Genomic DNA, 55,833 nt, shown 5'->3' with positions numbered 1-55,833 from the left:
GGCTCTTCGTGAGCGCCGGTTGGCAACAGACGGCGCCGTGACTTTCTGTAAGGCACTGAAATGCATTGTGTCGCGTGCCAGTCTACGATCGACCCAAGCGATAGCTGGTGCTCCAAATGCGGGGTGGCCGTGCGGCGTTCCGAGCCGGACAGCGAACGCCGGTTCGTGACGATCCTCCGCGCCGACGTCATTGATTCGACCGGGCTGGTTGCCGAGCTCGATCCGGAGGAGGCGGTCTCGCGGCTGGAGCCGGCCCTGGCCGCGATGAGGGGGGCGGTGCGTCAGTTCGGGGGCATCGTCAGCAAGGAATTGGGCGACGGGCTCGCAGCGGTGTTCGGCGCCCCGATCGCGGACGACAATCACGCGCCCCTGGCGTGCCACGCGGCGATCGAGCTGGTCCGGCGCGTCGCTGGCCTGGGTGACCCCGGACTTCAGGTTCGGGTCGGTCTCCACTCCGGCCATGTCGTTGCCTACATGGTCGCCAGCGAGTTTTCCAAGGTTTACGAGATCGGCGGTGCGGCCCAGCACTTGGCCGCCCGACTGGAGTCGGCGGCCGAGGCGAATCAGATCTACGTGTCGCAGGCCTGCCAGGAGCTTGCCGAGGGTCACGTCCGGTTCGAGTTTCTCGGCGGCAAGCTGCTACGGGGCTTCAACCAGTCTGTGCCGGTCTACCGGATCGTGGGTGCGAGTGACCTGTCGAGCTGGCGGGTGCGACGGGCGCGCAGTGTCTCCAGGTTCGTCGATCGCACGACCGAGCGGGCGCTGCTGGCGCGTGCCGTCGAGAGCGCCAGATCGAACCGGCAGACGGTCCTGCTGCTCGGCGACGCCGGCATCGGAAAATCGCGGCTCGCGCACGAGTTTGTCCAGGAGCTCAGGGGGCATGGCTGGCGTCTGATCGATGCCGAGTGCAGCCCGAATCTCCAGGGCGCCCCGTTCAGCACGCTCAAGCGGGTTTTGCTCTCGGTTCTGGAGATGGCTGCAAGGGACCCCGATGGCCCTGGAGATATCAGGAAGGACCTCGGGGAGATCCAGCGCTGCGCCCTCGACGCGGTGCTCGATCTGCCGATATCGAATGCGCAATGGCACCAGCTCGAGCCCCATGCCCGGGGACGGGCGATCGCCGATGCAAGCTGCGCCATCGTCGATGGCATCGCCCGCCGTCAACGGACGGTGCTTCTGCTGGAGGATCTGCACTGGATCGACCGGGCCAGCGATACGGTCATGGCCGCGATTGCTTCGCTGCAGGCGCCCGATCTTCTCGTGCTCCTCACCTCCAGGCCCAACGGCATGCCGGTCTGGATCGCGCGTTGCCGTGCCGAGGTCGTCGCGATGCGGCCCCTCGACGACGATTCGGGGTTGGCCATGCTGGCCGACATGCTCGGTCCTTCCGCGGCGAACGACGATCTGAAGAACCGGATCATTTCGCACACGGCCAATGTCCCTCTCTTCATCGAGGAGGTCTGCCGGGGCTTGAGGGACAGCGGAACGCTCCGCGGCCAGTGGGGCGATCTCGCGCTCGTGCGCCCGATCGACGAACTCGGCATTCCCTCCAGCATCCAGGGCGTGATTGCGGCGCGCCTCGACCGGGTGTCGCGTCAGGAACGTTCCGTGTTGCAGATCGCGGCAGCGCTTGGGCCGAGATCGAGCGTCGCCATGCTGCGCAAGCTGGCCGAGCTGCCCGAGGATGCCCTTCAGGATTGCGTCGCGGCGCTCGATCGCGCCGAGCTGTTGGTGAGGATCGACAGCGAGCTGGACGACGCGCTCGAATTTCGGCACGAGATGGTCCGCCAGGTGACCTACGACTCGATGGTCGACAAGGTCCGCGAAGATATTCACGCGCGCGTGCTTGCGACGTTCGAGAGCGACGGATCGTGTGCGGATGAGCCCGACACTTTGTGCTATCACGCGGTACGCGCCAGGGACTGGTACAAGGCCTTCGGTCACGGCAAGAGCGCAGGACGAAAATGCCTGAGCCGGTCGGCCTTTTCAGACGCAGCCAATTATTTCGAAATCGCGATGGGCGCGCTCGACAAGACCCCGATGACGCCTTTGCGGGAGGCCAATGCGATCGACCTGCGGATGGAAGCACGCGCGGCATTCATCGCCTCCGGTCAGGTGGCGGAGTGGCTCGACCTTGGAAAAGAGGCCGAGCGGAGGGCCGGCGCGATCGACGACATCGGGCGCAGGGTCGCCGCCATGACGGTCAGAGCCGGGGCACAGAATTTCTACGGAGCACCGGTCGAGGCGGTCGTGGTGTCTGAAGAGGTGGTCCGCCTCGCGGAGGAGTGGGGCAATCAGGGGTGGCTCAATCTCGCAAGATACGGTCTCGGACAGGCCTATTTCCTCGCCGGCCGCTACCGCGCAGCTGTGCAGACATTGGCGCTGGCTCATGCCCAGCTGGCGGGGCCGGACGCCAGCGCTCCGATCGGGACGACTCCAAGATATTTGCTGCTGCTCTGCTGCATGATGAAGGGCTTCACCCATACCGTGATGGGCGAACACGATCTGGCCGAGCAGCTCCAGCAACAGGCGTCCGCGATCGCGGCAGAGACCAATCGCCCCTATGATCGGGCCGGAGCGGCCTATAGCGGCGGCTGGCTGATGCTCGGCCGGAACGAACCAGCCGCGGCCGCCGCCATTCTTGAAGACGGTTTCGTCCTCGCGCAGAAGCACGGCATCCGCCTGTTCGTGCCGGTGCTCGCCTGTCACCTCGGTATCGCCTATCTCGACCAGGGGCTGTTCGACCGGGCGCGCGGCATGCTGACCGAGGCGCGCGAGGAGGCGAAGGCGGTCGGCTATACCTCGGCGGTGCTGCGCAGCTCGATCTATCTCGCGCTTGCCACCTGGCGTCTCGGCGACGTCAATGCCGCGCAGAACATGCTGCGCGAGGCACGCAACACCGCCCGCCAGCAGGGGTTTGCCGGTCTCGAGGCCGAGGCCCTGTTTGGCGAGGCCGTGGTGACGCCGGCCTCCAGCGAGGACAACAAGGCGGCCATTCTCGCAGCGCTACGTGCCGCCATCGCGATCGCTACCGAAAGCGGCGCGCTGCCGCTCCAGCACAAGGCCGAGGCGATGCTCAACGAGGTGCTCGCGCGCGGCGGCGAGCTCACCTGACGTCGGTCCTTCGCTGGCGTGCCATCGGGCCGTGGGGCCGATTTTTTGCCCGACAAGTGATTTTATTTGCTCAAGCAAAGCAATGACTTACGAGGCCGCCTCTACTGTGCATGGGGTTGTTTTGGACCTTTTTGATGGGGCACTGCCGCGTGCCGGTCGTCGAAACAGCCTTTGTACGGAGGCTGAGGTCGGCTACCGTTGGCGCTAGCCTGCAGGTCAGGTGACTTTTGATTTATATTTTTTAGCATCCCATTTTGCCGGCGCCGCCATGGCGCGACGGCCATCGGACGAGGCGGGGCCATGATCACACGGGACCAGTCAGCTTTGTTGGCGCCGGTCGAGCGCGATCTGCGGCTCGATCTGCTCCGCGGCATCGGCTTGTGGATGATCTTCCTCGACCACATCCCGCACGACGTCGTGGCTTGGCTCACCTTGCGCAATTACGGCTTCAGCGACGCCGCCGAGTTCTTCGTCTACATCTCCGGCTATCTGGTCGGCTGGATCTACGGGCCGATCGTCGCCGGCGGCTGGTTTGTCGCCGCGCTGAAGCGGCTGTGGCGGCGGGCGGCGGAGATGTATGTCGCCCACATCATGCTGTTCCTGCTGTTCACGGCGCAGATCGCCCGCACGATCAGGAGATTCGACAACCCGATGTATGCGGACGAGTTCAACGTTCACAGTTTTCTCGACCATCCGGACATCCTGATAGGTCAGGCGCTCTCGCTGCGCTATAAGCCGGTCAATCTCGACGTGCTGCCGCTCTACATCACGTTGGTGCTCGCCGCGCCCTTCATCGTATGGGGTTTGGTGCGCCGGCCGAACCTGACGCTCACCGCCTCCGTGGTGCTCTATGTGCTGTCGCGCTGGTTCGACTGGAACGTCGCCTCCTATCCGCCCGGCACGACCTGGTACTTCAATCCGTTCTGCTGGCAGCTCATGTTCGTCTTCGCCGCGTGGTGCGGCGTCGGTCAGATCGAGAAGATCGCCAAATGGGTCTGGTCGAGGACGGTCATGGGCCTGGCCGCTGCGTGGATCGCTTTCGCCTTCCTGATCATAATGACCTGGCACCTCCCCGCGCTGGAGGCCCTGATCCCGAAATGGATGATCAAGGCGATCTACCCGATCGACAAGACCGATCTCGACATGCTGCGCTTCACGCATTTTCTGGCGCTGGCGATCTGGGTGACCTATTGCGTTCCGCGTCACTGGAAGGCGCTGCATATGAAATGGCTGCGTCCGGTCATCCTGTGCGGCCAGCACTCGCTGCCGATCTTCTGTCTCAGCGTATTCCTGTCGTTCTCGGCGCATTGGATCCTGATGCAATACACCAGGGGCGTCTGGGAGCAACTCGCTGTCTCGTTCGCCGGTTTCGTCATCATGACCGGGGCGGCGTGGCTGCTCGACCGCGCCGAGCGGGTGCCCAGCCTCTTCGTCAAGGTGACGGACGTCGACGACGAGCCGGCGCCCGCCGCCGACGGGGCGCAGGTAACGGTTATCGGCGTGGCTCCGGCTCGCCGCTGAGGGCACGTCGCGTCGCGCGGATGATTTTCGGGAGAGATCCATGTCGAGACTTCTGTTGACGATTGCCTGCGCCCTCCTGCTCTTCGTCTATGACGCGTCGGCGCAAGCGCCGTCGCCCGAGGCGATGGATGCTGCGCGAAAACTCGTCGCCACGCTGAAGATTGCCGATCAATATCGCGCGGCTCTTCCGCAACTGATGCTCAAGCTGAGACCCGTGGTCGCGCAGGACCGACCCGAGATCGAGCACGATTACGATGCGATGACGGCGCCTGGCTCCGACATCTACGCGCCATACTTGGCGTCAATGACCGAGCAGATCGCAGCCCTCTATGCCCAGAGCTTCACCGTCGACGAGCTGCGCCAGATCCAGGCATTCTACGCCGGGCCTGCCGGAAAGAAGTATCAAGAGAAGTCGGATACGCTGGCGCAGGCGAGCGCGCAGATCGGCCAGGACGTCAGCCAGAAGGCCGCGGATGAACTGAAGCAGCGCTTGACCGAGGCGCTGCGGCAGAAGCGGCAAAAGCCGTAGACAAGCTCGAGCGCGCAGGTATTGCCGCGCGCAGGCTTACTTCACCAGCGGACAGCCACCATCCTTCAGCGGCCGAAACGCCTGGTCGGCCGGCACTTCGGCGAGCAGCTTGTAATAATCCCACGGGCCCTTCGACTCCTCGGGCTTCTTCACCTGGAACAGGAACATGCTGTGCACCATGCGGCCGTCCTCGCGCAGGATGCCGTTGTCGGTGAAGGCATCCTTCACCGGCATCTCGCGCATCTTCGCCATCACCGTCTTGGTGTCCTTGGTGCCGGCGGCCTGCACGGCCTTGAGGTAGTGCAGCGTCGCGCTGTAGGTCGCGGCCTGGTTCATTGTCGGCATGCGCTTGATGCGCTCCTGGAAACGCTTGCCGAAGGCGCGGGTCTTGTCGTTGAGATCCCAATAATAGGCCTCCGTGATGATCAGGCCTTGCGCGAGCTTCAGCCCGAGGCTGTGCACGTCGGAGATGAACATCACGATCGCCGCGAGGTTCTGGCCGCCGGCGACGATGCCGAACTCGCCGGCCTGCTTGATCGCATTGATGGTGTCGCCGCCGCCATTGGCAAGGCCGATGATCTTGGCCTTGGAGGCCTGGGCCTGCAGCAGGAAGGAGGAGAAGTCGGCCGTGTTGAGCGGATGCTTGACGCTGCCGAGCACCTTGCCGCCCGCGGCCCTCACGACATCGCCGGTGTCGCGCTCGATCGAATGGCCGAACACATAATCCGCGGTGAGGAAAAACCAGCTGTCGCCGCCGTTCTTGACGATGGCGCTGCCGACGGTGTGGGCGTTGGAATAGGTGTCGTAGGTCCAGTGCGCGGTGTAGGGCGAGCAGGACTTTCCGGTGATGTCGGAGCTCGCCGCGTCCGTCACGATCATGATCTTTTCGTACTGCTTCGACAGCTCCATCACCGCAAGCGCAGTGGCCGAGGTCGGCAGGTCGATGATCATGTCGACGCCCTCGGTCTCCCACCACTTTCGCGCGATGGTGGAGGCGACGTCGGGCTTGTTGAGCACGTCGGCCGCGACCATGTCGATTGGCTTGCCGAACATCTGCCCGCCAAAATCCTCGATCGCCATCTTGGTAGCCTCGACATTCCCTTGGCCGCCGATGTCGGAATAGACCGAGGAGAAATCGGAAAGCACGCCGATCTTGAGTGGTGCCTGCTGGGCGGACGATGGACCGATCAAAGACGCAGATAACAGCCCCGCCGCAAAAGCGGCGCGCGCGATCCGATGCATGGCATTTCCCCCGATATTTATTGTTGGTGCACCAACCCAAGCTTGCTCCGGCGAAGGGGCAATTCTTGCGTCATGACGCCGCCGCGCAGGCAATTTGACGCGGCCGGCAGCGCCGACTACGCTTCGCGCAAATTGCAAATTTTGGGGAGTGGAAATGTCGAGCGACACCGCAGCAACCATCGCGAAAGCGCGCGAGCATTCCATCGGCGATCTCCTGCGCCGATCGGCGGGCCGCGAGCCGAACAAGCTGGCGGTGAGCTGCGGCAATGTCAGCTGGACGTTTGCCGAGATGGATGCGATCTGCAACCGGCTCGGCCGCGGTCTGCTCGGTCTTGGCATCGGGAAGGGTGATCGCGTGGCCGTGCTATCGCGCAATTCGCACGCCTTCGCTGCGCTTCGCTTCGCGTTGGCGCGGATCGGCGCGGTGCTGGTGCCGATCAACTTCATGCTCAATCCGGACGAGATCAATTTTATCCTGAAGAGCTCCGGCGCAAGGCTGCTCGCGGCCGGTCCTGACTTTGTCGAACCGGCGAAGGCCGCTAGCGCCAGGGATTGCGCAGTCGAGAAGATGATCTGGCTACCGGGCGAGGATCCCGCCACCGCGTCCACGGGCCTCACCAGCTTCGACGATCTCCTCGATGCGGACGGCTCGTTCCTTGAGGCCTCCGTCGATAACCGCGATCTCGCGCAGATCGTCTACACCAGCGGCACGGAATCGCTGCCCAAGGGCGCGATGCTGACCCATGAGGCCGTGATGTGGCAATATGTCAGCTGCATCATCGACGGCGGCATGAGCGTGGATGACAGGTTTTTGCACGCGCTGCCGCTCTATCATTGCGCCCAGCTCGACGTGTTCCTGGGGCCGCAAATCTATCTCGGCGCCTCCGGTGTGATCACGGGCAAGCCGAGCGCCGACAACATTCTGGCGCTGATCCAGGCGCACAAGATCACCTCCTTCTTCGCGCCGCCGACGGTCTGGATCGCGATGCTGCGCTCGCCGTCTTTCGACAAGACCGACCTGTCGACACTGCAGAAGGGCTATTACGGCGCCTCGATCATGCCGGTGGAGGTCCTGCTCGAACTGCAGCGTCGTATGCCCAATGTAAAGTTCTGGAACTTCTACGGTCAGACCGAGATCGCGCCGCTCGCGACCGTGCTGCGGCCCGAGGATCAGCTGCGCAAGGCCGGCTCGGCCGGCAAGCCCGTGCTCAATGTCGAGACGCGCGTGGTCAACACGGCGATGGAGGACGTCGAGGTCGGCGAAGTCGGCGAGATCGTGCACCGCTCGCCGCATCTGCTCTCCGGCTATTACAACGATCCCGTCAAGACCGCGGCGGCGTTCACCGGCGGCTGGTTTCACTCCGGCGACCTTGCCACCGTCGATGACGAGGGCCACATCACCGTGGTCGACCGCGTCAAGGACATGATCAAGACCGGCGGCGAGAATGTCGCGAGCCGCGAGGTCGAGGAAATGGTCTACCGCATCCCCGCTGTGTCGGAAGTTGCAGTGGTCGGCCTGCCCGATCCTCGCTGGATCGAGGCGGTGACCGCGATCGTCGTGGTCAAGACCGGCGAGACGCTCGACGAGGACGCCGTGGTGAAACATTGCGCCGGCCAGATGGCGCATTTCAAGGTACCCAAGCGCGTGATCTTCGTCGACAGCCTGCCGAAGAACCCGAGCGGAAAACTGCTCAAGCGTGAGCTGCGCCAGCGCTTCATCGGGGCTGATACTCTCGACAAGGCGGTCCAGAAGAATTTTGGGATGTGATGCTCTCTCCCCACTTGCAGGGAGGAGATCGCGCTTCAATACTTCTTCACGTGCGTCCCGAACGCCAGCCACAGCGCCATCGACGCAAGGCCGAAGCTGCCGAGCAGCAGGAAGGTCGGGCCGTAGCCGATCCACTGCGCGATCCAGCCGCCGAGCGCGGGGCTGAGGCTTGCGCCGATGCCTTGCACGGTGATGACGGCGCCCTGGCCGAGATTGATGCGGCCGGTGCCATCGAGCGAGCGGGCGACCATGCCGGGTACGGCGACGGTCTGAAGTCCGGTGCCGATGCCGTCGAGCACCTGCATCGGCACGACGCCCCACCATCCCGTGACGAAGAACGCGAGCACGCCGCGGACGGGTAAGAACATGAAGGATGCCAGGATCACCGGCCAGTAGCTGCGCTTTCCCGCGACCTGCATGGCGACCAGGGACGTCACGACCATCACGCCTTGTGCAATAACGACGGTGGTCGCAACGAAGCTCGGACCATTGGCCTGTCCCTCGGCCACCGCCGCGAGGCCATAGAGCGGGACGATCGCCGCATTGCCGAGATGGAAGATGGCAAGCGCAAGCGCCAGGACCAGGAGCGGCTTGTGCTTGAGGAGCACGGACATCGCATCCGGCGGGTTTTTGCTCTCGTCCTCCTTGCTGCCGCGGGCCTGGCGATCGTCGATGGCGTTGGCCGGGATCATCAGCACGCAGGCGATCGCAATGGCACCGAACACGGCCGCCAGCACGAACACCGAGACATAGCCGTATTTGTAGCCGAGATAGCCCGACAGTGCCGCGCCGACCATGTTGCCGGCGTGGTTGAAGGCCTGATTGCGCCCGTTCAGGGCATTGAAGCCTTTCTGTTTCGCGATGCCGAGGGTGATGCCGGTGACCGCCGGCACGATCGCAGCGCTCGCCAGCGATTGCGCGACCTGCGAGACCGTCACCGCCCAGAAATTCTGCGAGATCAGGATGATCGCGGAGGCCAGCACCACGCAGATGCCTGGGATGACGACCCACAGCCGCTTGTTGCGGCTGGAATCGATGAAGCCGCCGATCGGCGTCGTCACCAGCATGCCCGCGACATTGCCGATCGTCATGGCGGTGCCGATCAATCCGCTTGCCCAGCCGCGCTCCTGAAGGAAGACGCCGATAAACGGTCCGATGCCCGACTGCATGTCGGCCATGAAGAAGTTGACTGCGAACAGAGGCCAGATGCGGGACGGGGAAGGGCGCGATGTCATCGAGACGCTGAAATGTTCCTGTCGATCGAAGAGAATCTCGCGCCACGCGCAGTTTGCCGACCCATTGTGCCGGCGCTTATCACGATCTAACCTGTCCTCATCCCGTTAGTTCCGACCGCATTTGCGATAGCTGGATAACAACCGTGTCTTTGTGGACCTGTGAAACCTGCGGCGCGCAATTCCCGGACCGGGGGCATCCGCCTGCCTCCTGTCCGGTCTGCGAGGACGAACGGCAATATGTAAACTGGAAAGGGCAGGCGTTTCTCAGCCGCGAGACGCTGGCTGAACATCACCGTCTTGTCTGGCGCGATGATCTCGGCCTGACCGGCCTCGCGCTCGAGCCGAGCTTTGCCATCGGCCAGCGCGCGCTGCTGGTGCCGCTCGGCGATGGTTGCATCATGTGGGACTGCATTCCGCTGGCGACGCCGGAGGCGATCGCGTATGTGCGCTCGCTCGGCGGGCTGAAGGCGATCGCGATCTCGCATCCGCATTACTATGGCGCGCTCGCCGATTGGAGCGAGGCGTTCGGCGGCGTGCCGGTCTATCTGCATGAAGATGATCGCCAATGGGTGACGCGGCAGCACACCTCGATCGTGCATTGGGCGGGCGATCACCACCGCATCTCGGACGATGTCACCTTGTTGCGCACTGGCGGTCATTTCGCGGGCGCCACCATGCTGCATCATGCGGGCGGCGCGGACGGCAAGGGTGCGCTGCTCACCAGCGACATCGCGCAGGTGACGATGGATCGCCGCTTCGTCAGCTTCATGTACTCCTATCCGAACTACATGCCGCTCAATGCCGCTACGGTGCGGCGGATCGCAGCTGCGGTCGAGCCGCTCGCGTTCGATCGCATCTACGGCGCCTGGTGGGGCCGCAACATCGCCTCAGGCGCCAAGGCCGCGTTCGCGGCGTCGGTGAGGCGATACATCGCGGCGATCGCCTGACGCGCGGTGGCCGGAATTCCCGTTGCCTTAATCTAATAAATGTACTATAAGTACAGTTATTAGGCGCGACGCAACGATGCGTTTGCTGGTCCGGCACGATCAATGCATCGTCGTTTCGGCGGGCGCGCTCTGCGGCCGCGTGAGCGGAAATTGGGTCCATGACAGCGCAGCGCGACTACGAGATCTTTGAGGCTGGCGACGTCACGCTTCAATCCGGTGCCGTCTTCCCCGCGCTGAAGCTCGCTTACCAGACCTATGGCACGTTGAGCTCCGCCAAGGACAACGTCATCCTCTACCCGACCTCGTTCAGCGCGCAGCATTTCGACACGGAGTGGCTGATCGGGCCCGACGGCGTGCTCGACCCGGCGCGCTACTTCATCATCATCCCGAACCTGTTCGGCAACGGCCTGTCGTCCTCGCCGTCGAACACGGCCGTGCCGTTCCCGCAACTCACCTATCACGACGCCATCGCGGTCCAGCACCGGCTGCTCACCGAGCGTTTCGGCATCACAAAACTCGCGCTGGTCTATGGCTGGTCGATGGGTGGCGTGCAGGCCTATCACTGGGCGGCGTTGCATCCTGATATGGTCGAACGGGCCGCGGTCGTTTGCGGCAGTGCGCGCTGCGCGCCGTATAATCATGTTTTCCTCGAAAGCGTGAAGGCCGCGCTCACAGGCGATCCCGCCTTCCGCGACGGCCGTTTCGTCGAGAGACCGGTTGCGGGCTATCGCGCCATGGGGCGCGTCTATGCCGGCTGGGCGATGTCGCATGGCTTTTATCGCGACGAGCTCTGGCGCGAGACGGGCTTTACCTCGCTGGAAGACTATCTCGTCCGCGCCTGGGACGCGGCGTTTGCCCGCCGCGACGCCAACGATCTGCTGGCGCAGGTCGATATCTGGCAGTACGGCGATATCAGCCGTTGCGCGACATTCGGCGGCGATCTCGATCGCGCGCTCGCCGCGATCACGGCGCATATGCTACTGATGCCCGGCGCAACCGATCGCTATTTCGATGTCCGCGACAACGAGGACGAGCTCGGCCAGCTGGTCAACGCGAAATCTGCGGTGCTGCATCCGATCCCGTCGCTGCACGGCCATCGCGCCGGCAACCCCGTCAACAATCCGCGCGATCAGGCCTTCCTCAAGGCCGAGATCGCAGAACTCCTCAACAAATAGGGCAGGCATCCGATCATGACTGACGCAACCGTTTCAGAGCCCGGTCATCGCCTGAAGCCGCTGACACCGGCCATGCTGCGCGAATTGTCGGCCCGTTCCAATGTCCAGGGCGCCGCGCGCAGCCTCTGCCATTACGGCGTGGTCGTGCTGGTCGGCGCACTGATCTGGAAGGTGACCGCGACCTACGGCGTCCTCTGGGCGCTGCCACTGGTGGCCGTGCAGGGCTATTTCGTCGCCTTCCTGTTCATGGCGGTGCATGAGACGGCGCACAAGACCGCGTTCAAGAGCCGCGGTCTCAACCTCACGGTCGGCTATGTCTCAGGCTTCATCATCGGATCGCCTTACGAATATTACTGCCTGTTCCATTGGGATCATCATCGCTATACCCAGGATCCGGAGAAGGACCCGGAGCTGGTCGTCGGCGTCAAGCCCAAATCGGACACGCAGCTCGTGCTCGCCTATAGCGGCCTGCTCCAGGTCGCCGGCCGCCTCAGGTTGATGCTCGGCCATGCCGTCACCGGCAAGGTCGTCATGCCGTGGATTCCCGAAAACAAGCGCGCCATCATCGTGGCCGAGGCGCGCGCCTATGTCGCGCTCTATGCGCTGCTCTTCGCACTCTCGCTGTGGTTCTCCTCGGCGCTGCTGCTCTGGGTCTGGATCGTTCCGCTGTTGATCGGGCAATCCTTCCTGCGGCCCTATCTCTATGCCGAGCACACCGGTTGCGATCGCACCCGCAGCGCTTTCGAGAACACGCGCACCACCACCACCGGCGCGGTCGTCAAATGGTTCACGTGGAACATGCCCTATCATGTCGAGCATCACGCCTATCCCTCGATCCCGTTTCACGCGCTGCCGAAGCTGAACGAGATCGTCGACGGTGAGATCGTCTATCGCGGCCGCGGCTACATCAGGACGACGCGCGAGACCTGGGCCTGGTTTCGCCGGCATCGGCAGATCGGCTAACTCAAAAATCGCCTAGGCCCGACGCAAAACTCCGGCCGCAGTGCGACCGGAGCTTTGTCGTGAAGGCGGGAAATCAGTAGATCCCGTAGGCGCAGACATTCACGACGCGGACGCGCATGCCGTGGCGGGTCTGGATGACGCGCTCCTGGTAGCAGTTGCTGACGCCGGTGTTGACGTAGATGCCGCCAAAACCCCAGCCGGGGCCCCAGTGATGATGGAAGCCGTGGGCCGAAGCGGCGGTGGGTGCGAGAGCGGCGGCGCCGAGCGAGGTGGCGGCGATCAGACCAAGGGCAAGCTTACGAAACATCTTCATTCTCCAGTGTGGCGCAACGGCCGTTGTTGTGTCCCTGCATCTCGGTCGGGTCGAAATGCGAATGCGTTCACACAGGATGAGGAGAATCGTGTTTCAGGAATGTTTCGTGGGCCGCGGCCGGGGCGCCGATATCAGGCTTTCCGCGCCGCGCGATAGCGCGCGGCCATCGCTTGCGTCAGTTCCGTCATCTTCTCGCGAAGATCAGCCGGCTCCAGCACTTCGGCCTCGGGGCCAAGCCGCAACAATTCCGCGGCGGCGTGCCAAGAGGTCTTGCCGGTCGGCACTCTCGCGATGCGCCAGCCATCCGCGTCAGTGGCCTCTTCGAGCTGTGTGCGTGCTTTGACGTAAGGCTGGCTCAGCGCGTCGAGCAGCTTCACGCCGAGCGGCGACAGCCGCACGACCGCGACATTGGGGTGCATCTCGGCTTCGAGGCGGAGCGTTGCATCTCGCCAATAGTCGGCGAGATCGAAATCGGCGGGACGATCGAAGCGATCGTCAAGCGCGGTGCAGTCGAGCACGCGCGCGATGCGATAGGTGCGCACGCTGCCGTCGACTTGCCCGGCGAGATACCAGCTGCCGCCCTTCAGCACGAGACCGAGCGGCGCAACGCACCGCTGCTTCTCGGCGCGCCAGCTCTGGTAGCGAATCTTGATCAGTGCCCCGCGCAGGGCCGCCCCGGCAATGGCACGCAGATGCTTGGGCTCTTCCGTCTCGCCGAACCATCCGGGGGCGTCCAGGTGAAAGCGCTCCTGCATCCGCCCGGCGTCTTCGCGCAGATTCGCCGGCAATGCGGCCATCAGCTTGTTCTGCGCGGCGATCATCGCCGCGTCGAGCCCGAGCGCCGCCGCAGGACCGGGCAGCCCGGCGAGGAACAGCGCTTCCGCCTCGTTCTGCGACAGTCCGTTCAGCCGGACGCGATAGCCGTCGAGCAGCCGATAGCCGCCCTCGGCGCCGCGGTCGGCATAAACGGGGACGCCGGATGCCGCGAGCGCGTCGATGTCACGGTAGATCGTCCGCACCGACACCTCGCAGGCCTCGGCGAGCTCGGGCGCGGTGACCTGCCCCCTGGCCTGGAGGGTGGTGAGGATCGACATCATCCGGCTCGCGCGCATGATCAATTAAACCATACCTGACACAGGATGTCAGGTATGGTTCCTTACAAGGGACGCCATCGCCAGCCGGCGAGATGGAGACCTGCCATGACCGATTCCCACCGCGTCACCCTGTATTATTCGCCGCAAAGCCGCGCCACCGGCACGCGGGTGCTGCTCGAGGAACTCGGCGTTCCCTACGATCTCCAAATCCTCAACATGAAGGCCGGCGAGCAGCGCAAGCCCGACTATCTCGCCATCAATCCGCTCGGCAAGGTGCCGGCGATCCGCCACGGCGAGGCGCTCGTGACCGAGCAGGTCGCGATCACCATCTATCTCGCCGATCTCTTCCCGCAGGCGGGGCTGACGCCCGCGCTGAACGATCCGCTGCGCGGTCCGTATCTACGCTGGATCGCCTATTACGGCTCGTCGTTCGAGCCGGCGCTGATCGACAAGTTCATGCAGCGCGAGCCGGCACCGATCACGCAATCGCCCTATGCGGATTACGACACCATGCTGGGTGCGCTGGAGGCGCAATTGGCGAAGGGGCCATATCTGCTCGGCGAGCGGATGACCGCTGCCGATATTCTCTGGGGTGTTGCGTTCAGCTGGACGATGATGTTCGGTATCGTGCCGAAGAAAGATGTATTTGTTCGCTATGCCGAGCGGATGACCTCGCGTCCCGTGTTCCAGCGGATCAATGCCGCCGACGCCGAGATGGCGGCGCAGCATGCCGCGGCTGCTGGTGGTTGAATGAACCAGGGTTGGAGATGACGAAGCCGACACACACGACCAACTGCTTCAACACCTTCATCCGTGTTGCCGAAGACTGTCCCGCACGCACTGGCGAGGCGCCGCCGCTGCGCGCAGGAAAGCCGACGGTGGCGTGCCTGCAATACGGGATGATTGCCAAGGCGCCTTACAAATACACGTCCGACGATGTGATCTTCGCGACGTCTGCGCGGGGGCGCGAGCTCGATGTGGAGACGACGAAAACGGAGAAGCGCGCGGCCCGTGAAGCGTTCTTCTCCCGGGGCCAGGCATGCATGAGGGCGTCGAGCCTGGGCAAGCGCTTCGGCTGGGGCGTTCATGCCGACAGTGAAGGCCGGATCGCGATCTACGCCGTTGACAGCAAACGGTATCAGGCGTTCGTCCGCGATCTCAATCTCACGCAGGTCCGCGCGATGCGGTCGAAGCGGGCGTGATCAGAATTTCGGCGCTCGCTTCTCCGCAAACGCCTTGATACCTTCCTTGATCTCGTCGCCGCGCATGCTGTCGCGGTGGCGCTGGTTGGCGGCTTGCTCGTCGAGCTCGCCGCGGGCGAATTCGTTGATGGCGCGCTTCATGCCCCGCATCGCCTGCGGCGCGTTGCCGGCGAGGACGTTGGCGAGCTTGTCGATCTCTTCATCAAGGAAATCCACCGGCACCATGGCGGTGAGATAGCCGATCCGCAGCATCTCCGGCGCGCTGATCTTCTGCGCGGTGAGGAAAAGCTTTTTCGCATTGTCGAGGCCGAGCCGCGTCACGTAGCGTTTGATGCCGCTCCGGTAATAATGCAGCCCGAGCCGCGCCGCCGGCATGAACATCTCGGCGGTGTCGATGCCGATGCGGAAATCGCAGGCGAGCGCGAGGTCGGTCGAGCCGCCATAAACGCCGCCGTTGAGACGGCAGATCGTCGGCACGCCCAGATCCTCCAGCCGGTTGACGACCACCTCGAAGGCGGAGCCCGCGCTCTGCTGCTCGTTCGCGCTCACTGCGCGCTCGGCGACCGAATTGAGGTCATAGCCTGCGGAGAACGCGCGTCCGGTGCCGGTCAGCACCAGCACGCGGATGGCGGGATCAGCCTCGACCCGGTCGAACAGTTTGATCAGTTCGCCGAGATCCTCGGCCTGGAGCCGGTTGAGATGTTTTGGCCTGTTGAGGCGAATGGTGGCGCGTGCGCCGGTGATTTCGAGCACGGGGCTGGATGCCGCGTCGGTGATATCCGACATTCTTGTCTCCATTTACTTGTTTTCGAGCGTGCGCCGTTTGGCCTCGGCGTCGATGGTCTCCGCCAAATCCGGGTGCCGCGCCATCAGCACGCGGAAATCGACGAGGTCGAGCACCAGCAGCCGCGACACTTTCGTGGTCGAGACATTGGCGCCGCGCTTGTTGTTGCCGAGCAGCGCCATCTCGCCGAAGAAGGCGCCGTCGCCAAGCTGCACCTTCTTGCCGGGCAGGTCGACCTCGACCTCGCCGGCGGCGATGAAATACATGCAGTCGCCCTGCGCGCCCTTGCGGATGATCATGGTGCGCGCCGGCAGCTCCATGGTGCGCAGCATGTGGGTGACATCGGCGATGGCCGCAGGCCCGAGCGCCGCAAAGAACGGCACCTTGCTGACGGATTCCCAGGTTTTCAGGAAATTGTCGCGCCGGGTTTCGGCGGCAAAGCCGGTTGCGAGGATACCGGTCCAGAGACCAAACACGCCGAGGCCGGAGATCATCACCAGCGCGGCCACCATGCGTCCGAGCGGCGTCACCGGCACGACGTCACCATAACCCGTCGTTGTCATGGTCACCACCGCCCACCACAGCGCAGCCGGCACGCTGCCGAAGGTCTGCGGCTGCACGTCCCGCTCCAGAAAGTATTCAGCGACCGAAGCAAGGAAGACCACCATCAGGAAGATCACGAGCACGCTGAGCAGCGGCCCGGACTCCAGCACCAGCACGCGGCGGAGCTGGCGCAGGCCGGGAATGCCCGGCACCACCTTCAGCACCCAGAGCACGCTGAGCAGCCAGGCCGTCCGGGGCTCGACGCCGAGAAGAAGCGCAACCGGCACGGCCAGGGCTCCGATCGCGTCCACGATGCCGGCGGCCGAGGACATGTAGAGCGAGAGACGTCCCGTCCGCGCCATGTGGCGCAGCCGGACGACCCATTCGAACACGAAATAGGCGAGGCAGGCCCAGAGCAGGGCATCGACCCAATGGTGCGCGGTCTCATAGGCCGGGCCAATCGTCAGCAGCACCATGCCGAGCACGCCGACGGCCACGGCCACATAGGCTGCCTTGGTCATGTTGCGGCCGGCCGTGGCGGCCGCGAACTGGGCCAGAGCGGAGATCAGCGGCATGGACATGCGGGAAGGCGGCTCGGTTTGGGCTTTGGCGGTCCCGGCTGGGACCTCAATGCCAAATTGCCTGCCCGGGCGGGGGCCGTCAACGACGGGCGCCGGGGCGCTACCTGAAATGCGGCGGCTCGTCGTAGCCGCGGCGGCTGCTGAAAAACAGCAACATCATCAAGCCGATGCCGACGACGATGGAGAAACCCGCTCCCAGCGCCAGTGCCACATAGCCTTCCGTGGGGAGCGGCTCGCCCTCGACGGACATTGCCGAATAGGCGAAGTAGCCGACCGCCGCCAGCATTCCCAGAAGGAGTATGACGAGGAGTGTACGCATGGCGCGCTCTCCGGTTGCATCCGGGAACAAACAGTTGTGGCTGGGGACGGTTCCCGAAATCGACCCGGTGATTCGCGGGAAATGTCGGCAAAGCTTCGCCGAAAGACCGTGGAAGCGATAGGTCAGGCACTCTGAGCTGTCTTCACCACCACGACATTGCTCTCGTCGTGCTGGGAAGGGGCCGTATCCTGGGCGACCTTGTCGGCATCGGCGCAATGGCGTTTGAGATAGTCGCGGCGCATGCCGATCTCGTCGCGGACGAATTCGTAGCCGAGCTTGAAGGTGTCGAGCCCGTCGGTACTGATCGTGCCGTCTCTGAGACCTATAACGGCGCCGCGCAAAATGCCCTCCAGCTCGTCCTGGAGACATTCAAGCTGATCCAGCGAATGGGCGTGCTCGATGCGTTCGCCGACGTCGAGGACGGCGGTAGAAAGCTCGCCAGCTTTCTCCGGCGCGATCCTTGTGATCTTGGCGTAGATCGCCGCGAAGATCGAACCGATGACGCTGAGCGCGGCGGCGCCCAGATACATCAGGTCGCTGTATTTATCCATGAACGATTTGGTGTCGTCGTTGATGTAGTCGGCGGCGCCCTGATGCGCCATCACGTAGGCGTCCTTCTCGACGGAGGCCGGCTCGATCCTGCTGGCAAAACCGTTGTCGAGCCCGAGGGCAGGCTTGTTCTCGTAGACGATGCGCGCGAGATCCCCCGCGGTGGTCGCCGACATCCTGGATTGCGCGACCAGCAGCCATTCGAGCCCGATCGTTTCGAGGTCGTCATCGGGAATTTCAGGCGAGGCCGACAGCGTGCCTGCCGTCAGTGTCTCGTCGGAAATACCGGGGAATTTGCGCGCCAGCGCCTTGGTCTCGTCGATTGCATTCAGTGTGAAGCCGCCGCGTTTGGCGACCTGCTCATAGGCCTTGTCGCGCACCGCCTTCGAGGCGTGGACGATGGTGATCACCGCGCCAAAGCCGCTGGCCGGGGCGAACAGCTTGTCGAGCGTTGCGCCCTGCGGCGCCATCTGGATGGTCTTCGCGGCATCGGGCCCGTCGGGAATGTCGAGGATGCTGCGCACGAAGGCGAGCGAGGATTCGTTCTCGGCGAGGACGGCGACTTTCTTCTTCTTGAGCTCGGCGAGCGACTTGATCTTCTTGTTGCCGGGACCGAGCAGGAGCAGGAGATCGTGCTCGAGGATCGCGAGCGTGCGCGCCCGCAGCGGCACCTTGGCGTCGGTGCGCAGCACGGCGAGGTCGGCCTGCTTGCGGTCGAACTGCGCGAGCGCCTTGGCGCTGTCGGGATTGTTGACGATCTTGATCCGGAAGCGCGAGGCGTTGTTCTTGAGCAGCGCGGCGAGCTTGGCGGCGAACAGCGCCTCATCGCTGTTGGGTGCGCCGACGGCAAAGGTCAGCGTCTCCGAATTGTGCAGCCAGGTGCGGCCGCCCCAGACGGTGGCAAGCGACAACAGAAGGGTCAGCACGACGTACAGAAAGACCTGCTGCTGATTGGTCTTGATCACCTTGGGGCGCCGGTGCGGCGGCTCGATCGGCGATGAATTGGGGCCTTCAGTACTCATGGCAGCACTCTGGCCTTATTCCCGGGTGGCGGACGGCTCGCGGATGTGATTGCTGCGCGCGCCCTGTAATTCGTAAGCGCCTGAAAAAAGAACGATATTCTCTGTCGTCAATGATACCGCGAAGGCGATGGAATGCAAATTTCGAGCCGAAAATAACCTTACTCAACTCCACCGCGTCGTTTGGTCATCCTATCACCAGTTAGCCACAGTTGGCGATTTTCCGGTTCCCCCCGGCTGCATTCCGCCGCGGGAGATGTCATAAATCGCAAGTCCCGGCGATTTGACCGGTCCAAGAAGAAGTTGCGCTGAACGCTCCAATTTTTCTTGTCACGTCAATGAGGGCGTCAGCTTGTCGTTTCCACCCATGTCATCGGCGATTCCGGTCGAAGCGCTCATTGGCTGGATGTTGCTGCTCACCTTCAAGCACATCATCGCCGATTTCGTTCTTCAGACCGCCTGGATGGCGCAGGGTAAGGATCAGAAGCACGGCTGGGCCCTGCCGCTTCTGGTGCACTGCCTGGTCCACCTTGCGGTTGCGCTGCCGCTGATCCTGATCGTGGCTCCCAAATTCTGGTTTGTGGCGTTCATCGACTTCGTCATCCACATCACCATCGACCGGGCCAAGGGACTGGTCTCGGCCAATTTCGGTGTCGACCTCGCCCATCCCTGGTTCTGGACCCTGATCGGTGTCGACCAGGCCCTGCATCATTTGACCGGCTTCGGTCTGTCGATCTTCATGGCGGCGAACTGAGGCTGGCTCCTTCTGGGTGGCGGCCTGGCCTGCATGGTTCTCGCGGCGAAGCGAAGCATCGTCCGCTAGATGGCGCTTCGCGCCTCCTCACCATGAGGGGTGAGAATCGTTCAGCAGAAACAGACCTCATCCTGAGGGCCCGCCGTAGGCGGGCGTCTCGAAGGATGGCCGCAATCGCCCCCTCCGGTCCCTCTGATTCGCGGCTCACGCGCAAGGACCCCGGGTGACTACCGGGCAGGGTGGTTAACCTTTCATTAGAGAATTGCGCTGCATCTTCCCCACACGAGGGAGAACTGCAATGTTTTCAAGCCGCGACGCCTTTGAAAGCGATTTCTGCCCGGTCCGCGACGAACTCCTTGGCGAAATGTATCGCGCCAATGAAAGCGGTCTGCCGAGGCTGGTTGAGACTGTTACCCCGGACGTGCGCGCCATGCTGGCGCTGTTCTGCTATCGCCGCAGCCATCTGCATTCGCTGGCGGTTGCGATCGCAGGCAGCTGTAACGAGCGCGACCTGATCGAGAACGGCGGCCGTGTCGGTTCGACGCTCTACGCGCTGTCGCGCGAGGGCTCGGCCAAATCGTCGCCATCGCTGTCGGGGAGCCGCAAGCCGATCACGCTGTCGACCAAACCGCTCTCGGTGCTCGCACCGCTGGACGACGAGATCGACGACGAAATCAGCGAAGCCGTTCCGGCCTAAGGCTCTATTTGTCGGCGCATGATCTTGGCGGAAAACCGCCGTACACTTTTCCGGATCATGCGCTCGCAAGAATCGGCAGTCCAAATTTTCGCCGCGCCATCGCGCATTCGGCGTCGCCCGGCATGCAGGTGCGGCACACCTCCGGCCGCACTTCATAGATGCCGCAGGCCGTCTGCTTTCCAATCTCTCCCTGCAACGCCGAACAGCGATCGCCCTCGCAGCGCATGCCGGATTGGCGCGCATTGACGAGCGTCTCGGGAATCGCGGCAAGCTCCTCGTCGCTCTCGATCGAGAAGCGCGGCCAGTTCTCCGAATAGCCGCAGCAGGCGCCGCAGCTCTGGCAACAGGTCGAGAGATCGATCTCTTCCATCGTGCTCAAGTGTCCTTCAAGTATCTTTGGGCGGGCCCCAGACCAGGCTCTGCCGCCATCTTGCGCGCAGCACGTCGCGCCTTTCAGGATATCTCTCGTCCAGATAGGTCGCGTCCACCACGCGGTCGGTGCGGAAGCTGCGGAAGTCGCCGCGCAGCTCGCACCAGGCCGCGAGCAGGCGAACCGCTTCGAGATAGCCGACCGAGATTGGCCAGATCATGCGCTCGCTGGGCCGGCCCTGCTCGTCGCGATAGCGCAGCATGATCTTCTTGCCTTCGTGGATATGGGTGCGCGTGCGTGCCATGTCGAGCCGGTCAGGCTCCCTGTTCCAGCTCGGCCGCGCGCGGCTCGCGGGCTCGAGCACGAAGGGACGCAAGCGCTCAGGCACGGTGTCGGCGATCTTGGCCATCAGATCTTCGGCCGCGCGCGCCAGCGCGGAATCGGCATGGCCCGCGACCCATTGCGCGCCCAGCACCGCCGCCTCGATCTCGTCGGGCGTCAGCATCAAGGGCGGCAGGTCGAAACCTTTCTCAAGGATGTAGCCCATGCCGGCTTCGCCGCGGATCGGCACGCGCTGACCCATCAGCGTTGCGATGTCGCGATAGATGGTGCGTTTCGATGTTTCGAGCTCAGCCGCGATGGCGTCCGCCGTCAGCGGCTTACGCGTGCGTCTCAGCACCTGGATGATCTGAAACAGCCGGTCGGCGCGTCTCATGACAATTCTCTTATCGGGGGCGGGTCAGGAAACGGCGTGTTGATGCTGACAGGATGTTGGCAGCAGGGGAGTTCTATACCGGGACAACACATCGACTGAAGGGGATTTGTCCATGATCATTCCAACCCATTTCGGCCCGGCCGCTCCGCTGTGGCGGACACAAATGTGGCCCGCCTGGGCGTTCGGCCGCCTCGTTTCGTTCGATCTCATGGCCGTCGACCTCCGGTTTGCGCTCGCAAGCGTGGTGGCACGCTCGCTGACCCAGGCCGCGGACGCGCTGGTCCGCCATGTCATGGGCCGCGCCTGGCGGGGGGCCCGTTTCGCAGAAGATATCACGGCTGCTGCCACCATGGTGGCAGCAGCCGGCAGATAGGTTCCGTCAACTTCCGCAGGTTCAGGAGAGTTCGCATGATCACGCTTTACGGCTTTGGCACCGGCTTCGGCCTGCCGGAAATCAGCCCCTTCGTCACCAAGACCGAGGTGCAGCTCAAGATGGCAGGACTGCCCTACCGGAAAGAACGCGCGATGCCGCCCGCTTCGCCCAAGGGGCAATTGCCGTTCATCGACGATGGCGGTGAGGCGGTGGCCGATTCCACCTTCATCCGCGCCCATATCGAGCGCCGCTATGGCTTCGATTTCGACGCCGGGCTGTCGTTGCAGGAACGCGCGCAGGCCTGGGCGTTCGAGCGCATGGTCGAGCATCACGTTTATTTTGCGCTGGTCGGGGCGCGCTGGGTCGATCCGGTCAATTTCGCCAAGGGACCTGCGCATTTCTTTGACGGCGCGCCGGAGCACAACCGCGAGAAGCTGCGCGAGGACGCGCAGTTCCGCGTCGCCGAGAACTACCTGCTCTCCGGCCTCGGCCGCCACGCGCCCGATGACGACGTCGAGCTCGCGGTGCGCTCGCTGTTCGCGCTGTCGGTGCAGCTCGGCGACAAAGCGTATCTGATGGGCAACAAGCCCTGCGGCGTCGATGCCACCGCCTTCGGCGCACTCGCCGGAATTCTGACGCCGTTCTTCGAATCTGGTCTGCGCCAGCGTGCCGAGGGATTTGGAAACCTCACGGCGTATGTCGACCGGATGATGGACAATTATTATCCGGAGTTCGCCTGGACCCCGCTCCGGCAGGCGGCTTGAGGCACTCGGGCGAACCGTAGATAAAAAGAGCCGGCCCAGGGGCCGGCTCTCGTCGTCTCGAAACTTTCGCCGCGCCTACTTCACCAGCGTGTACTTGCCGTTCTTCACCGTGAGCAGGATGCGCGAACGGTCGTCGAGGCCGTAGCGGTCCTTTTCGGTGAAGTTATAGACACCCTGGCTTGCGGCGATTTCCCGCTCCGTCAGCAGCGCCTGGCGAATCGCCTCGCGGAACTCCTGCGTACCGGGCTTCGCAGTCTTCAACGCCACGGGAATGACGCGCTTCAGGATCTCGAACGCGTCGTAGGAATGGCCGGCGAACTGGCTGCGGCTGTTCGGGCCGTACTTGGCCTCATAGGCGGTGTTGAGCGCGAGGCCGGGCTTCTTGGTGGCGGCTTCGTCCGGCTGATCCTCGGGGTCCATGACGGGACCGGAGGCCATCAGCACGCCCTCGGCCGCTTTGCCGGCGATGCGGATGAAGTCCATGCTGGCCGCGCCGTGAGTCTGGTAGATCAGGCCCTGATAGCCGCGCTCGCGCAGCTCGGTCTGCGGCAATGCCGCCGCAGTGCCGGATGCACCGATCAGGATCGCGTCGGGATTGGCGGCGACGAGCTTCAGGACCTGTCCGGTGACCGACGTGTCGGGCCGCGCGAAGCGTTCTTCGTCCGCGAGCGTCATGCCCATCGGCACGCCCTGGGCCTTGAAGTCGTTGAACCAGAGGTCGCCATAGGAGTCGGAATAGCCGATATAGCCGACCGTCTTCACGCCCTTGGACTTCATGTGCTCGTAGAGCACCTTGCCCATGATCGGAATCGGCTGCGGCATCGCCACCGACCACTTCATGCGCTCCGGCGTGATCGGAAACGGTGCCAGACCGAAATGCGGAACGCCGGCTTCATTCGCGACATTCGACACGGCAATTGTCGGCGGCGTCACCGCCGAACCCATGATGACGTCCGCCTTGGATTCCGTCACGAAGCGACGGGCGTTGGTGGTCGCCGTGGTGGGATCGCCGCCGTCGTCGAGTACGATCACCTTCAGCGGCACGCCGCCGATTTCCTTCGGCACGAATTCCAGCGCGTTGCGCTCGGGAATGCCCAGCGCTGCGCCCGGGCCGGTCGTGGTGGTGGTGATGCCGATGGTGATTTCGGCGGTCTGGGCCAGCGCAGGCAGCGCCGGCAGGGCAAGCGTCGCCGCGGTGATGGCGGCGGTCAGGTAAAAGCGTTTCATCTATTCTTCCTCCCTTGACGTGTTTTCTTTGAAAGCAGAAATCGGGGGGTAATTCAGCCCCCTCTTTTGGCGATGCGGCGATTTAGCTCCGGACTTAACTCCCCGTGAATTTGGCTACCATTTCCGCCGGAAACGGTGCCGATTTCAGCTTGTCGGGGTTAACGGGATCGCGGCCGACCAGGACGCGCGTCTCGAACCCTTCGATCGCCAGCGCCTCGCCCTTGTAGACGTTGTGCTTCACCTCGAAGCTCGAGCGCTTGATGCTCTCGATCCTGGTTTCGATGGTGATCCAGTCGCCATAAGTCGAGGGGATGTAGAACTTGGACCGCGTATCGACCATGGGAATGCCCACCAGGCCGAATTTTTTGACCAGGTCCTGCTTCGAGAACCCGGCGACCTCGAACAGGGTCGACGTCGAATCGTCGAACATCGCGAAATAACGCGGATAGTAGACGATGTTGGCGGGGTCGCAGTCGCCCCACTGGATCTGGACGTCGCGCCGGTTCACGAACATGCGATTCTCTTATTTCGGCGCCATGCGCAGCGAGCCGTCGAGGCGCACCACTTCGCCGTTCAGGTAGGAATTCTCAACCATGTGCAACGCGAGCGCGGCGAACTCATCCGCGTGGCCGAGCCGGCGCGGGAACGGGATCGCGGCAGCGAGCGAATCCTGGGCTTCCTGCGGCAGGTTCGCGAGCAGCGGCGTCAGGAACAGGCCGGGCGCAATGGTCAGCACGCGGACGCCGAATTGTGCGAGCTCGCGCGCGATCGGCAGCGTCATGCCGACGATGCCGCCTTTGGAGGCCGAATAAGCGGACTGGCCGATCTGGCCGTCATAGGCGGCAACGGAGGCCGTGTTGATGATGACGCCGCGCTCGCCGGTCGCCTGCGGTTCGAGCTTGGACATCTCGGTTGCGGCCAGGCGCAGCATGTTGAAGGTGCCGATCAAATTGACCTTGATCACCTTGTCGAAATCGGCAAGCGCCATCGGGCCGTCGCGGCCGACGACGCGCTTGGCGACACCGATGCCGGCGCAGCTGACCAGCACGCGGGCCGGGCCATGGGCCTTGGTGGCCTGCGCGATCGCAGCTTCGGCCGAGGCGGCGTCGGAGACGTCGCAGGTCACGGCCACGCCCTTGATCTCGGCGGCGACGGTTTCTGCAAGCTTGGTATTGAGATCGAACACCGCGACCTTGGCGCCCTGTGCCGCCAGTTTTCGCGCGGTCGCCGCGCCCAGTCCCGATGCACCGCCGGTGACGATGGCTGCCTGGTCCTTCAACAACATGGCGTTCTCCTGGTGCGATGGTTTCTTAAGCGACCGATATCACACGGTCCGATGGATTGGCAGCGTAGAGCTCCTCGATCAGCTCACCGCGATGCTCGAGCACCGCGCGCTGGTTGATCGAGCCCTTGTCGGTGACCTCGCCCTTGTCGATCGACAGCGGTGTATCCAGCAGGATCGCACGCGTGATCCGCGTCGAGGAGCCGGTGGCGGAGTCAAGGAAACGCGTCAGGCGCTCGCGAAAAGCTTCGCGGACCAGCCGGTCGCGGGCGGTGACGGTGAGGTTGTCGGCGGGCAGCGTCGGGTTGATCAGCCGGCAGCCGTCGAGATCGAGCAGCACGAGCGCAGAGACCTCGTCGCGGTTGATGCCCGCGATGACGACGTCGCGCACCAGCGGCGCGCAGGCGGCAACGAAGCGTGCGCGCAGCGGACCGACGCTGACCCAGGTGCCGCTGCCGAGCTTGAAATCCTCACCGATGCGGCCGTCGAAATCGAAGCCGGCGTTGAGATCGTCGGGATCCGCAGGCTTGAGCGCATCGCCCATCTTGTAAAACCCTTCCTCGTCGAAGGATTTTGCGGTGATGTCGCCCTGGCGCCAGTAGCCGGGCATCACGTTCGGGCCCTTGGCGCGCACCTCCATCTTGCCGTTGTTCGGCACGAGCTTGGCGTCGTTGCCGGACACGGGAAGCCCGACATGGCCGGAGCGGCTGGTGCGTGGATTGACCGACATGAAGAACGGCGAGGTCTCGGTGGCGCCAAGCCCGGTCAGCATCGGCACGCGGTAGCCTTTTTCCTTCACCGCGAGCTCGTCGAGGCTGTTCCAGACGAACGGCGACAGCGCCGCGCCCGAGAAGAACATCGCGTGCAGCTTGTCGAAGAACTTTGCACGCAGGCCCTGGTCGTCGCGCAGATAGGGCAGCAGCGATTCATAGCCCTTGGGCACGTTGAAATAGACCGTCGGCGAAATCTCCTGGAGATTGCGCACGGTCTCCTCGATGCCGCCGGGTACCGGCTTGCCGGCGTCCAGATACATCGAGCCGCCATTGTAGAGCGTCAGCCCGATATTGTGGTTGCCGCCAAAAGTGTGGTTCCACGGCAGCCAGTCGATGATGACAGGCGGCTCGTCCTTGAGGAAGGTGAGCGTCTCGCGCAGCATGACCTGATTGGCGCAGATCATGCGCTGGGTGTTGATGACGGCCTTGGGATTGCCGGTCGAACCCGACGTCAGCAGGAATTTCGCGATTGTGTCGGGGCCGATCTTGCCGTGCATTGCGTCGAGATCGCCGCGGACCGGCGTCGCCATGAGGTCGGCGAGCAGCGTGACGTCGCGGCCCGGCACGCTGCCATAGGACGCGGCGATCTCGGTGCCGAGCGAGACATTGGTAGCGAGCGCATCGGAAAACTTGTCGGCGTCCTCGGCGAAGACGAGGCCGGGCGTCAGCAGCTTCATCAGGTACGAGAGCTTGCCGTAATCCTTCGACACCAGCGAATAGGCCGGCGACACCGGGCAGAACGGAACGCCGGCATAGAACGCGCCGAAGGCCAGCAGCGCATGGTCGATCGAGTTGCCGGAGAGGATCACGACCGGCCGCTCCGCCGAGAGGCCGCGCTGGATCAGGCTAGATGCAATGTGCCGGCTCGCGGTGAGCAATTCGGCATAGGTTATCTTGCGCCAGCCGCGCCCGCCTTCGCGCTCGGCCATGAAGATTCGGTCCGGCGTCGTCGCCGCCCAATGATGCAGGCGGTCGGTGATGCGGACGGGATAGTCGCCGAGCGGCTGTTTGGGCCTGAGGTAAATCGTGCCGTCGTCGCGACGATCGATGTCGACGACGGGATCGCCGAACGAAATGGGCCGCAGCGGGGAAGTGCTCGCGCCGCGCTCCATGCTGGAAGAGGACGGCTGCACGCTCATGATTTCGGCTTTACCTTGGCGGTCTTGTGCTCGAGGAATTCGCGGATCCGGCGTTTTGCCTCTTTGTCGCTTTGCGCCACCGTCGCCATCAGCGATTCCATGAGCAGGCCGGTCTGCGGATTGGCCTCCGCGATCATCGGCAGCGCCTGGATCACGGCGAAATTCGTCAGCGGTGCGTTGGAGGCGACCTTGGTGGCGAGCTCCAGCGCCTTGCCGAGCCCGTTGTTGGCTTCGGTCAGATATTGCGCAAAGCCGTAGGAGGCGCCTTCGGTCGCGGTATAGACGCGGCCGGTCAGCATCATGTCCATCATCCTGGCAACGCCGATCAGCCGCGGCAGCCGCACCGAGCCGCCACCGCCGACGAAGATGCCGCGCTGCCCCTCCGGCAACGCAAAGTAGGTCGAGGGCTCGGCGACGCGGATATGCGCCGCGCAGGCAAGCTCGAGCCCGCCGCCGATCACGGCGCCCCTGAGCGCAGCGATGACAGGCACGCGGCTGTACTGGATGCGGTCGAACACCCGGTGCCACATCTGCGAATGCAGCAGCCCGCCGGTGGCGTCGTGGTCCTGGAGCTCGGACAGATCGAGACCGCTGGAGAAATGATCGCCGATGCCGTGGATGACGACCGCGCCGATATCCTCCGGCAGGGACGCAAAACATTCGCCGATTTCCAGGATGATGCCGTCATTGAGCGCATTGCGCTTGGCCGGCCGGTTCAGACCCACGGTCAGAACCCGGTCCGCCCGCTCGATCCGGAGCAGCCCGGAGGCACCCGCGTCAGCGGTCTCGGCGTTTCCCTGTGTCATTTGCGTCCTTGTCAGAATAGTTATGTTGTATAACGAATTCCGGGGGAGTCAAGAAGGCTGACCACGGGAAAGCCGATGCAGAAAAGACGACAGACCGGATGCAAGCGGACGCTCGAACGTCGGACGCCGATGCCTTCGGGCCGCTACGCAGCCTTCGTTCCGCCTTGGGGTTGCGCCACGAGATTGATGCCCATGGCATGGAGAACTTTTATCACGGTGCCGAATTCGGGTTTGGCCTCGCCGCCAAGCGACCGGTACAAGTTCTCACGGGATAGGCCGGCCTTTTCGGCAATGGCGCCCATGCCCTGAGCCCGGGCCACCGCGCCGATGGCCATCGTTATTGCGGACGGATCGTCGGATTCGAAGGCTTCGGTGAGATAGGCCGCAATCATTTCGGGGCTGTCGAGGTATTCCGCAGCGTCAAATGATTTTGCTTTTGTCATCGTTCAGTCCTCCAACTCACTCGCGATCTGCTTCGCCAACGCGATGTCCCTTTGCTGAGAGCCCTTGTCACCACCACAAAGAAGAACGACGATCTCTTCGCCCCGCGGAACGTAGTAGATCCGGTATCCGGCGCCCTCATGAACTCTCATTTCGCTGATGCCGCCTCCGACCGGAGCAACGTCTCCGGGATTGCCGAGCGCCAGACGATCGATCCGGGCAAGGATTTTCGCCTTTGCTCTCCGGTCTCGCAGATTTCTGAGCCAGTTAGAGAATTCGTCCGTTCTCTTGATTGTCGGCATCTGTAGCGTATACGCTACATTGACCGCAATGTCAACGGACTAGCGGATCCATGGCGGGGGGCGTGGCGTTCACACCACCTGATGCACGTCGATCACCACGCGATCCGCATGCCGCGCGGCGGAGCCGACAAAGATGTGCTCCATCAGCCAGCGGTACCTCTCGTGCCCGGTCTCGAATTTCGGCACGGTGCGGAAATAGATCAGCTTCGGATCGACCGGCTCGCCGCGCTTGAGCTTTTGCAGCAGCTCGACCGGGCCGAAGCGCATGCCCTTGTTCTCGACATAGACGATGGCGCCGTCGTCGGTCTCGAAGGCGTATTTGGCTTCGAGATCGATCAGCTCGTTGGGCCGGATGGTCTGGAAGTCGGCGCCGAACGGCAGCACTTTTCCTGATATCGCGCCCGTCACCTCACCTCCGAGGATCGGAATGATGCGGCGAACGCCGATGCCGGTCTCGCCCGCGGTGACGACGTCGCCGATCTCAGCGATGATGGTGAAGACGTATTTGGTTTCGAGCGTCGGTGTGGTCATCGCGTCGCCTCTCAATGCGCCATCATCCGCGTTGGCAACCATGTCGCAAGCAGCGGGAAGGCGATCAAAATCACTAGCCGCACGAGATCGGTCGCGACGAACGGGATCACGCCTTTGAAGATCGTGGAGAAGGACACATCCTTCACCACGCTTTTGATGACAAAGACGTTCATGCCGACAGGCGGATGGATCAGGCCGAGCTCGACGGTCATCACGATGATGACGCCGAACCAGATCGGGTCAAAACCAAGATGCGTGATGACGGGGAAGATGATCGGCACGGTGAGGATGATCATCGCCATGGCGTCCATCAGGCAGCCGAGCACGAGATACATCACCATGATCAGTGCCAGCACGCCGTACGGGCCGAGGCCGAGGCCGGTGAGGAATTCCGTCACCTTCTGCGGCGTCTGCGTCACCGTGAGGAAATAGCCGAAGATCAAGGCGCCGATCAGCACGGTGAACACGGCGGCCGCGGTGCGCGTCGCCTGGAGCAGCGAGGCCAAAATCTTCTCGCGGTCGAGCCGGCCCGTGACCACGCCGATGATGAAGGCGCCGGCAGCGCCGACGCCGCCGGCTTCCGTCGGCGTGAAGCGCGGCAAATAGGGCAGGCCGTAGAGGCCGCCGATGACGAACACGAACAGCAGCACCGGCGCCCAGATCTCCTTCAGTCCGGCAAAGCGCTCGCGCCACGGCAGCACTTTGCCCTTGGGCAGGAAGTCGGGCCGGAAGTAGCCGATCAGGAAAATCGTGATCATGTACATCGTCATCGCCAGCAAGCCCGGGATGATGCCGGCGATGAAGAGTTTTCCGATGTCCTGCTCGGTGATGATGCCGTAGACCGCGAGCACGGTGGAGGGCGGCAGCATCGCGCCCAGCGTGCCGCCCGCCGCGATCACGCCGGTGGCAAAGGATTGCGGATAGCCGAAGCGGCGCATCTCGGGGTAGGCGACGGCGGAGAAGGTCGCAGCGGTCGCGACCGACGAGCCGCAGATCGCGGCAAAGCCGCCGCAGGCGCCGACGGTGGCGATGCCGAGCCCGCCGCGTAAGTGTCCGACAAAGCCGTTGGCCGCGCGGAACAACTCGCGGCTCATGCCGGAATTGCTGACGAAGGAGCCCATCAGCAAAAACATCGGGATGACGCCAAACGTGTAGTCGGTGACCGTGCGCATCGAGGTCTGGCCAACCAATTTCAGAGCCGGTGTGGCGCCGACCAGATAGGAGAAGCCTGATACTCCGACGAGGCCCATGGCCATGCCAACGGGCACGCGCAGCAGCATCAGCGCGAACAGGGAAACGAAGCCGAGTACGGCGACGGCATCGGTGCTCATGATTATTCCGTCGCTTTCAGCTTGGGGTCGTGCATCTCTTCGGGATGGAAGATCAGCCGGTAGGTGCGGATCGCGATCAGCAGCACGGCCGCGGCGTCGCCGATCCAGGCGATCGCGAAGAACGGCCAGGTCGGCATGTGCATGTCGAAGGTCTGGACGTTGTCGTTGTAGGTGCCGCGTACCTTGTCGAACAGCGTCCAGGTCTGCACGGTGACGACGAACAGCAGCACCAGGGTTGCGAACACGTCGATCCAGCGCTGATAGCGCGGTCCGACATTGCCCCAGACCAGGTCGACCGTGATGTGGGTGCCGCGATAGGAGGTCGCCGCGATGCCCCAGAAAATCAGGATGCCGAGCAGCATGCGGCCGATGTCGAACGAGTCGGGGATCGCATAGTTCAGCGTGTTGCGCAGCAGCACCGACAGGAAAATGTCGAGCGCGACGATGCCGACAAAGCCGGCCGCGATCCATTCGATCGAATCGATGACGCGGTCCATCCAGGAGCGCTTCATGGGAGTTTCCTGCCTGATGTCATTGATCGATCCTGATCCCCGCTGCGCACTTCGCCTCTCCCCGCTTGCGGGGAGAGGCCGGAATTCGCGCGCAAGCGCGGATTCCGGGTGAGGGGGACTCTCCGCGAGTCCAACTGTCACCGCCCCCGCGGAGACTCCCCCTCACCCCAACCCTCTCCCCGCAGGCGGGGAGAGGGGGAGGAGGCGTCGTGCGCTCCTCACCGTTCAACCCGCTTGCGGAGCAACGGCGGCGAGATGCCCCTCGCCGCCGTGCTGCTTTCGACGTTCTACTCCGCCAGCGCGTTGTACTTCTTCAGCGAGGCCTTCAGATCCGCAAGCGCCGCATCCGGATCAGCACCCGCCTTCTTGGCGCCGTCGCCCCAGGACTTGACCAGCGGCTCGGCGGCCTTCTTCCAGGCGGCGGTCTGCTCGGGCGTCAGCTTGTAGACCTCGTGATCGGTCTCCGCCTTCACCTTGTCGACGCCGGCGTCCTCGAACTTGCCCCAGTATTCGCCGACGACGCCGGCCATCTCGACCGAGCAGTTCTTGTCGATCGCGGCCTTCTGCTTGTCGGACATTGCGTTGTACTTGTCCTTGTTCATCACGAACACGAAGGTCGTGGTGTAGAGCGGCGCCTCCATGTCGTACTTGGTCACCTTGTCGATGCCGAACAGCACCAGGGAGCCCCAGGGGAAGGTGACGCCGTCGGCGACGCCGCGCTCGATGATGTCGCGCACTTCGGGCGCGGAGGACTGCACATTGGTGCCGCCGAGCGAGGTGACGAAATTCGCCATGGTGGCGTGGGCGGGGCGGATCTTCAGCCCCTTCACGTCCTCCGGCATCACGATCTTCTTGGTCTTGGAATGGAAGGAGGAGGGCGAGTGGACGAAGGCGAGGCAGTATTTGACGTCCTTCATCTCCTTCTCGGCATATTTGCGATACCAGGCGTCCAGGCCCATCGAGCCGCCCTTGGCGTCCGAGATCAGGAACGGCAATTCGCCGGCGCCGATGATCGGGAAGCGGCCGGGCTGGTAGCCGGGATTGACATAGGTGACGTCGGCGATGCCGTCGCGCGCCATGTCGTAATGGTCGAAAGCCTTGCCGAGCTGCTGGGCCGGAAACACCTTGCCCGTGATGGTGCCGCCGGAATCCTTATTCACCGCGGCTACCCAGTCTTCCAGGGACTTCTGCAGCGGGTGCGACGCCGGCACCCAGTGCGAGACCTTCAGATCGAAGGTCTTGTCCTGCGCCAGCGCAGGCGTCACGCTTGCTGCGAGCAGCAAAGCCAGACAGGCTTTTCTCATCACGCGTCTCTCCCTCTTTGTGACTGCGGGCTTCGATGGCCCGGTCTCTTTAATTAACATGTTATCTAATTGGCCGGCGCGTTCAAGCCGGAACTGGCGCGACATCAACATCCGCCATGTTGCATGGATTTGTCGCAATGCGGCGACGTGCTCCCCTTTTGCCCAACCGTTATATGATATAATTATCGTGCGCGGGCGATCGCGACAAGCGAGCCGCGCCGAAAGCCTACAGGATCGGGAGGAGCAAGTATTGCGGACAAAAGTCGCAATCATCGGGGCCGGGCCGGCCGGATTGTTGCTTGGGCAACTTCTGCACCGATACGGCATCGACAATCTGATTCTGGAGCGGCAGAGCCCGGATTACGTGCTCGGGCGCATCCGCGCAGGCCTTCTGGAGCAGGGAACTGTCGCGTTGCTCGACCAGGTCGGCGCCGGCGCACGGGCGCATGCCGAGGGCCTGTTGCACGAAGGCATCGAGCTCGCCTTTGCCGGCCGCCGTCACCGCATCGACATGAAGGCTGCGACCGGCAAGACGGTCATGATCTACGGCCAGACCGAGGTCACGCTCGACCTGATGGACGCGCGCAAGGCGGCCGGCCTCACCACCGTCTATGAAGCCAAGGACGTGCAGCCGCACGATTTCGATGGCAGTCACCCGCGCGTAACCTGGGTGAAGGATGGCGTCACCCACACGCTCGATTGCGATTTCATCGCCGGCTGCGACGGCTTTCACGGCATCAGCCGCGCCAGCGTCCCGTCCTCGGCGATCGAGGAGTTCGAGCGGATCTATCCGTTCGGCTGGCTCGGCATCTTGTCGGAGACGCCGCCGGTCAGCCATGAGCTGATCTATTCCAACCACGCCCGCGGTTTTGCGCTCTGCACCATGCGCTCGATGAAGCGCAGCCGGCATTACGTACAATGCTCGCTCGACGACCATGTCGACCAGTGGCCGGACGACCGCTTCTGGGACGAGTTGAAGCGCCGGCTCGACCAGGAGGCCGCCGACAGCCTCATCACCGGCCCCTCGATCGAGAAGAGCATCGCACCCTTGCGCAGCTTCGTCGCCGAGCCGATGCGTTTTGGCAAGATGTTTTTGTGCGGCGACGCCGCCCACATCGTGCCGCCGACCGGCGCCAAGGGACTGAACCTTGCCGCAAGCGATGCGCATTATCTGTCGAGCGCGTTCCGCGAGTTCTACGACGAGAAGTCGAATGCCGGCATCGATGCGTATTCGGCGAAGGCGCTCGCGCGGGTCTGGAAGGCCGTGCGCTTCTCCTGGTGGATGACCTCGATGCTGCACAAATTCCCCGATAACGGCAGCATCGGCGCGCGCATCCAAATCGCCGAGCTCGACTATGTCACGCAGTCGCAAGCCGCGATGACGTCGCTGTCGGAGAATTACGTGGGCCTGCCGTTTTAGGACGGTGCCGTAGGGTGGGTTAGCCGTAAGGCGTAACCCACCACTTCTGTCTCCGCGGAAATCGAAGAGGTGGGTTACGCTACGCTAACCCACCCTACGGCCTCATGCGCTCCTCGCAATGACGGCACCGCCCGTTTCAAACACCCGCGCAAATTCCGTTTAAAACTTTGTAGGCGGTGAAACTGTCATCCACATCGCGTTCAATGCCGGCAACCAGCAACGCGAGACAGCCATGACCTCTACCGACATTCCCGCCGGCTTTGAGCCGCATTTTCGCAAGAGCCCTCTCACCGATCCCTGGGAGCCGCTCTACTCCAGGAAGACTGACAAGGCCGTGATCTTCGGCCTGCGTCTGGCGAAACCGCATACCAACGGGCGGGGCCTGATCCACGGCGGTCTCATCACGGCGCTCGCCGACAATGCCATGGGCTATAGCTGTGCGCAGGTGACGAACTGGACGACATCGTTCGTGACGATCTCGCTGTCGATCGATTTCGTCGGCTCAGCCGAAATCGGCCAGTGGCTGGCGATCGAGAGTGACGTGATCAAGACCGGCAAGACGATCTGCTTCGCGCAGTGCCTCGCTAAGGCCGCCGATGTCGTAATCGCGCGCGCCAGCGGCACGTTTCGCGTGGTGCCGAAGAAGGGGTGATGCTTTCTTGCCCCGGACGCAGCGCAGCACATAGTGATGCGCTGCAGAGCCGGGGCCCATCCATCCGTAGCCGCGCTCTAACCTTCTGGGTCCCGGCTCTGCGCAGCAACGTTTCACGTTGCAGCGCGTCCGGGACACGAGACCTCACCCAAACTTCCACTCCGCCGTCTCCACCACGAGATCGATGAAGGCGCGCACCTTGGCCGAGAGCAGGCGCGAGGTCGGGTAGACGATGTGGATCGGCAGCGCCGGATGCTCGTATTTCGCCAGCACGATTTTCAGCCGCCCGCGCCTCAAGCCCTCGGCGGCCTGATAGGCCAGCACGCGCGTCACGCCGCCGCCGGCCTCGGCATATTGCAAGGCGGCATCAGCGCTGTTGCTGGTGAAGCGCGGGCTCGGCGTCACCTCGATCTCGCGGCCGTCGCGCAGGAAACGCCAATTGATTGCGGGGCCGAACAGGATCGTCTGATGCGCAAGCAATTCCTCGGGCGTCTTCGGTTCGCCGTGACGCTTCAAATAGCCTGATGTCGCCACCGTGATCCGCCGCATCTCGCCGACCTGGCGGGCGACGAGCGAGGAATCGGCGAGATGGCCGATGCGGACTGCGGCGTCGACGGCGTCTTCCACCAAATTCACCAGATTGTCCGAGAGCCTGAGCTCGCAGGCCACCTCGGGATAGCGTTTGAGATAGGCGGTCATGACCGGCCCGACATGCAGCCGGCCGAAGCCGACCGGCGCCGATACCACCAGACGCCCGCTCGGCCGGTTGCGCTCCTCCCGCGCGGAGCCATCGGCTTCCTCGACGTCAGCGAGGATGCGCCGGGCGCGCTCGAGATAGCGCGTGCCGACATCCGTCAGCCTCACCTGCCGGGTGGTTCGTTGCAGCAGCCGGGCACCGAGATGCTCTTCCAGTGCCGCGATCAGCCGCGTCACCGCCGAGGGCGACAGCCGCAGCTTGCGCGCTGCCGGCGCAAAGCCGCGCAGATCGGCGACGGTGATGAAGACACGCATGGCTTCAAGACGGTCCATGGCATTATTGCATATATTGCAATGATGAAGTGTCAAGCGGGCAGATTGTTTTAGCCGCCGGAAGGTCCATCTTAGCTACCGAAAGACGCAGAGATGCGCCGGGATTCAGGAGATATTCCGATGACGACATCAGTCCACACCTATGCCAGCGACGTAGCCTTCACGCCGGCGGTGAAAGAGATTCAGACCCGCAAGGGTTCACGCGAAGCCTATGCCCGCGCTGAGCAGCACGGCTGGCGCACCGAGGTTGACGAGAAGCTGGCCGGCTTCCTCGCTGAAGCCAACAGCTTCTATTTCGCCTCCGCCTCGGCGGATGGTCAGCCCTACATCCAGCACCGCGGCGGGCCCAAGGGGTTTCTCAAGGTGCTGGACAAGCAGACGCTCGCTTTTGCCGATTACGCGGGCAACCAGCAGTTTATCACGCAGGGCAATCTGACGGAGAATCCCAACGCGTACATCTTCATCATGGACTACGCCCATCGCCGGCGGGTGAAGCTCTGGGGCGAGGCGCGTGTGGTCGAGGACGACGAGGCGCTGACGACGTCGCTGATGCCGAAAGGCTACCGCGCCCGGCCGGAGCAGGTGATCCTGTTCAAGATCGCGGCCTGGGACACCAACTGCCCGCAGCACATTCCGCAGAAGTTCGATGCGGCGGATGTGGCGCAAGCGCTGGCGGCAAGGGACGCAAGAATCGCGGAGCTGGAGGCGGAGGTTGCGGCGCTGAAGGGTGAGAAGGCGGAGGGAGCGTCGTAACGCGGCGCTCGCTTACCCTCCCCCTCCAGGGGAGGGTAAAAGCTACAACACACTCGCGCCTTCGTGCTGGAAGCCGAGATAGCTCGCCGCAACCCGCTCATTCGCCGCGATATCGCTGGCCTTGCCGCTGAGCACGAACTCACCGAGCTCCATCACATAGGCCTGGTCGGCGATCTTCAGTGCGGCCTGCGCGTTCTGCTCGACCAGCAGCACCGAGACGCCGCCGGCGCGCAGCTCAGTGACGATCCGGAAAATGTCGGCGACGATGATTGGAGCCAGACCGAGGCTCGGCTCGTCCAGCATCAGGAGTTTCGGCTCGCCCATCAGCGCGCGGCCCATCGCGAGCATCTGTTGCTCGCCACCGGACAGCGTCCCGGCGAGCTGCTTGCGGCGCTCCTTCAGCCGCGGGAACAGCGTATAGATCCGCTCCATCGACGCCTTTGCTTTGGCTCTCTCGATGCGGAACGCGCCCAGCTCGAGATTGTCCTCGACATTCATGGTCACGAACAATTCGCGGTGTTCGGGGACGAGGCCGAGCCCCATCGCGACGCGGTCCTCGATGTCGAGCCGGGCGAGATCCTGCCCGGCAAAAGCGACGCGGCCCTTCAGCGGAAAAATTCCCATGATCGCGGAGAGCAGCGTGGTCTTGCCGGCGCCGTTGGCGCCGACGATGGTGACGATCTGGTTTTGGCCGACCTCGAGCGAGACCGAACGTACCGCCTCGACCTTGCCATAGGCGACGTGCGCATCGGTGACGGACAACAGCGCACTCATGCCGCCACTCCGAGATAGGCCTTGATCACTTCGGGATTGGTCTTGATCGTGGCGGGCGTGCCCTCCGCGATCTTGGTGCCGAAATCCAGCACCACGATGCGGTCGGCGAGGTTCATGACAAAGCCCATGTCGTGCTCGACCAGCAGCACGCTCATGCCGCCGTCGCGCAGCTCGCGCAGCAGCGTCGCGAGCCGCTGCTTCTCCATGTGGCGCAGGCCCGCGGCCGGTTCGTCGAGCAGCAGCAGCATCGGATCGACGCAGAGCGCCCGGGCAATCTCGACGATGCGCTGCTGACCGAGCGAGAGCGAGCCTGCGAGCTGATGCATCTGCTCGGCAAGGCCGACGCGCTCGATCTGGCGGGCGGCTTCCGCGAGCAGCTTTGCCTCGTCAGCGCGGTCGAGCCGCAGCATCGAGGAGATCGGGCCGGAATGGCCGCGCAGATGGGCGCCGATCGCGACATTCTCCAGTACGGTCATATCAGGCACCAGCTTCACATGCTGGAAGGTCCTGCTGATGCCGAGCTTGACGATCTCCTGCGGCGGTGCGTTGTCGACCTTCTTGCCGAGCACGGAGATCGAGCCTGACGTCGCCGACAGCACGCCGGTGATCAGGTTGAACGTGGTGCTCTTGCCGGCGCCGTTCGGCCCGATCAATGCGACGATCTCGCGGGCCTGGACGTCGAAGGAAACGTTGTTGACCGCGATCACGCCGCCAAATTGCTTGCGCGCTTTTTCGACGTGGAGCAGTACGCTGTCCTGGCCGGGCGCGCGGGGGCGCTGCTCCAGTTTCAGCGAGGTGTCCGGCTTCTTGCCACGGGTAGCCTCGGGCAGGAACGACATCAGCCAGGGCCAGACGCCGCCGGGCGCGAGTTGCAGCAGCGCCACCAGCATGATGCCGAACACGATGGTCTCGACCTGGCCGGAGCCGGGCAGGATCAGCGGCAGATAACTCTGCAGCACTTCCTTCAGCACCACGACGATCGCCGCGCCAAGCACGCCGCCCCAGACATAGCCGGCGCCGCCGACCACCGCGATGAAGAGATACTCGATGCCCGCCTGCGCGCCGAACGGCGTCGGGTTCACCGCGCGCTGAAGATGCGCATAGAGCCAGCCGGACAGGCCGGCGAGCACCGCGGCATGAATGAACACTAGCATTTTGGCGCGCGGCGTGTGTACGCCGAACGCTTCGGCCGCGACATGCCCGCGGCGCAGCGCACGGATGGCGCGGCCGGTGCGGGAGTCCAAAAGATTCATCGTCAGCAGCGCCGAGACGATCACCGCGACCCAGATCGCGTAATAGATCGAGCCGGGCGAGAGCATCTTGAATGACCCGATCGAGAGCGGCGGGATCGCCGAGATGCCGTCGTTTCTCCCTAAGAATTCCAGCTTGCTGAAGAGATAAAACAGGCCGAGCCCCCAGGCGAGCGTGCCGAGCGGCAGATAATGGCCGGAGAGGCGGACGGTGACGAGGCCGAGCAGCACCGCCAGCAATCCGCTGACCAGGAGCGACAGCGGCAAGGTCAGCCACGGCGACAGGCCATAGGCCGTCGACAGCACCGCAGTGGTGTAGGCGCCGAAGCCGACGAAGGCTGCCTGGCCGAACGAGGTCAGACCGCCGACGCCGGTCAGCAGCACGAGGCCCATCGCGACCAGCGCGGTCAGGCCGATATTGTCGAGCAGCACGATCCAGAACGGCGGCATGCCCGGGACGAACGGGATCGCCGCCATGACGAGAGCGAAGATGAGGATGGGAAGCCGGCTCTGCATCTTGGCGTCAGTCCTTCTCTTCCTCGACCGCGGGCGCGGCGAGCGAGCGCAGCAGCAGCACGGGGATCAGCAGCATGAAGACGATCACTTCCTTGTAGTTGGAGGCGTAGAAGGACGAGAACGCCTCGACGATGCCGACGAACAGCGCCGCGACGGCGGTGAGGGGGTAGCTGACGAGGCCGCCGATGATCGCGGCGACAAAGCCCTTCAGGCCGATCAGGAAGCCTGAATCGTAGTAGAGCGTCGTGATCGGCACGATCATGATGCCCGACAGCGCGCCGATCACGGACGCCAGCAGGAAGGCGATCTGGCCGGAGAGTGTAGTGCGGATGCCGGCAAGCCGCGCGCCGAGCCGGTTCACGGCGGTCGCGCGCAGTGCCTTGCCGTAGAGCGTCAGGCCGAAGAAGAGCCAGAGCCCGACGATGAAGGCGATGGTGATGCCGTAGACTGTGAGGCTCTGGCCGGTAAAGCGCAGTGCGCCGGCGGTGAAGGAGCCGGACAGCACGGCAGGTCCGCGCTGGCCTTCGGCCCCGAAGAACAGCAGTCCCAGCCCCTGCAGCGCGAGGTGGACGCCCACCGATGCGATGAGCAGCACCAGCACTGAGGTGTGCGCCAGCGGCTGGAACGCGACGCGGTAGAGATACAGGCCGATCATCGCCACGATCACCAGCGACAGCGCGATGCAGACCGCGACCGGCGGCTTCTGTGCGGCAAAGTAAAAGGTCAGCGCCAGCACGATCGCCGGCAGCACGACATTGGTGAGGAAGCTGCGCAGGATCAGCCGGCCATGCAGCGCCTTGCGGGCCACGAACAGGTCGAAGGCGAAGGCGCCGATGCCGAGCGCCAGCGCGAGTTTCGCCGTGCCCGGCAGCTGGCCCGAGGCCAGCGAAGCATAGGTCAGCGCGCCGTAGGTGACGAATTCGCCCTGGGGGATCAGGATCACGCGGGTGACGGCGAACACCAGCACCAGCGCCAGGCCGAGCAGCGCGTAAATCGCGCCATTGGTGATGCCGTCCTGCACCAGGAACAGCATGATGGTGGTATTCAAGACCGGACGCTCCCCCTCAAGATTGCGAACCGGTCTCCGCAATTGCGGTGGATGGTCCGCTCACAGCCATTGAAATCCGCTGACGATATTTGATATGGTCCATAACAATTATAAATCATAACATCAAGGGCGGGGAACGATCCGCCCCGAATTTAGCGGGATCACGAGCACGAGGCGATGACCGTTTCCAAAACCGCTGAAAAGTCTTCTGAAAAACCCGGCGACGCGGCCAAGGGCCGCAAGGATGCGACCGATGGGCAGCCGGAGGCCCTCCAGCTCGGCGAATTGTCCGAACAGCTCGGCTATGTGCTGAAGCGGGCGCAGCTCAAGGTGTTCGAGAATTTCTTGCGTTGCATGGCCTCGCTCCAGCTCACGCCGGCGCAGTTCTCGGTGCTGCTGCTGGTCGAGAAGAATCCGGGCCGTAACCAGACCGAAATCGCCTCCACCCTCGGCATCCTGCGCCCGAATTTCGTGGCCCTTCTCGACAATCTCGAGAGCCGCGACCTCTGCGCGCGCATCCGCTCCACCAACGACCGCCGCTCGCACATCCTGGTGCTGACCGACAAGGGCAAGGCCGTACTGGCGCGGGCGAAAAAGCTCGTCGCCACCAAGCACGAGGCCCGGCTGAACGAGCTGTTGGGGCAGGCCAACCGCGAAGCCCTGCTCGGGATGTTGTCGAAAATAGCGAACGAGTTTTGAGCTTCGGCGGCAGGCGGCCGAGCGGGCTATCCACATTCTCCGCTGTCATCGTCCGCGAAGGCGGACGATCCGGTATTCCAGAGACCGGAGTTCGGATACGGAGAGGCTGCGGCCTACTGGATTGCCCGCCTTCGCGGGGAATGACAGCGTCGTTGGGGCCGCCGCCTCAATCCACCAAAATCACCCTGATATCGTTCACGTTCGTCAGCGTCGGGCCCGGCTGCAGCAAATCACCCGTCGCCTCGAAGAAACTGGTCGCGTCGTTGTTGTCGAGATACGCCTGCGGCTGAAGGCCCTGCGCCTTCATCTTCGCAAACGTCACAGCGTCGATCAGGGCGCCGGCGGGATCGGTGGGGTGGCCGGCGCCGCCATCGGCGCCGTCGGTGTCGCCGGCAAGCGCGGAAATATCAGGCGTGTCCTTCAGCAACTCCGCCAGCGCCAGCGCGTATTCCTGGTTCGGGCCGCCGCGGCCATTGCCGCGCACGGTGACCGTGAGCTCGCCGCCGGAAAGGATCGCGAGGCGCTTGCCCTGCGCGCGCGCATTCAGCGCCAGCTTCGCGTGAGCGGCCGCGACCTCGCGGGCCTCGCCTTCGAGATCGGCGCCGAGATCGATGGTCTCGTAGCCGGCATCCTTCGCAAGCTTCACCGCGGCATCGAGCGATTGCTTGGGCCGCGCGATCAGCTCGAACGAAGCGCGCGCAAAGGCGGCATCGCCCGGCTTGCAGCTTTCGTTGATTGGATCGTCGAGCGCGCGGCGCACGGCGTCGTCGATGTCGAGCTTGTATTTTGCGACGATCGCGCGCGCGTCAGCGAGCGTGGTCGGATCGGGCACTGTCGGACCGGAGGCGATCGCGGAAGGATCGTCATGCGGCACGTCGGAGATCGCCAGCGTCACGATCTCGGCGGCATTTTTGCCCGCATGCGCAAGATGTCCGCCCTTGATGCGCGAGAGATGCTTGCGCACGATATTCATCTCGCCGATCGGCGCGCCGGAGCGTAACAGCGCCTTGTTGACCGCCTGCTTCTGCGCAAAGCTGATACCGTCCACCGGCGCGATCCAGTTCGCCGAGCCGCCGCCAGTGAGCAGCACCAGCAGCAGATCGTCAGGGCCGGCCTCGCCGGCGAGCGCGAGCGTGTCGGCTGCGCCCTTCAATCCAGCTTCATCAGGAACGGGATGGCCGGCCTCGACCACGCGGATGCGGCGCGTCGGCACGCCATAGCCGTGGCGCGTGGTGGCGATGCCGACGAGACGCTCCGGCGCGAGTTTGAGCGTGTCGAGATAATGCCGCTCCGCGGCCGCCGCCATCGCGCCTGCGCCCTTGCCGGCGGCGAGGCAAATCACGCGCCCCTTCGGCGCGGGCCGCAAATGCGGCGCCAGAATCGTGCTCGGATGGGCGGCGGCAACGGCGGCATCGTAGAGCGCGCGGAGCAGGGGACGGCGGTCGGTCATGACGATAGCCTTGGATGGACTCTTGGAACTAAAATGATGGCGACGAGATCGCCTGGCCCCTGCCTACCGCATCAGGCGCCAAAGCGTAAGCGGGCTTTACCATCATTCGATTGTGCAATCGCGTGATCATAATCCACGCGCAAGCAAAAGCCCCCCGCGATCGTCTCGCAGGGGGCTTCCGTCGTCGCGTCCTCAATGGGGCTAGCCGCCGACGTCGGCGCTGATCACGTCGCCGAACAGCTCGAACTTCTCGCCTTTGAACTTCTCGAGTTGAAGCTGGCTGATCGGCGCGAAATCGGTCGGCGAGGTGTTGATCTTCACGCCCGGCAGCAGCGCCTCGGTGCGAAAGTCCTTCAGGCTCGCCGCCTGCTTGATGACGTTCTCGCGCGTGAGATCGTCACCGCACTGCTTCAAGACCTGAACCAGCGTCTGCGCCACGGCATAGCCGACGATCGTGCCCTTATCGAGCTTGTCGCCCTCGGGGAAGTATTTGGTCATGAAGGCGAGAAAGTCCTTCATGCCGGCATCATTGGCCCACTGCGGGTCCGAGACGTCCTTCAGATAGTCGGCCGAGATAATGTCCTGACCGTTTTCGAAGCCGGCAGGCTTCATCACGCTGCCGACGGAGGCCGAGACGTTGTTGAGGAAATGCAGCGGCTTCCAGCCGATCTCGGCATTCTTCTTGATCGCCTGCGCCGCGAACTTCGGCGTCGTGATGTTCATGAACACGTCGGCGCCGGTCGACTTCAGCTTGACGATATGGTTGTCGATGGTCGGCTCGGAGGTCTCGTAGCTCTCCTCCATGACGATCATCGAGGCGGCCTTCGCGCCCAGTCCGTCCTTCAGGCCCTTCAGATAGTCCTTGCCGTAATCATCGTTCTGGAAGAGCACGGCGATCTTGGCGTCCGGCTTGTTCTTCAAGAGCCACTTCGCATAGATCTGCGTTTCGCTCTGGTAGTTGGGCTGCCAGCCCATGGTCCAGGGGAAGTTCTGCGGATCGTTCCACTTGGTGGCGCCGGTCGCGACGAACAGCTGCGGCACTTTCTTCGAGTTCATGTATTTGTGGATCGCCGAGTTCGGCGGCGTGCCGAGCGAGTTGAAGATGAACAGCACCTCGTCGCTCTCGACCAGCTTGCGCGCCTGCTCCACCGTCTTCGGCGGCGAATAGGCGTCGTCATAGGAGATGTAGTTGATCTTGCGGCCGTTGATGCCGCCTTCGTCGTTGATCTTCTTGAAATAGGCGGCTTCGGTCCGCCCGATGATGCCGTAGGCGGAGGCCGGTCCGCTGTAGGGCATGATGTTGCCGATCTTGATCTCGGTGTCGGTCGCGCCGGTATCGTATTTCTTCTGGGCCGATGCGACGGAGGTCGAGGCCGCAATGAGCGCGAGCGCGAGCGACGCGGCCGCAAGCTTGCCGGTGACAGCGGGCATTCCTATCTCCCTATTTTCTTGGTGTGTGTACGTCCCTTTTCTTGTGTTGCTTGTTTTTGGCGACGCGGCCGCAATTCAATACGATTTGCCTCATGCCTACAACAGAAAGCCCCTGCGACGAGGTCGCTGGGGCTGCTTCTTTAGTAGTCAAAGGCGGGTGCGGGATCGAGTGCGCTGCGAGAGGCCGCGACTGCCGCTAGTTGTTTAATTTCATTGACGCGATTTTGAGTTGATCGATCTCAATGGCCCATCTCGCTCGAGATGATGTCGCCGAACAGCTCCCATTTCCGGCCCTTGAAGCGCATCATCTGGAGCTGCTCGATCGGGGCGAAATTGTCCGCTGCGGTGTTGATCTTGATGCCGGGCAGCAGCGTGTCCGGTTCGAAATCCTTTAAGGAGGCGGCCTGCTTCATGACGTTGTCGCGGGTGAGGTCGTCGCCGCACTTTTGCAGCACCTTCACCATGGTCTGGGCTGCTGCGTAGCCGAACACCACGCCGGCATCGAGCTTGTTGGCCTTGGGGTCGTATTGCGCGAGGAAATTGTAAAACTTCTTCATGCCGTCATCGGCGTTCCATTGCGGATCCGAGCCGTCCTTGGTGTAGCTCGCCGACAAAATGCCTTGCGATATCTCGAGGCCCGCGGGCTCCAGCACGCCGCCGACCGAGGCCGAGACGTTGGAGATGATGTGCACCGGATGCCAGTTGATCTCGGCCGCCTTCTTGATCGCTTGTGCCGCGAATTTTGGCGTGGTGATGCTGATGAAGATGTCGGCGCCCGAAGCCTTCAGCTTCACGACGTGTTCGTCGATCGCGGGCTCGGAGGTGTCGTAGCCGTCTTCCATGACCATCATCGAGGCCTTGGCCCCGAGGCCGTCCTTCAGCCCCTTCAGATAGTCCTTGCCGAAATCGTCGTTCTGGTAGAGCACGCCGATCTTTCCGTCCGGCTTCTCCTTCATGAGATATTTGGCGTAGATGCGCGCCTCGCTGGCGTAGCTCGGCTGCCAGCCCATCGTCCACGGATATTGCTTGGGGTCGTTCCACTTCGAGGCGCCGCTCGCCACGAACAGCTGCGGCACCTTTTTCTCGTTCATGTATTTGCGGATGGCGCCGTTGGTGGAGGTGCCGAGCGAGCCGAAGATCAGCAGCACGTTGTCGCTCTCGACCAGCTTGCGCGCCTGCTCCACCGTCTTCGGCGGCGAATAGCCGTCGTCATAGGAGATGAACTTGATCTTGCGGCCGTTGACGCCGCCCTCGGCATTGACCTTGTTGAAATAGGCTTCCTCGGTCTTGCCGATCGCGGCATAGGCGGAGGCCGGCCCGCTATAGGGCATGATGTTGCCGATTCTGATCTCGGTATCGGACGCGCCGCTGTCGTATTTCTTTTGCGCCAGCGCCGGGCCAACCACCGCAGTGCACAACGCAAATGTGGCCGAGAAGGCCACAACCTGAAAACGAACAGCGACCATTGCTCTCCTACCTCGGCTGGATCGAGCGCATTGAACAAGATTGACGTCTGACGTCAACAAAAAGCCCCCGCGGTTGTGCCCGCGGGGGCTTCTCGATACTTGGACTATTACGTCAGCACATTATTCCGGAGCGACGTCGCCGCTCAGGATCTCGCCGAACTGTTCCCACTTCTCGCCCTTGAAGCGCTGCATCTGAAGCTGGCTGATCGGGGCGAAGTCGCTCGGACCGGTATTGATCTTGATGCCGGGCAGCAGCGTGTCCGGCGTGAAGTCCTTCAGGCTCGCGGCCTGCTTCATCAGATTGGCGCGGGTGAGATTGTCGCCGCACTGTTCCAGTGCCTTGGCCAGCGTCTGCGCGGCACCATAGCCGTAGACGACGCTGGAGTCGGTCTTGTCGGCGCCGGGCATGTACTTATCGAGGAACTCGGCCCACTTCTTCATGCCGGGATCATCGTTCCAGCGCGGGTCGGCACCGTCCTTGGCATAGGCCGCGGACAGCACGCCTTGCGAGGCCTCGAGGCCCGCCGGCTTCATCACGCTGCCGACCGAGGCCGACACGTTGGTGATGATCTGGAGCGGCTTCCAGCTCAACTCGGCGGTCTTCTTGATGGTCTGGGCGCCGAACTTCGGCGTCGTGTAGATCAGGAGCACGTCGGGATTGGCGGCCTTGATCTTGACGATGTGTCCGTCGATCGACGGCTCGGAGACCTCATAGCTCTCCTCCATGACGATCATGGACGAGGCCTTGGCGCCGAAACCGTCCTTGGTGCCTTTGAGGTAGTCTTTGCCGAAATCGTCGTTCTGATAGAGGATCGCGACCTTGGCGTCGGGCTTCTCCTTCAACAGCCATTTCGCGTAGATCTGGGCTTCGCTCTGGTAGGAGGGCTGCCAGCCCATGGTCCAGGGAAAGTTCTTCGCGTCGTTCCACTTGGTGGCGCCGGTGGCGACGAACAGCTGCGGGATCTTCTTGGCGTTCAGATATTTCTGGATCGCGCTGTTCGAGGGTGTGCCGAGCGGGTTGAACACGGCGAGCACTTCGTCGCTCTCGACCAGCTTGCGAACCTGCTCGACGGCCTTCGGCGGCGAATAGCCGTCGTCATAGCTGACGAAGTTGACCTTGCGGCCGTTGATGCCGCCCTTGTCGTTGATCATCTTGAAATAGGCTTCTTCGGTCTTGCCGATGATGCCATAGGCCGACGCCGGGCCGCTGTACGGCATGATGTTGCCGATCTTGATCTCGGTATCGGTCGCGCCGGTGTCGTACGTCTTCTGGGCAAGTGCTGCGCCGGAGGTGAGGGTCGCGACCGCCGTTACGAGCGCGGTGGTTCGCAGTATTCTTGCGAGAAACAAAACGAAGTCTCCTTCCTTGATGTTGGTGTTTTCAGTTCTTTCTGAGCTTACCGGCGAGTTGTTGGCCCAGGATCGCGACTTGCCTTGCGCCATGCGGCACGAGGTAGATGACGAGGAACAGCAGCACGCCGAACACGGCGCCGGAGAGGCCCTTGGAGATGCCCTCCGCGATGTTCGGCACGAAGATGATGAAGGCGGCGCCGACGATCGAGCCGGGCAGCCATCCGACGCCGCCGACGACCATGCCGAGGAACAGCGAGACCGCGAGCGTGATGGTGTAGCTGTCGGGCGCGACGAACTGCACCGCGATGGCGCCGAGCGAGCCGGCGATGCCGGTGATGGCGGCCGAGACGCCGAAGGCCAGCGTCTTGTACAGCGCGACGTCGACACCCATGGCCGAGGCCGCGATCTCGTTGTCGCGGATCGCCATGAAGGCGCGGCCCGAGCGGGAGCGCAGCAGGTTCACGGCAAGGATGTAGATCCCGATCACGACCACGAGCGAGAAATAATAGAGCCACATGTCCTGCGACATCTTCAGGCCGAACGGCGCATCCGGCTTGGTGACGACGAGGCCCTGCACGCCGCCGGTCCAGTGCTCGAGGAAGTTCAGCTTCAGAAGCTGCGGCATCGCGGTGGCGAGCGCGAAGGTCGCGAGCGCGAGGTAGACGCCGGAGAGCCGCAGCGCCGGCTGCCCGAACAGGAAGCCGAAGCCGAAACAGACCACGCCGGCGATCGGCAAGGTCAGCGCGTAATTGACGTCGAAATGCTCCATCAGCACCGCCGTCGTGTAGGCGCCGACCGCGTAGAACGCGCTCTGGCCGAGCGAAAACTGGCCCGAGCCGCCGGTCAGGATGTTCAGCGCCAGCACCGCCAGCCCGTAGATCAGGAGCATCGTCATCTGGAAGATGATGAAGTTCTTGACGAAGATTGGCATGATGATCAGCGCGGCGAGCACCAGCAGCGAGGTGCCGGTGCCGAGCGTCATGGCCCGCTTCGGAACGGCCTCGACGGCGGCGGCTTCCGTGACGACTTCTTCTACGGCGCTCATGATCAAACTCGCTTGACGATTTGCCGGCCGAACAGGCCAGCGGGTTTGACGACCAGGACGGAGATGATCAGCGCGAGCGCGATCGGGAGCTTCAGCTCGTTGCCGACGCCGGGGATGTAGGTACCGGCGAGGTTCTCGAAGACGCCGACCAGGAAGCCGCCGACCACGGCGCCGAACGGGCTGGTGAGACCACCGAGCACCGCCGCGGCAAAGCCGTAGATCAGCACGCCGCCCATCATGTTGGGCTCGAGGAACACGACGGGAGCGATCAACATGCCCGCGATCGCGCCGATCGCCGTCGCCATGCCCCAGCCGAGCGCGATCATCCAGCTCGTGTTGATGCCGACGAGCCTGGCCGATTCAGGCACTGATGCGGCAGCGCGCATGGCAAGGCCGACCCGCGTGTACTGGAAGAAGAAATAGAGGCCGAGCAGCAGCAGCACGGTCACGCCGATCATGCCGGCCTGATGGGTCGAGATCAGCTGGCTGCCCAGGAACGGTGCGGAGCCGAACGGAGTCGGATATTGCTTGATGGTGAAGTCCCAGATCAGGCCGGCCGAGGAGTTGATGATCGCGAACAGCGCGATGAAGCCGGCGACGTTGGTCAGGATCGGCGCTTTCGCCAGCGGCTTGAACAGGATCCGTTCGATCGCGATGCCTGCGATGAAGGACAGCGCCAGCGTGAGGATGAAGGCGCCCCAATAGGGGATACCCCACTGCATCAGCTGCCAGGAAATGAAGGTCGAGAACATCGCCATCTCGCCTTGTGCGAAATTGAGATGGTCGATCGCCTGGTAGATCATGACCACGGCCAGCGCCATGCAGGCATAGATCGCGCCCGTGGCGATGCCGGCCAGCACTTGGTTGGTAAAAAGCTCCATCGTGCCGGCTCCTCAGTAACCCAGATAGGATTTGCGGATTTCTTCGTTGTTCGCGATGTCCTTGGCGTTGCCCGACATCACGATGCGGCCGGTCTCGATCACATAGGCCTGGTCGGCAAGCTCGAGCGCGAGCTGCGCGTTCTGCTCGACCACCAGGATCGACACCTTGTCCTCGCGGTTGATCTTGCCGAGGATGCCGAACAGGTCGCGCACGACCAGCGGCGCGAGGCCGAAAGAGGGCTCGTCCAGCAGCATCAGCCGCGGCCGCAGCATCAGCGCGCGGGCGACCGCGAGCATCTGCTGCTCGCCGCCGGAGAGCGTGCCCGCCTGCTGGGTGTGGCGCTGCTTCAGTACCGGAAAATGCGCATACATGCGCTCGATGTCGGAGACGATGCCGGCGCTGTCCTTGCGGGTGATGGCGCCGAGCTGAAGGTTTTCCTCCACCGTCATGGTGGTGAAGGTGCCGCGGCCCTGCGGGACATGGGCGATGCCGAACCGCACGATGTTCTCGGTCGAACGGTTGTTCAGCGGCTTGCCGTCGAACTCGACCGCGCCGGTGGAGCGCACCATGTTGCAGATCGCGCGCAAGGTGGTGGTCTTGCCGGCGCCGTTGGCCCCGAGCAGCGTCGTCAGCGAACCCTCGTCGAGCGAGAAAGACAGCCCGTGGAGCGCCTGGACTTGGCCGTAATAGGCGCGCAGGTCCTTGACGTTGAGCAGCGTCGTCATTGATCCTTGCTCCCGAGATAGGCCTTGATGACGTCGGGGTCTACCTGCACCTGGGCGGGCGTGCCTTCTGCGAGCTTCTTGCCGAAATTCAGCGCGACGACGTGGTCGGCGATCGACATCACGAGGCCCATGTGATGCTCGACCAGCAGCACAGTCATGTGGCGGTCGTCGCGGATGCGACGGATGAGGTCGCCGAGCACATAGACTTCCTCATGATTGAGACCGCCGGCGGGCTCGTCGAGCAGCAGGATCTTCGGATCGGCCGCGAGCGCGCGCGCCAGCTCGACGCGCTTCTGTGTGCCGAAAGGGAGGCCGGAGACGACGGTATGGGCGACGTCCTCGAGCTTGAGATAAGCGAGGATCTCGTGGACCTTCTTGTTGACGTCGGTCTCGCTGCGCCGGACCCAGGCCAATCTCAGGGAGTCGCTGATGATGTCGCTGGAGGTCTTCGAATGGGCGCCGACGCGGACGTTGTCCATCACCGAGAGGTTTGGAAACAGCGCCACGTTCTGGAAGGTGCGGCCGATGCCGATCTCGGCAATCCGGTGCGGCGGCCGCGTCAAAATACTCGCGCCTTCCATCAGGATGTCGCCGGATGACGGCTGATAAAGGCGTGACAGACAGTTGAAGAGCGTGGTCTTGCCGGCGCCGTTGGGGCCGATCAATCCGAGGATCTGGCCCTTGTGCATGTCAAAGGACACGCCGTTGAGCGCGACAATGCCGCCGAACACGACGCTGACGTCGCGAACCGCGAGCAGGGGCGATGTTCCCTGCGCGAGCTGTGCCTGCGTCATGTCGTCTCGCCCACAATTTTTTGCGGGCGACGGGGCGATGCGAACCGCTCCCCGTCATGACAAAGGCTATCTGATCCCCTCGGCCACACGCGCAACTTTTCCTCCTGATTTCAGCTTTTTGCTGATGTCTTTTTTGGAATGCGGCATCAGTCCCCCGAGTGCCGCTTCGATGTTCCTTACCATCGCAAGCAGACGCGGTCCAATGTCGTTGATCAATCGCTCTTCCGTGAAGCGGAATGCCGGCGCGCCGCAATTGAATGCGTAAGGCCCGGTTCCGTCGTTGAGCCTGAGCGCGACGCCGGCTGCGCCGATGTCGTCATGCCAGTCGCCGACCGAAATCGCAAAGCCGTGTTTCGCGACCGTCTCGCCGGAGCGCTCCAGTCCGTCGCGCATCTTCGGCCAGCGGCTGCCGTAATGTTCGCGCAAGAGACGCGACAGCTCGGCGCGATCCTCTTCGCCGAGCGCCCAGAAATAGGCACGGCCCATCGCGCTGGTTGCAATCGGCACGCGGGAGCCGACGTCCAGTTGAACGCCGACCGTCTCGCTGCCACGGCTTTGCCCGAAATAGATCATGCTGTGACGGTCGCGGCCCCCGATCGCGACCGCGCCGCCGGTCGCGCGCATCATGTCCTCGCGAAACGGTTCGGACAAATGCCGAACGCCGAGATTGGATAACGCGGCGTAACCGAGCGCCATTGCGGCCGGCGCAAGCTGGTATTTCTCGAAACGGGGAACCGGTGTCAGATAGCCGAGCTTGGTCAACGTGTAGGTCAGCCGGGACACGGTGGGCTTGGGCAGGTTGGTCCGTGCCGCGATTTCCTGATTGCCGAGAAGGCCGTCATTGGGTTCGAATGCGCGCAATACGTCAAGTCCGCGGGAAAGCGCGACGACGAAATTCCGGTCGGTCGCTGTCTTCTTTCCTGTACGCTTCATCCCTGATCTGCTTCTTGCGCGGAGTCGTTGACAACGTCCGTGCTTCAAAATAACCCTGCCGTCAAGATGCGGAATTAAATTCCGCACCGCGAAATCGAACAAAAGTACATCCCCACCAAGGAGGGACACCGTGAGCGAAGTGGTCAAGCTTGAGCGTCATGACGAAGTCGGGATCGTCACGGTGAACAGCCCTCCGGTCAATGCGCTGAGTGCCGCAGTGCGGGGCGGTATCCTGGAATGCATCAAGGCCGCTATCGCCGATCCCGCGATTAAGGGCATCGTGCTGACCTGCGCCGGCCGTACTTTCATTGCCGGTGCCGATATCACCGAATTCGGCAAGCCGCCGAAGTCGCCCGGCCTCAACGAAGTGCTGGCCGAGATGGAGGGTTCGCCGAAGCCGATCGTGGCTGCGATCCACGGCACTGCGCTCGGGGGCGGCCTCGAGGTCGCGCTCGCCTGTCATTTCCGAGTGGCTGTGAAAGAAGCAAAGCTCGGCCTGCCCGAAGTGAAGCTCGGCCTGCTGCCCGGCGCCGGTGGCACCCAGCGTCTGCCGCGCGCGGTCGGCCCTGAACTCGCCGTGAAGATGATCGTCGGCGGTGATCCCATTGGCGCTGCGGAGGCCCTCAAGAATGGCCTGATCGAGGAGATCGTCGAGGGACCTGCCTCCGGCGGTGAGGCTTTCGTCCGCAAGCTGCTGGCCGAAAAGCGTCCGCTGCGCCGCCTGCGCGACGACGATTCCAAGATCGCAGCGGCGAAAGCCGACCGCTCGATCTTCACCAACGCGGTCGCCGCCATGACCAAGAAGTCGCGCGGCCTGGAAGCGCCGTTCGCCGCCGCCGACGCCGTCGGCGCGGCCATCGACCTGCCGTTCGACGAAGGTCTGAAGAAGGAGCGCGAGGGCTTCTTGAAGCTCGTCGCCAGCGACCAGTCCAAGGCCCAGCGCTATGCCTTCTTCGCCGAGCGCGAGGCCAACAAGATCGCGGGCGTGCCGGAGGGCACCAAGCCGCGGCCCGTTAACCGTGTTGCCATTCTCGGCGCCGGCACCATGGGCGGCGGCATCGCGATGTCCTTTGCCAATGCCGGCGTTCCCGTCACGCTGATCGAGACCGGCGAAGAGCAGCTCAAGCGCGGCCTCGGCATCATGCAGAAGAACTGGGAAGCAACCGCCGCGCGCGGCGGCATCCCGGCGGACGCGCCCGCCAAGCGCATGGCGCTGATCACCGGCGTCGTCGGCATCGAGAACGTCGGTGACGCTGACCTGGTGATCGAAGCCGTGTTCGAGACCATGGCGGTCAAGAAGGAAGTGTTCGGTAAGCTCGACCAATACGTCAAGCCCGGCGCGGTGCTCGCCTCCAACACCTCGTATCTGAACATCGACGAGATCGCGAAGGCGACCAAGCGTCCGCAGGACGTGCTCGGCATGCACTTCTTCTCGCCGGCCAATGTCATGAAGCTGTGCGAGATCGTGCGCGCCGACAAGACCGCGCCGGATGCTCTCGTGACGGCTGTGACGATCGCGCGCAAGATTGCAAAGGTGCCGGCCGTGGTCGGCGTCTGCGATGGCTTTGTCGGCAACCGCATGCTGGCCCAGCGCGGCAAGCAGTCGGAGAAACTCTTGTTCGAAGGCGCGCTGCCGCAGCAAGTCGATGCTGTCGTCACGAAATTCGGCATGCCAATGGGACCGTTCGCGATGGGCGACCTCGCCGGCCTCGACATCGGCTGGCGCTCGCGCAAGGACCGCGGCATCAAGTCGGAGATCGCGGATGCGCTGTGCGAAGCCGGTCGCTTCGGCCAGAAGACCGGCAAGGGTTACTACAAGTATGAGGCAGGCAGCCGCTCGGCGCTGCCTGATCCCGAGGTCGAAAAGCTGATCGACGAGACGCTGCTGCGTCTCGGCCGCAAGAAGCGCATCGTCAGCGACGACGAGATTTTGGAGCGCATGATGTATCCGATGATCAACGAGGGCGCAAAGATCCTCGAAGAGGGCATCGCGGCGCGTCCCTCCGACATCGACGTGGTCTGGCTCTACGGTTACGGCTGGCCGATCTATCGCGGCGGCCCGATGTTCTGGGCGGACAGCGTCGGCCTCAAGCACATCGCCGATCGCCTGGCCTTCTACGCCAAGGAGACCAACGACCCCAGCCTCGAGCCGGCGCCCTTGCTGAAGAAGCTCGCGGCCGAAGGCGGCACGTTCGCCTCGCTGGCGGCGGCGTCGAAAGCGGCTTGATAGGATTGGCAGTGGCCGCGATGGTTCGCTCCCGGCAACGCTCTCTCCGTTCCCTCCCCCCTTGTGGGGGAGGGGTAGGGAGGGGGGCAGCCCCGGGCGAGGTCAGCGTTTGTGGCTACCCCTCTCCCCAACCCTCCCCCACAAGGGGGGAGGGAGCCCAACCGCTGGTGCCTGCCTTACATAGAATTGCTATCCAGTCAGCGAAGAGTAACGAACTTTAATGACCCATCCCGGCGAACAGTTTTATCCCGAGGGCGTGCGTTGGGACGACACCATCGTCCAGGGCTCGCTGCCCGACCTCTTGTCGAGCGCCGCCACCGAATACGGCCCGCGCACCGCGCTGGAGTTCCGGGAACGTCCGATCACCTATACCGAGCTCGCCGCGATGGCCGAGCGCGCGGCGGCTGCGTTCCTGCGCGAAGGCATCGGCAAGAACAGTTCGGTCGCGCTGTTCCTCGGCAATACGCCGGATCATCCCGTCAATTTCTTCGGCGCGCTGAAGGCCGGCGCCCGCGTCGCGCATCTCTCGCCGCTGGACGGCGAGATCGCACTGACGCACAAGGTCTCCGATTCAGGCTCGCGCTTGCTCGTCACCTCGAACCTCGCGGCACTTCTTCCGACCGCGTTGAAGTTTCTTGAAAAGGGGCTGATTGATCGCCTCGTGGTCTGCGAGGACGACAATTGGGGCAAGGTCGGCACGCCGCAGGCGGCGATCCCCGATGATCCCCGCATCGTCACCTTCAAGACCTTCGTCGAGGGCGCCACTGCCCCCGCGCAATGGCCGTCCGTGACCGCCGACGACGTCGCGCTGCTGCAATATACCGGCGGCACCACCGGCCTGCCCAAGGGCGCGATGCTGACGCATGGCAATCTCTCCTCGGCCGTGTCGATCTACGACGTCTGGGGTAAACCGTCACGCGCGACGCGCGGCGATGTTGTCGAGCGCGTCATCTGCGTGCTGCCGCTGTTCCACATCTACGCGCTCACTGTCGTGCTGCTGTCCACGCTCAGCCGCGGCCATCTGATCTCGCTGCATCAGCGCTTCGACGTCGAGGCCGTGATGCGCGACATCGAGGTCAAGCGCGCGACGTACTTTCCGGGCGTGCCGACGATGTGGATCGCGATCGCGGCACTTCCTGATCTCGACAAGCGCGACTTCTCCTCGCTCGCCACGATCGGTTCCGGCGGCGCCCCGCTGCCGGTGGAAGTGGCAAAATTCTTCGAGCGCAAGATCGGCAAGAAACTGAAAAGCGGCTGGGGCATGACCGAGACCTGCTCGCCCGGCACCGGCCATCCGCCTGTTGGCCCCGACAAGCCCGGGTCGATCGGCCTGATGCTGCCCGGTATCGAGCTCGATGTGGTCTCGCTCGACAATCCGACAAAAGTGCTGCCGTCCGGCGAAGTCGGCGAGATCCGCATCAAGGGCCCGAACGTCACCAGGGGCTACTGGAACAAGCCGAAGGAATCGGCGGAATCCTTCTCCGACGGCCGCTTTCTCACCGGCGACATCGGCTATGTCGACACCGACGGCTATTTCTTCCTGGTCGACCGCAAGAAGGACATGATCATCTCCGGCGGCTTCAACGTCTATCCGCAGATGATCGAGCAGGCGATCTACACCGTGTCAGGCGTGCACGAGGTGATCGTGCTCGGCATTCCCGACCGGTACCGCGGCGAGGCGGCAAAAGCCTTCATCAAGCTGAAGCCGGATGCCAAGCCGTTCTCGCTCGACGAACTGCGCGCGCAGCTCGCCCGCAAGCTCGGCAAGCACGAACTGCCTGTCGAGGTCGAATTCGTCGACGATCTGCCGCGCACGCCGGTCGGCAAGCTGTCGCGCCACGAGCTGCGCCAGCAGCAGAAACAATCGTCATCGTCAGTCCAGCAGCACGCTATAGTCCAGGAATAACGCTCACAGGAGGATCCGATGGATCTCGCATTCACGAAGGAAGAGCAGGCGTTTCGCGAGGAAGTGCGGACATTCTTCCGCGGCAACGTGCCGCCGGATACGCGGCGCAAGCTGGTCGAGGGCCGCCACCTCTCGAAGGACGAGATGGTGACGTGGTGGCGCATCCTCAACAAGAAGGGCTGGGGCACCAGCCACTGGCCGACGCAATATGGCGGCACCGGCTGGAGCAGCGTGCAGCATTACATCTTCAACGAGGAGCTGCAGTCCTATCCGGCGCCGCAGCCGCTCGCCTTCGGCGTCAGCATGGTCGGCCCCGTCATCTACACCTTCGGCAACGAGGAGCAGAAGAAGAAGTACCTGCCGCGCATCGCCAACGTCGACGATTGGTGGTGCCAGGGCTTCTCCGAGCCCGGCTCCGGCTCCGACCTAGCCTCGCTGAAGACAAAAGCCGAGCGCAAGGGCCACAAGTGGATCATCAACGGCCAGAAGACCTGGACCACGCTCGCCCAGCACGCCGACATGATCTTCTGTCTCTGCCGCACCGACAACAACGCCAAGAAGCAGATGGGCATCTCCTTCATCGTGTTCTCGATGAAATCGAAGGGCGTCACCGTGCGCCCGATCCAGACCATCGACGGCGGCGTCGAGGTCAACGAAGTGTTCTTCGACGACGTCGAAGTGCCCATCGAGAATCTGATCGGCGAGGAGAACAAGGGCTGGGATTACGCCAAATTCCTGCTCGGCAATGAGCGCACCGGCATCGCGCGCGTCGGCGTCTCCAAGGAGCGGCTGCGCCGCATCCGCGATTTGGCCTCCAAGGTCGAGTCCGGCGGCAAGCCGATCATCCAGGACGCGACCTTTCGCGAGAAGCTCGCGGCCTGCGAGATCGAGCTGAAGGCGCTCGAGCTGACGCAGCTGCGCGTCGTCGCCGACGAGGGCAAGCACGGCAAGGGCAAGCCCAATCCGGCGTCCTCGGTGCTGAAGATCAAGGGCTCCGAGATTCAGCAGACCACCACCGAGCTCTTGATGGAAGTGATCGGCCCGTTCGCCGCGCCCTACGACGTGCACGGCGATGACGGCTCGAACGAAGCGATGGACTGGACCGCCCAGATCGCGCCGAGCTATTTCAACAACCGCAAGGTCTCGATCTACGGCGGCTCCAACGAGATCCAGCGCAACATCATCGCCAAGGCGGTGCTGGGGTTGTGACTCTTTCTTCCCCCTCTCCCCGCTCTTGCGGGGAGAGGGTTGGGGTGAGGGG

General features: G+C 63.6%; 54 protein-coding genes. 20 read left to right on the top strand and 34 right to left on the bottom strand.

The features are described from left to right. The first annotated feature begins 60 nt into the window (after window positions 1-60). The 3 genes from IVB29_RS32165 to IVB29_RS32155 all read left to right on the top strand — a co-directional run bounded on the left by IVB29_RS32165 (window position 61) and on the right by IVB29_RS32155 (window position 5,164). Entirely contained in the window at window positions 61-3,114 is a 3,054-nt protein-coding gene (locus IVB29_RS32165; RefSeq protein WP_247507428.1) for an adenylate/guanylate cyclase domain-containing protein, read from the top strand. Between the two features lie 300 nt (window positions 3,115-3,414). Continuing rightward, window positions 3,415-4,635 (top strand): OpgC domain-containing protein, encoded by a 1,221-nt coding sequence (locus IVB29_RS32160; RefSeq protein WP_247507427.1) that lies wholly within the window; start codon window positions 3,415-3,417, stop codon window positions 4,633-4,635. A 40-nt stretch (window positions 4,636-4,675) separates the two neighbouring features. Beyond that, complete coding sequence (locus IVB29_RS32155; RefSeq protein ID WP_247507426.1) at window positions 4,676-5,164, top strand: DUF2059 domain-containing protein; 489 nt, start codon at window positions 4,676-4,678, stop codon at window positions 5,162-5,164. A gap of 36 nt (window positions 5,165-5,200) precedes the next feature. Here the strand turns inward: IVB29_RS32155 and IVB29_RS32150 are convergent, their stop codons facing one another. Continuing rightward, window positions 5,201-6,406, bottom strand: coding sequence for an ABC transporter substrate-binding protein (locus IVB29_RS32150; protein WP_247507425.1), 1,206 nt, complete (start codon window positions 6,404-6,406; stop codon window positions 5,201-5,203). Between the two features lie 154 nt (window positions 6,407-6,560). Between IVB29_RS32150 and IVB29_RS32145 the strand changes: the two genes are divergently transcribed. Continuing rightward, window positions 6,561-8,174 (top strand): acyl-CoA synthetase, encoded by a 1,614-nt coding sequence (locus IVB29_RS32145; protein ID WP_247507424.1) that lies wholly within the window; start codon window positions 6,561-6,563, stop codon window positions 8,172-8,174. Window positions 8,175-8,209: 35 nt separating this feature from the next. Here IVB29_RS32145 and IVB29_RS32140 read toward each other — a convergent pair whose 3' ends face one another. Then, on the bottom strand, window positions 8,210-9,409 hold the full coding sequence (locus IVB29_RS32140; RefSeq protein ID WP_247507423.1) for an MFS transporter: 1,200 nt from the start codon (window positions 9,407-9,409) through the stop codon (window positions 8,210-8,212). A 143-nt stretch (window positions 9,410-9,552) separates the two neighbouring features. Here IVB29_RS32140 and IVB29_RS32135 point away from each other — a divergent pair, with 143 nt between their 5' ends. From IVB29_RS32135 to IVB29_RS32125, 3 genes are all read left to right on the top strand, one after another. After that, entirely contained in the window at window positions 9,553-10,356 is an 804-nt protein-coding gene (locus IVB29_RS32135; protein ID WP_247507422.1) for an MBL fold metallo-hydrolase, read from the top strand. Window positions 10,357-10,514: 158 nt separating this feature from the next. Further along, window positions 10,515-11,531 carry an alpha/beta fold hydrolase gene (locus IVB29_RS32130; RefSeq protein ID WP_247507421.1) on the top strand — a complete coding sequence of 339 codons (1,017 nt, stop codon included), beginning with the start codon at window positions 10,515-10,517 and terminating at the stop codon, window positions 11,529-11,531. A gap of 15 nt (window positions 11,532-11,546) precedes the next feature. Further along, window positions 11,547-12,494 (top strand): fatty acid desaturase, encoded by a 948-nt coding sequence (locus IVB29_RS32125; protein WP_247507420.1) that lies wholly within the window; start codon window positions 11,547-11,549, stop codon window positions 12,492-12,494. 73 nt (window positions 12,495-12,567) lie between these two features. Here IVB29_RS32125 and IVB29_RS32120 read toward each other — a convergent pair whose 3' ends face one another. Together IVB29_RS32120 and IVB29_RS32115 are read right to left on the bottom strand one after the other, a co-directional pair. Further along, a complete protein-coding gene (locus tag IVB29_RS32120; protein WP_247507419.1) occupies window positions 12,568-12,801 on the bottom strand; it encodes a hypothetical protein in 234 nt (77 codons plus the stop codon). 137 nt (window positions 12,802-12,938) lie between these two features. Next, the gene (locus tag IVB29_RS32115) at window positions 12,939-13,919 is read right to left on the bottom strand and encodes a YafY family protein (RefSeq protein WP_247507418.1); all 981 of its coding nucleotides are present in this window, start codon (window positions 13,917-13,919) and stop codon (window positions 12,939-12,941) included. Between the two features lie 87 nt (window positions 13,920-14,006). Between IVB29_RS32115 and IVB29_RS32110 the strand changes: the two genes are divergently transcribed. Together IVB29_RS32110 and IVB29_RS32105 are read left to right on the top strand one after the other, a co-directional pair. Beyond that, on the top strand, window positions 14,007-14,651 hold the full coding sequence (locus tag IVB29_RS32110) for a glutathione S-transferase family protein (RefSeq protein WP_247507417.1): 645 nt from the start codon (window positions 14,007-14,009) through the stop codon (window positions 14,649-14,651). A 17-nt stretch (window positions 14,652-14,668) separates the two neighbouring features. Beyond that, window positions 14,669-15,103, top strand: a complete 435-nt coding sequence (locus IVB29_RS32105) for a DUF6157 family protein (protein WP_247507685.1) — start codon at window positions 14,669-14,671, stop codon at window positions 15,101-15,103. Here IVB29_RS32105 and IVB29_RS32100 read toward each other — a convergent pair whose 3' ends face one another. The 4 genes from IVB29_RS32100 to IVB29_RS32085 form a co-directional block, all read right to left on the bottom strand. Next, entirely contained in the window at window positions 15,104-15,889 is a 786-nt protein-coding gene (locus IVB29_RS32100; RefSeq protein ID WP_247507416.1) for an enoyl-CoA hydratase/isomerase family protein, read from the bottom strand. Between the two features lie 12 nt (window positions 15,890-15,901). Next, window positions 15,902-17,011, bottom strand: coding sequence for a cyclic nucleotide-gated ion channel (locus IVB29_RS32095; RefSeq protein WP_247507415.1), 1,110 nt, complete (start codon window positions 17,009-17,011; stop codon window positions 15,902-15,904). Between the two features lie 100 nt (window positions 17,012-17,111). Beyond that, window positions 17,112-17,330 (bottom strand): hypothetical protein, encoded by a 219-nt coding sequence (locus IVB29_RS32090; protein WP_247507414.1) that lies wholly within the window; start codon window positions 17,328-17,330, stop codon window positions 17,112-17,114. A gap of 122 nt (window positions 17,331-17,452) precedes the next feature. Then, window positions 17,453-18,901, bottom strand: coding sequence for a TAXI family TRAP transporter solute-binding subunit (locus IVB29_RS32085; protein WP_247507413.1), 1,449 nt, complete (start codon window positions 18,899-18,901; stop codon window positions 17,453-17,455). A gap of 403 nt (window positions 18,902-19,304) precedes the next feature. On the opposite strand from IVB29_RS32085, the gene IVB29_RS32080 reads away from it, so the two are divergent. Beyond that, entirely contained in the window at window positions 19,305-19,652 is a 348-nt protein-coding gene (locus IVB29_RS32080) for a DUF3307 domain-containing protein (RefSeq protein WP_247507684.1), read from the top strand. Between the two features lie 298 nt (window positions 19,653-19,950). Then, a complete protein-coding gene (locus IVB29_RS32075) occupies window positions 19,951-20,349 on the top strand; it encodes a hypothetical protein (RefSeq protein WP_247507412.1) in 399 nt (132 codons plus the stop codon). A 55-nt stretch (window positions 20,350-20,404) separates the two neighbouring features. Here IVB29_RS32075 and IVB29_RS32070 read toward each other — a convergent pair whose 3' ends face one another. Then, on the bottom strand, window positions 20,405-20,719 hold the full coding sequence (locus IVB29_RS32070; protein WP_247507683.1) for a YkgJ family cysteine cluster protein: 315 nt from the start codon (window positions 20,717-20,719) through the stop codon (window positions 20,405-20,407). A gap of 16 nt (window positions 20,720-20,735) precedes the next feature. Further along, window positions 20,736-21,434 (bottom strand): YafY family protein, encoded by a 699-nt coding sequence (locus IVB29_RS32065; protein WP_247507411.1) that lies wholly within the window; start codon window positions 21,432-21,434, stop codon window positions 20,736-20,738. Between the two features lie 112 nt (window positions 21,435-21,546). On the opposite strand from IVB29_RS32065, the gene IVB29_RS32060 reads away from it, so the two are divergent. Next, window positions 21,547-21,807: a hypothetical protein gene (locus IVB29_RS32060; protein ID WP_247507410.1), complete on the top strand. Its 261-nt coding sequence runs from the start codon at window positions 21,547-21,549 to the stop codon at window positions 21,805-21,807. A 35-nt stretch (window positions 21,808-21,842) separates the two neighbouring features. Further along, window positions 21,843-22,571 carry a glutathione S-transferase family protein gene (locus IVB29_RS32055; protein ID WP_247507409.1) on the top strand — a complete coding sequence of 243 codons (729 nt, stop codon included), beginning with the start codon at window positions 21,843-21,845 and terminating at the stop codon, window positions 22,569-22,571. A 75-nt stretch (window positions 22,572-22,646) separates the two neighbouring features. Here the strand turns inward: IVB29_RS32055 and IVB29_RS32050 are convergent, their stop codons facing one another. From IVB29_RS32050 to IVB29_RS32000, 11 genes are all read right to left on the bottom strand, one after another. Further along, window positions 22,647-23,798: an ABC transporter substrate-binding protein gene (locus tag IVB29_RS32050; protein ID WP_247507408.1), complete on the bottom strand. Its 1,152-nt coding sequence runs from the start codon at window positions 23,796-23,798 to the stop codon at window positions 22,647-22,649. A gap of 94 nt (window positions 23,799-23,892) precedes the next feature. After that, entirely contained in the window at window positions 23,893-24,312 is a 420-nt protein-coding gene (locus IVB29_RS32045) for a thioesterase family protein (RefSeq protein ID WP_247507407.1), read from the bottom strand. A 9-nt stretch (window positions 24,313-24,321) separates the two neighbouring features. Beyond that, a complete protein-coding gene (locus IVB29_RS32040; protein WP_247507406.1) occupies window positions 24,322-25,083 on the bottom strand; it encodes an SDR family NAD(P)-dependent oxidoreductase in 762 nt (253 codons plus the stop codon). A gap of 25 nt (window positions 25,084-25,108) precedes the next feature. Next, window positions 25,109-26,992, bottom strand: coding sequence for a feruloyl-CoA synthase (locus tag IVB29_RS32035; protein ID WP_247507405.1), 1,884 nt, complete (start codon window positions 26,990-26,992; stop codon window positions 25,109-25,111). After that, the gene (locus IVB29_RS32030) at window positions 26,989-27,798 is read right to left on the bottom strand and encodes a crotonase/enoyl-CoA hydratase family protein (RefSeq protein ID WP_247507404.1); all 810 of its coding nucleotides are present in this window, start codon (window positions 27,796-27,798) and stop codon (window positions 26,989-26,991) included. Before IVB29_RS32030 ends, IVB29_RS32035 begins: the two co-directional genes overlap by 4 nt. 143 nt (window positions 27,799-27,941) lie before the next feature. Beyond that, entirely contained in the window at window positions 27,942-28,241 is a 300-nt protein-coding gene (locus IVB29_RS32025) for an addiction module antidote protein (protein WP_247507403.1), read from the bottom strand. Between the two features lie 3 nt (window positions 28,242-28,244). After that, window positions 28,245-28,541 (bottom strand): type II toxin-antitoxin system RelE/ParE family toxin, encoded by a 297-nt coding sequence (locus tag IVB29_RS32020; RefSeq protein ID WP_247507402.1) that lies wholly within the window; start codon window positions 28,539-28,541, stop codon window positions 28,245-28,247. Between the two features lie 69 nt (window positions 28,542-28,610). Then, on the bottom strand, window positions 28,611-29,072 hold the full coding sequence (locus IVB29_RS32015; RefSeq protein ID WP_247507401.1) for a DUF3237 domain-containing protein: 462 nt from the start codon (window positions 29,070-29,072) through the stop codon (window positions 28,611-28,613). An 11-nt stretch (window positions 29,073-29,083) separates the two neighbouring features. Next, entirely contained in the window at window positions 29,084-30,403 is a 1,320-nt protein-coding gene (locus IVB29_RS32010) for a TRAP transporter permease (RefSeq protein WP_247507400.1), read from the bottom strand. Between the two features lie 2 nt (window positions 30,404-30,405). Continuing rightward, complete coding sequence (locus tag IVB29_RS32005) at window positions 30,406-30,915, bottom strand: TRAP transporter small permease (protein WP_247507399.1); 510 nt, start codon at window positions 30,913-30,915, stop codon at window positions 30,406-30,408. Window positions 30,916-31,202: 287 nt separating this feature from the next. Further along, entirely contained in the window at window positions 31,203-32,219 is a 1,017-nt protein-coding gene (locus IVB29_RS32000; protein ID WP_247507398.1) for a TRAP transporter substrate-binding protein, read from the bottom strand. A gap of 250 nt (window positions 32,220-32,469) precedes the next feature. Between IVB29_RS32000 and pobA the strand changes: the two genes are divergently transcribed. Further along, window positions 32,470-33,639: a 4-hydroxybenzoate 3-monooxygenase gene (gene pobA / locus IVB29_RS31995; protein WP_247507397.1), complete on the top strand. Its 1,170-nt coding sequence runs from the start codon at window positions 32,470-32,472 to the stop codon at window positions 33,637-33,639. Window positions 33,640-33,871: 232 nt separating this feature from the next. Beyond that, the gene (locus tag IVB29_RS31990) at window positions 33,872-34,291 is read left to right on the top strand and encodes a PaaI family thioesterase (protein WP_247507396.1); all 420 of its coding nucleotides are present in this window, start codon (window positions 33,872-33,874) and stop codon (window positions 34,289-34,291) included. A 144-nt stretch (window positions 34,292-34,435) separates the two neighbouring features. Here IVB29_RS31990 and IVB29_RS31985 read toward each other — a convergent pair whose 3' ends face one another. Next, on the bottom strand, window positions 34,436-35,320 hold the full coding sequence (locus IVB29_RS31985) for a LysR family transcriptional regulator (RefSeq protein WP_247507395.1): 885 nt from the start codon (window positions 35,318-35,320) through the stop codon (window positions 34,436-34,438). Between the two features lie 120 nt (window positions 35,321-35,440). Between IVB29_RS31985 and IVB29_RS31980 the strand changes: the two genes are divergently transcribed. Further along, window positions 35,441-36,073, top strand: a complete 633-nt coding sequence (locus IVB29_RS31980) for a pyridoxamine 5'-phosphate oxidase family protein (RefSeq protein ID WP_247507394.1) — start codon at window positions 35,441-35,443, stop codon at window positions 36,071-36,073. A gap of 42 nt (window positions 36,074-36,115) precedes the next feature. Here IVB29_RS31980 and IVB29_RS31975 read toward each other — a convergent pair whose 3' ends face one another. The 3 genes from IVB29_RS31975 to IVB29_RS31965 are packed head-to-tail and all read right to left on the bottom strand — an operon-like array spanning window position 36,116 to window position 39,661. Then, window positions 36,116-36,847, bottom strand: a complete 732-nt coding sequence (locus IVB29_RS31975; protein ID WP_247507393.1) for an ABC transporter ATP-binding protein — start codon at window positions 36,845-36,847, stop codon at window positions 36,116-36,118. After that, on the bottom strand, window positions 36,844-38,613 hold the full coding sequence (locus IVB29_RS31970; RefSeq protein ID WP_247507392.1) for a branched-chain amino acid ABC transporter ATP-binding protein/permease: 1,770 nt from the start codon (window positions 38,611-38,613) through the stop codon (window positions 36,844-36,846). Before IVB29_RS31970 ends, IVB29_RS31975 begins: the two co-directional genes overlap by 4 nt. 7 nt (window positions 38,614-38,620) lie before the next feature. Next, complete coding sequence (locus IVB29_RS31965) at window positions 38,621-39,661, bottom strand: branched-chain amino acid ABC transporter permease (RefSeq protein ID WP_247507391.1); 1,041 nt, start codon at window positions 39,659-39,661, stop codon at window positions 38,621-38,623. Window positions 39,662-39,838: 177 nt separating this feature from the next. Between IVB29_RS31965 and IVB29_RS31960 the strand changes: the two genes are divergently transcribed. Then, complete coding sequence (locus IVB29_RS31960) at window positions 39,839-40,360, top strand: MarR family transcriptional regulator (protein ID WP_247507390.1); 522 nt, start codon at window positions 39,839-39,841, stop codon at window positions 40,358-40,360. Between the two features lie 166 nt (window positions 40,361-40,526). Here the strand turns inward: IVB29_RS31960 and IVB29_RS31955 are convergent, their stop codons facing one another. The 9 genes from IVB29_RS31955 to IVB29_RS31915 all read right to left on the bottom strand — a co-directional run bounded on the left by IVB29_RS31955 (window position 40,527) and on the right by IVB29_RS31915 (window position 50,439). Next, a complete protein-coding gene (locus IVB29_RS31955) occupies window positions 40,527-41,810 on the bottom strand; it encodes a glycerate kinase (protein ID WP_247507389.1) in 1,284 nt (427 codons plus the stop codon). Between the two features lie 201 nt (window positions 41,811-42,011). Beyond that, entirely contained in the window at window positions 42,012-43,241 is a 1,230-nt protein-coding gene (locus IVB29_RS31950) for an ABC transporter substrate-binding protein (RefSeq protein WP_247507388.1), read from the bottom strand. Window positions 43,242-43,480: 239 nt separating this feature from the next. After that, window positions 43,481-44,707, bottom strand: coding sequence for an ABC transporter substrate-binding protein (locus tag IVB29_RS31945; protein ID WP_247507387.1), 1,227 nt, complete (start codon window positions 44,705-44,707; stop codon window positions 43,481-43,483). A gap of 120 nt (window positions 44,708-44,827) precedes the next feature. Continuing rightward, entirely contained in the window at window positions 44,828-46,057 is a 1,230-nt protein-coding gene (locus IVB29_RS31940) for an ABC transporter substrate-binding protein (protein ID WP_247507386.1), read from the bottom strand. A 31-nt stretch (window positions 46,058-46,088) separates the two neighbouring features. Next, window positions 46,089-47,105, bottom strand: coding sequence for a branched-chain amino acid ABC transporter permease (locus IVB29_RS31935; RefSeq protein WP_247507385.1), 1,017 nt, complete (start codon window positions 47,103-47,105; stop codon window positions 46,089-46,091). 2 nt (window positions 47,106-47,107) lie between these two features. Further along, window positions 47,108-47,986, bottom strand: a complete 879-nt coding sequence (locus IVB29_RS31930; protein WP_247507384.1) for a branched-chain amino acid ABC transporter permease — start codon at window positions 47,984-47,986, stop codon at window positions 47,108-47,110. A 12-nt stretch (window positions 47,987-47,998) separates the two neighbouring features. Beyond that, complete coding sequence (locus IVB29_RS31925) at window positions 47,999-48,712, bottom strand: ABC transporter ATP-binding protein (RefSeq protein WP_247507383.1); 714 nt, start codon at window positions 48,710-48,712, stop codon at window positions 47,999-48,001. Further along, window positions 48,709-49,506, bottom strand: a complete 798-nt coding sequence (locus tag IVB29_RS31920) for an ABC transporter ATP-binding protein (protein ID WP_247507382.1) — start codon at window positions 49,504-49,506, stop codon at window positions 48,709-48,711. The genes IVB29_RS31925 and IVB29_RS31920 overlap by 4 nt, the downstream gene beginning before the upstream one ends. A 66-nt stretch (window positions 49,507-49,572) precedes the next feature. After that, a complete protein-coding gene (locus IVB29_RS31915) occupies window positions 49,573-50,439 on the bottom strand; it encodes an IclR family transcriptional regulator (protein ID WP_247507381.1) in 867 nt (288 codons plus the stop codon). A 130-nt stretch (window positions 50,440-50,569) separates the two neighbouring features. Between IVB29_RS31915 and IVB29_RS31910 the strand changes: the two genes are divergently transcribed. The 3 genes from IVB29_RS31910 (at window position 50,570) to pimC (ending at window position 55,781) form a co-directional block, all read left to right on the top strand. Continuing rightward, complete coding sequence (locus tag IVB29_RS31910) at window positions 50,570-52,666, top strand: 3-hydroxyacyl-CoA dehydrogenase NAD-binding domain-containing protein (RefSeq protein WP_247507380.1); 2,097 nt, start codon at window positions 50,570-50,572, stop codon at window positions 52,664-52,666. A 220-nt stretch (window positions 52,667-52,886) separates the two neighbouring features. After that, the gene (gene pimA, locus IVB29_RS31905; RefSeq protein WP_247507379.1) at window positions 52,887-54,572 is read left to right on the top strand and encodes a dicarboxylate--CoA ligase PimA; all 1,686 of its coding nucleotides are present in this window, start codon (window positions 52,887-52,889) and stop codon (window positions 54,570-54,572) included. Window positions 54,573-54,590: 18 nt separating this feature from the next. Continuing rightward, window positions 54,591-55,781: a pimeloyl-CoA dehydrogenase large subunit gene (pimC, locus tag IVB29_RS31900; protein WP_247507378.1), complete on the top strand. Its 1,191-nt coding sequence runs from the start codon at window positions 54,591-54,593 to the stop codon at window positions 55,779-55,781. Window positions 55,782-55,833: the final 52 nt, after the last annotated feature.

The sequence above is a fragment of the Bradyrhizobium sp. 1 genome (genome assembly GCF_023073315.1).
In the GTDB taxonomy this organism is placed as follows: Bacteria; Pseudomonadota; Alphaproteobacteria; order Rhizobiales; family Xanthobacteraceae; genus Bradyrhizobium.
Note: the sequence above shows the minus strand (reverse complement) of the source record. Positions and strands in the feature narration are given on the sequence as shown.

Bases quoted from the DNA above. Each gene is read 5' to 3' on its own strand.
- IVB29_RS32165 (WP_247507428.1), top strand. From the start codon at position 61: ATGCATTGTGTCGCGTGCCAGTCTACGATCGACCCAAGCGATAGCTGG.
- IVB29_RS32160 (WP_247507427.1), top strand. From the start codon at position 3,415: ATGATCACACGGGACCAGTCAGCTTTGTTGGCGCCGGTCGAGCGCGAT.
- IVB29_RS32155 (WP_247507426.1), top strand. From the start codon at position 4,676: ATGTCGAGACTTCTGTTGACGATTGCCTGCGCCCTCCTGCTCTTCGTC.
- IVB29_RS32150 (WP_247507425.1), bottom strand. From the start codon at position 6,406: ATGCATCGGATCGCGCGCGCCGCTTTTGCGGCGGGGCTGTTATCTGCG.
- IVB29_RS32145 (WP_247507424.1), top strand. From the start codon at position 6,561: ATGTCGAGCGACACCGCAGCAACCATCGCGAAAGCGCGCGAGCATTCC.
- IVB29_RS32140 (WP_247507423.1), bottom strand. From the start codon at position 9,409: ATGACATCGCGCCCTTCCCCGTCCCGCATCTGGCCTCTGTTCGCAGTC.
- IVB29_RS32130 (WP_247507421.1), top strand. From the start codon at position 10,515: ATGACAGCGCAGCGCGACTACGAGATCTTTGAGGCTGGCGACGTCACG.
- IVB29_RS32125 (WP_247507420.1), top strand. From the start codon at position 11,547: ATGACTGACGCAACCGTTTCAGAGCCCGGTCATCGCCTGAAGCCGCTG.
- IVB29_RS32120 (WP_247507419.1), bottom strand. From the start codon at position 12,801: ATGTTTCGTAAGCTTGCCCTTGGTCTGATCGCCGCCACCTCGCTCGGC.
- IVB29_RS32115 (WP_247507418.1), bottom strand. From the start codon at position 13,919: ATGCGCGCGAGCCGGATGATGTCGATCCTCACCACCCTCCAGGCCAGG.
- IVB29_RS32110 (WP_247507417.1), top strand. From the start codon at position 14,007: ATGACCGATTCCCACCGCGTCACCCTGTATTATTCGCCGCAAAGCCGC.
- IVB29_RS32105 (WP_247507685.1), top strand. From the start codon at position 14,669: ATGACGAAGCCGACACACACGACCAACTGCTTCAACACCTTCATCCGT.
- IVB29_RS32100 (WP_247507416.1), bottom strand. From the start codon at position 15,889: ATGTCGGATATCACCGACGCGGCATCCAGCCCCGTGCTCGAAATCACC.
- IVB29_RS32095 (WP_247507415.1), bottom strand. From the start codon at position 17,011: ATGTCCATGCCGCTGATCTCCGCTCTGGCCCAGTTCGCGGCCGCCACG.
- IVB29_RS32090 (WP_247507414.1), bottom strand. From the start codon at position 17,330: ATGCGTACACTCCTCGTCATACTCCTTCTGGGAATGCTGGCGGCGGTC.
- IVB29_RS32085 (WP_247507413.1), bottom strand. From the start codon at position 18,901: ATGAGTACTGAAGGCCCCAATTCATCGCCGATCGAGCCGCCGCACCGG.
- IVB29_RS32080 (WP_247507684.1), top strand. From the start codon at position 19,305: ATGTTGCTGCTCACCTTCAAGCACATCATCGCCGATTTCGTTCTTCAG.
- IVB29_RS32075 (WP_247507412.1), top strand. From the start codon at position 19,951: ATGTTTTCAAGCCGCGACGCCTTTGAAAGCGATTTCTGCCCGGTCCGC.
- IVB29_RS32070 (WP_247507683.1), bottom strand. From the start codon at position 20,719: ATGGAAGAGATCGATCTCTCGACCTGTTGCCAGAGCTGCGGCGCCTGC.
- IVB29_RS32065 (WP_247507411.1), bottom strand. From the start codon at position 21,434: ATGAGACGCGCCGACCGGCTGTTTCAGATCATCCAGGTGCTGAGACGC.
- IVB29_RS32060 (WP_247507410.1), top strand. From the start codon at position 21,547: ATGATCATTCCAACCCATTTCGGCCCGGCCGCTCCGCTGTGGCGGACA.
- IVB29_RS32055 (WP_247507409.1), top strand. From the start codon at position 21,843: ATGATCACGCTTTACGGCTTTGGCACCGGCTTCGGCCTGCCGGAAATC.
- IVB29_RS32050 (WP_247507408.1), bottom strand. From the start codon at position 23,798: ATGAAACGCTTTTACCTGACCGCCGCCATCACCGCGGCGACGCTTGCC.
- IVB29_RS32045 (WP_247507407.1), bottom strand. From the start codon at position 24,312: ATGTTCGTGAACCGGCGCGACGTCCAGATCCAGTGGGGCGACTGCGAC.
- IVB29_RS32040 (WP_247507406.1), bottom strand. From the start codon at position 25,083: ATGTTGTTGAAGGACCAGGCAGCCATCGTCACCGGCGGTGCATCGGGA.
- IVB29_RS32035 (WP_247507405.1), bottom strand. From the start codon at position 26,992: ATGAGCGTGCAGCCGTCCTCTTCCAGCATGGAGCGCGGCGCGAGCACT.
- IVB29_RS32030 (WP_247507404.1), bottom strand. From the start codon at position 27,798: ATGACACAGGGAAACGCCGAGACCGCTGACGCGGGTGCCTCCGGGCTG.
- IVB29_RS32025 (WP_247507403.1), bottom strand. From the start codon at position 28,241: ATGACAAAAGCAAAATCATTTGACGCTGCGGAATACCTCGACAGCCCC.
- IVB29_RS32020 (WP_247507402.1), bottom strand. From the start codon at position 28,541: ATGCCGACAATCAAGAGAACGGACGAATTCTCTAACTGGCTCAGAAAT.
- IVB29_RS32015 (WP_247507401.1), bottom strand. From the start codon at position 29,072: ATGACCACACCGACGCTCGAAACCAAATACGTCTTCACCATCATCGCT.
- IVB29_RS32010 (WP_247507400.1), bottom strand. From the start codon at position 30,403: ATGAGCACCGATGCCGTCGCCGTACTCGGCTTCGTTTCCCTGTTCGCG.
- IVB29_RS32005 (WP_247507399.1), bottom strand. From the start codon at position 30,915: ATGAAGCGCTCCTGGATGGACCGCGTCATCGATTCGATCGAATGGATC.
- IVB29_RS32000 (WP_247507398.1), bottom strand. From the start codon at position 32,219: ATGAGAAAAGCCTGTCTGGCTTTGCTGCTCGCAGCAAGCGTGACGCCT.
- IVB29_RS31990 (WP_247507396.1), top strand. From the start codon at position 33,872: ATGACCTCTACCGACATTCCCGCCGGCTTTGAGCCGCATTTTCGCAAG.
- IVB29_RS31985 (WP_247507395.1), bottom strand. From the start codon at position 35,320: ATGGACCGTCTTGAAGCCATGCGTGTCTTCATCACCGTCGCCGATCTG.
- IVB29_RS31980 (WP_247507394.1), top strand. From the start codon at position 35,441: ATGACGACATCAGTCCACACCTATGCCAGCGACGTAGCCTTCACGCCG.
- IVB29_RS31975 (WP_247507393.1), bottom strand. From the start codon at position 36,847: ATGAGTGCGCTGTTGTCCGTCACCGATGCGCACGTCGCCTATGGCAAG.
- IVB29_RS31970 (WP_247507392.1), bottom strand. From the start codon at position 38,613: ATGCAGAGCCGGCTTCCCATCCTCATCTTCGCTCTCGTCATGGCGGCG.
- IVB29_RS31960 (WP_247507390.1), top strand. From the start codon at position 39,839: ATGACCGTTTCCAAAACCGCTGAAAAGTCTTCTGAAAAACCCGGCGAC.
- IVB29_RS31955 (WP_247507389.1), bottom strand. From the start codon at position 41,810: ATGACCGACCGCCGTCCCCTGCTCCGCGCGCTCTACGATGCCGCCGTT.
- IVB29_RS31950 (WP_247507388.1), bottom strand. From the start codon at position 43,241: ATGCCCGCTGTCACCGGCAAGCTTGCGGCCGCGTCGCTCGCGCTCGCG.
- IVB29_RS31945 (WP_247507387.1), bottom strand. From the start codon at position 44,707: ATGGTCGCTGTTCGTTTTCAGGTTGTGGCCTTCTCGGCCACATTTGCG.
- IVB29_RS31935 (WP_247507385.1), bottom strand. From the start codon at position 47,105: ATGAGCGCCGTAGAAGAAGTCGTCACGGAAGCCGCCGCCGTCGAGGCC.
- IVB29_RS31930 (WP_247507384.1), bottom strand. From the start codon at position 47,986: ATGGAGCTTTTTACCAACCAAGTGCTGGCCGGCATCGCCACGGGCGCG.
- IVB29_RS31925 (WP_247507383.1), bottom strand. From the start codon at position 48,712: ATGACGACGCTGCTCAACGTCAAGGACCTGCGCGCCTATTACGGCCAA.
- IVB29_RS31920 (WP_247507382.1), bottom strand. From the start codon at position 49,506: ATGACGCAGGCACAGCTCGCGCAGGGAACATCGCCCCTGCTCGCGGTT.
- IVB29_RS31915 (WP_247507381.1), bottom strand. From the start codon at position 50,439: ATGAAGCGTACAGGAAAGAAGACAGCGACCGACCGGAATTTCGTCGTC.
- pimA (WP_247507379.1), top strand. From the start codon at position 52,887: ATGACCCATCCCGGCGAACAGTTTTATCCCGAGGGCGTGCGTTGGGAC.
- pimC (WP_247507378.1), top strand. From the start codon at position 54,591: ATGGATCTCGCATTCACGAAGGAAGAGCAGGCGTTTCGCGAGGAAGTG.